The following is a 57671-nucleotide window of genomic DNA, read 5'->3' as shown; positions in this document are numbered from 1 at the left end:
ATAATGATATATTGAAATCCCTGGATTTTTTAGATCGAGCATTAGACTTATCTACTCATTTTCATATTTTATCTGCTCAAAAAATAGAAATTTTGAATAGCAAAGCCATTATTTATAACGAAATTACTGAATATAAAAAGTCAATTGCCTCTTATAAAGATGCCCTTAAGCAATTTCAACAACTTCCAAAAACTTCAATGAATTATAGAATTAAAGTCCGGATTCATTACGGTTTGACAAAATCCTTACATAAGGACGCACAATATTATGAATCTATAAAAATTTGCTCTGACGCCATTCAAATTTTAACGCGGGAAGAATCTATGTACCTTTTGGGTGAAGTATTATATCAACGTGCCCAATCCTTTCAGTCACTGAACAACATGGAAAGTGCCACAAAAGGGTATGAAGAGGCAAGGAATATATTCTTATTGCAGCAGAATTACGAGTTTGAAAAAGTCGTTCAGGAAAGACTGCATGAGATAAAGAAATCTCTATAATGACTGAAGAATTTACACAGCAAAACAATGCTGTACTTTTTTGGTTAGTATAATGTTCATGTGTTCGGCTTGGAACGTAAAAAAAGAGTCCGTAACATTATTACCGATAATCAAGCACGAGAGCTAAGGAAAGCGGTTATGGCATAACGAAAGGAAAGCATTCCATCCAAACTGGAAATTCATATCATAAAAAGGACTTTTATATTTTCAATCCAAAATAGCCAAGATTTATCGAGGTAGATAAAAAGTCAATGACCCGAATTAAAAAATCACCAGAAACCACCTTCTTCAAACCATTCAAATAGGCCTCATGAACAAGACTAGCAGAAACCTAGCTTATTCAAGCTGGAAAGCGAAGGATAGCATAGGGGGTTCCCTATCTAAATTCCTCGATGTCACGAATTTTGAAACGCATCATACCCACATGGTTCCAGAACCTCTCAGAACGAACCCTATCTGTCTATTTCCATCCATAAAGTTGAAACTTTTTTTTCAAATTCTGTCATCAATGTTACAATAACAAGGTTGAAATCAATCAATCTATAGAACATGTGAGGTATCATACATTTTATGAAAGCATTACGATTATTAAAAAGTTTTAACTTTTTATATTTTGGACTGCTTGCCATTTTCATTCCGTTTCTCCCAGTCTACCTGGCTGATCAAGGTTTGCGTCCAGCCCAAATCGGATTCATCATCGGTACAGGAGGTTTTGTCACCCTCATCACCCAGCCTTTATGGGGAATGATCAGCGATAAAACGAGGACAATACGAAAAGTCCTGTTGTTACTCATCTTTTTCTCGAGCGTAATCGGTTATTTTCTCTATGACTCAAGCAGCTATCTGCAGCTTATCCTGTTTGCCATGCTCCTATATTTCTTTTTGATGCCGATCGATCCCCTGACGGAAAGCCTCAACTTCACGATTGCAGAGAAATCTGGGATCAGTTACGGTTCCATCCGGACATATGGTGCATTGGGCTATGCGGTCATATCGCTGATCACAGGCTACGTTATGTCCTATTTCGGAGCAAACAGCCTGGCTTTCCTTTTTGCCGGCATAGGTTTGATCAGTTTCATCATCAGCTGGATGATGCCTGATGCACCCGTTTCGGGGAAACCTGTCACCTTAAGCAGCCTTAAGCATTTTTTCAGCAATAAAGAGACGCTTCTCTTCCTGTTATTGGTCTTTATCTGTGCTGTTCCAGCAAGGATGAACGATACTTTCCTCGGGGTGTACATCAGGGAACTTGGAGGGAGTGCCAAGCTTGTAGGCTTGACCTGGTTCTTAGCGGCAGGAAGTGAAATCGTTGTATTCGCCCTAAGCTTCTGGTGGCTGCGCAAAGGTAAAGAAATCATCATCATTTCGTTTGCAGCAGCGTTTTTCTTTATCCGTTATTTCGTCTCTGCATGGATAACCGATCCACATCTATTAGCTTATTTGCAAGTCATGCAGCTATTGACTTTCCCGATCTTCTACTCGGCTGCCATCCAATATCTTTATCGGATCGTTCCCATTGAGTGGCGTGCCACAGGCCAAACCGTACTGGCACTGTTATTCTTCGGGGTTTCGGGAATCATTGCTTCTTATATAGGCGGAGCCATATATGGGGCTTTTGGGGGCAAGACCCTTTACCTGTTCATCTCCTCCATCTCCTTTATAGGAATGGTATTTGCCTTCGTTCTTTATCGGATATATGGCAAGAGGCTCGATACTGCAGAGGAAGCTGTATAATCTTGAAAAACTGCATAAAAAAGAGCATGTTTTGATCAAAACATGCTCTTTTTTATATTCCGTTAGCGAAATAAGGGGGCAACCGTTAACATTAGCACCGAGAAGCAAAGCAGGATTGTCGTTGTCCTGTTTGAGAGTTTTACTTGTTTGCCATTTTTATAGAACCCTGAAAATTGAAGCCGGTTTTTATAGAGTACATAAAGTAATGGGAAAATTGCCATAGCAACAATCCATCCGCCTGCGGTATTCTCTACGGTTATACCAAAAATCGCATAGATTGAATTAATGATGAATCCCATTATCATTCCAATCACGAAAATAATGGTGATTATACGAAATAATTCTAAGATCACTCTTAACATCATTTCACCTGCTTTCATCCTGCTTTTCCGTTATCCGTAAAAAAAAGGCTGCAATCAGCAACCTTGAAAGAACTTTATAGGATGGGACACTTCCCTAAATATAACAAACTCTCATCTTTTGATAAATAGACGCTCTTTACTCTTCTTCTTGAACGAGCGAATGCTTAAAAGCGTAAATCACCGCTTGCGTACGGTCCTGCACGGCAAGCTTGCTTAATATATTGCTGACATGTACTTTGGCTGTTTTTAGGGCTATGTATAGTTCATCGGCAATTTCCTGATTCGTTTTCCCTTGTGTCATCAGCAGCAAAATTTCCATTTCGCGGTTTGTCAATTGATCATGAAGCTGGGTGATCTTTGGGCGACGTAGCTTTTCCATCATTTTTCCCGTCACTTCCGGTTCAAGTACGCTTTGCCCTTGGAACGTGGAACGGACGGCTCTGGCAATCTCGCTGGCCTTTGATGTTTTTAACATATAGCTCGTCGCTCCGGCTTCCAATGCCGGGTACACTTTTTCATCATCAAGAAAACTTGTCACAATGATGATCTTTGCTTCTGGCCAACCCTCAATAATTCGTTTCGTCGCTTCTATGCCATCCATTTCCGGCATGACCAAATCCATCAAAATGATATCCGGACGCAATTCCATTGCCAGTTCGACTGCTTTCAAGCCGTTGTCCGCTTCCCCGATCACTTCGATATCCGGCTGTGCGGATAAATAAGCCGATACCCCTATCCTTACCATTTCATGGTCATCGACAAATAATACTTTAATCATCATGATCACCTCCAGCATTTAATAATGGGATTTTCACTTCAAGTTTCGTTCCTTTATTCGGAACGCTTACAAGTTGCATCGTTCCGCCTAATTCCACAGCCCGTTCATGCATGTTTTGCAGACCATATGATCCCGTTTTCGACTCCTCGACGTTAAAACCGATGCCATCATCCGTTATCCGTAAAATGATCAGCCCGTCACGAACGATCAATAGCACTTCAAGCGAATTCGCTTTTGCATGTCTTAGTGTATTGGAAATCGATTCTTGTAAAATCCTAAACAGATGGTCTTCAATCCCCTTATCCAGAGTGACAGTTTCCATCTTCCAATTTATGTCCATCGTCACTTTTTGGGCCAATTCCTCCAGGAGCTCCTTCATCCCCGCCTGTAAAGATTTTCCCTTTAATGCAACGGGTCTCAAGTGAAGTAATAAAGCCCTCATCTCAAGCTGGGATTGATGGATCATCTCTTCCACTATCTTGAATTGTTTCATTTCCGTTTTTTCCATATCTGATTGTGACTCGGTAATGGCCGACATGAACATCGAAGCGGCAAACAATTGCTGGCTTACCGAATCATGCAGTTCCCGCGCCAAACGGTTTCGTTCCTGGGAAACGATTTCCTGGATCTGTTTCTCCTGATCAATGGCCTTTTCATTCGCCATTTTTTGTGATAATTTGGTCTGCTCATTGATTTGCTTATGAATCAGTTGCATCCGTTCCACCATTTTAGCCATCTCTTGGACCGGATACGTCTCCTGTTGCGAAGGTAAGCGGCCCTGTTCAAGTAAGTACAGCCCTTCATCCACCCTTTCCAGCTGCCTCTTCCAAAACATTCCTGAAACGACTCCATAGAAAAGCCCTACCGTAATGACCAGGCTTGGCAGGAATATGACGAAGGGTAAACCCATGACCACTTTCTCCCACAATAAGCTCCAGTCGGATAAAGGAAAGATAAAGAAAACCGCCGCCGGCAAGGCAAGGGAAAGAACGAAAGCAACACCAAGGGCGGTCAATATCTGCCGTGTCAGTATACTCATACCCGCTTCACCTCTAAATCCCCAACTAAGATTGAAGTGATGATATGGACCTTTTGATCCGTTTCATTGAACCCTTCCGTTTGGTATGAATAAATTTGATTAAAGACCCTGGATTCAGGCTTATTTTCAAAAATCCTCGCTCTGCCTGCAATGACAGAATGATGGACCCTGATTTCGATGCCATACGGGACAAGCACAGTAATATTGCCAATGATATTCCTGATGGAAATGACTGCGTCGCCTTTCGGTAAAATCGTTTTGCTTAAATCGATAACCGTATCACCGACCCCGCCCTGAACATTCACGGAATTCCATTCAAATACATGCTCGGCCGTCTGTTGATGACCGAAAAACTTATTTTTAAAAAGGTAATCTGTTTTCAGCAATTGTTCCTTATTGATCTTTTCTTCGTCCGAATCATCATTGGTTAAAATGGGACTGACCCAATCAGGATTCTTTTTGGACTGATAATATAAAAGCAAAAGATAAATGAGGATCGCCATAAGGAAAAACCTAAAGACGAACATATTCAAGACAGTGATGATAAGGGAAATCAGCCCTATAAAAAATAGGATTTTCCCGATTGACCGTTTTGTGAATTTCCTGCCTAAATAGATACATCCTATTGAAAAAGCGAGGGAAAAAAGGAGACCTCCACCCGTAAATGAAATCTCTAAAAAAAGCAGGACGACTCCGATGAGAAGTATCCATCCCATATAGTCCGTCTTCATCTTGTTCAACATCGGTTCGCCTCCCCTGTATATGATCATGATATTCTTAAAAGGCACAGGAACCCGTGCCTTTTAAGAATACCATGAAATTATCACGTTCCGACAGCCTGTTTTCCCCCGCCCTCATTTCCTGGAAGTCAGGGGATAACAGCAATGCTTTAAAATACCTTTACGCTTCTTTCTGTTCCAGTTCCTTTTCAAGCTGGACAATCCTGGCATCGATTGTATGCCGATTATAATCTGTATGGACTTGATGCTCGATGCGATCGATATAATGCTCCATTTCTTCAAACATCGCTACCGGTTTGGCGTCGGAAATGCCTCCGTCTAAAACCCGATTGATCCGGTTGTTTGCCCGGGCAATATTCTCCCTGCCCATCAGTTCCATCCGCTTTAGATGCATATCCTTGAGCTTATGCTTCATTTCTTCATACTTCCGCTCCAGTTCAGCCAACTGAACTTCTGCACTTTTATGCGCCTCCTTCAAACTTAGCGCACGATCTTCATAGTGCAGGCTTTCCTTGAAAGCAAATTCCATTAAATCGGTTTCTCCTGACTGCTTAGCAATTTCAGCCTGATGCTTACGTTTTTCAGCCAGATTTTGCGCTTGATTATATTCACGCGTAAACTCTTCTTTCAAAAGATATTGACGTTCAAGCAGCTTACCGACCTTTTCTGTCTCCTGCTCGCATTGACGTAAATATTGATTCAACATTCCAATTGGATTCTTTTGCTCCTTTTTATCCAACAAGTCGTGAAAATCCGCTGAAATCGTTTGTTTCATTCTTGAAAATAAATTACCCATTCCAATTCCATCCCTTCTATTAGTTCTTATTCAACTCTTTCCACTCTCTTTCAAAATTTGAGAATGGGTCCGTTTCTTTCGATACATTTTCATCATTTTCATTCCACTTTTTATAAACCAGGTAAAGAACATAAGCTGCAACCAGTCCTAATATCGCTGGGATATGGGAAATAGCAACTACAAGCACAATAAGGGAGATTGATCCCCAGGCAATCTTGGCTCCTGTGGATTCGGACTTCATGAACTGTTTGAACCCAAAGTATAGGATCGCCAAGCAAATCGCCAAGCTGATTAATGGACCAACATTCGCTAGCAACATGAATAATGCGATCAGTCCTACAATAAATAAACCAAATTTCTTCATTGTTTTCGTCCTCCTTTCCATGTTTATATCTTATCTAGTTTTACGAGTTCGTATAATGAGCCTTAGCTATATTTTCTATTAAGACTTAAGGCGTAGTTGCTATAAGCCCACACTAACGAGAGTGTTTTGTTCCTGAATTTGAGAGATTTACTCGTGTTTGGGCGTTTTACTCGTGAATTTGAGCGTTTTACTCGTGAATTTTGGCGTTTTACTCGTGAGTTCAGCTAGTTTACTCGTGAGTTTTGGCGTTTTACTCGTGAATTCAGCTAGTTTACTCGTGAATTGAGCGTTTACTCGTGAGTTCAGCTAGTTTACTCGTGAGTTTTGGTGTTTTACTCGTGAATTTAGCTAGTTTACTCGTGAGTTCGGACGGCTTAATAGTGGTGGGAAGATGAAGTTTTCCGATAGGGGGTGTGCAGCGGGCGAGCCTTTAATATAAAATTAAATCTTCCGATTGTGGTAAAACCGGAAGATTGTTCGAACTGCCAAATATAGCATCATTAATATAATTACAAATACAAACCTTCGACGTAAACTGACGTGATGGTTTGAGCAATCTCGTCGACAGAACTTTGATGTTCGTTTCGGACAATTTCCCAAAGATACATTTCATTTGTGAAAAACCATCCTCTTGCCACAAGCTCATGGTTTAGTTCAGCCCTTGCCAGCCCATTTTGCTGTGCATATGCGACGTCCTTTGAAATTCGCTGAATGAACTTCATGCGGATCGCCTTCCATTTATTTGAGATGACAGTTGAAATCCCAATGGCCTGTTCGAAAACTTGCATCATATTGCGTTCAGCCTCTGCCATTTTCAAAAAAGCATTAGCTTGTTTATTTATGATATGTTTTGCTTCGTCCTTCGATTTAGGAAAGAAAGAGGTCTCCGCAATTTCATAAAATTGCTCCATGACATTCTCCATTAATACAATTAAAAGATCCTCTTTCCCTTTAAAATGAACATAGGCAGTTCCGTACCCCACGTTTGCCTTTTTGATCATTTGGGAAATAACTGCAGCTTGAAAACCTTCTTGAAGAAATACCTCCTTTGCCGCTTCTAATAACTTTTGACGTGTCATGATTGAGCGCAAATGTCGTTTATCCACTACATTACCATTATCCATCCCGATTCCTCCCCTTATCTTCTAGCATAATGGATTTCTTTAAAAATAAAAAATATTTGCTGGAAAATGTTATTTTGATGATTTTAATATTTTTAATTTTCTGAATTATGTTATTGACACTGTGTCATATTCTTTGGTACGATTCTCCTAGGATCAAACTGACAAAGGAGGATGATTATGAATTCAAAATACACGTTGGATTACGCAAAACAAATGGATGAGAAGGATTCCCTTAAAGGTTTTCGAGAAGAATTTTATTTAAAGCCCAATTCCATCTATATGGATGGCAACTCATTGGGGCTTCTTTCTAAAAGAGCTGAACGCACTCTTTTGGAATCTTTGGAAGATTGGAAGGAACATGGGATTGATGGATGGACACAAGGGAATCACCCCTGGTTTTTCATGGCAGAGGAATTGGGCGCCAAGATTGCCCAATTAGTGGGAGCTTCTCCTGAGGAAGTTATTGTAACCGGATCCACAACTGTTAACCTGCATCAACTTGTAGCTACTTTTTATAAGCCGGAAGGGAAACGCATAAAAATTTTAGCGGATGAACTAACCTTTCCGACTGATATTTATGCTCTTCAAAGTCAGCTGCGTACACATGGATACAATCCGGAAACCGATCTCATCCGCGTGAAAAGCCGCGATGGAAGATTCCTTGAAGAGGATGACATTATCGAAGCAATGACCGATGACATTGCTTTGATCATCTTGCCAACGGTCCTGTATCGCAGCGGTCAAATATTGGATATGAAACGATTAACTGATGAAGCTCATAAAAGAGGAATAGTAATCGGATTTGACGGCTGTCATTCCATCGGTGCCATCCCGCATTCATTCAGCGAATGGGATGTGGACTTTGCGTATTGGTGCAATTATAAACATTTAAATGGCGGTCCTGGCGGTGTTGGCGGCCTATATGTAAATCGAAAACATTTTGGAACGATGCCTGGATTGGCTGGATGGTTCGGGTCCAAAAAAGATAAACAATTCGATATGGAGCATACATTAACACCAGCTGAATCAGCAGGCGCGTATCAAATTGGAACGCCACATGTATTAAGTTGTGCACCATTAATTGGGTCTTTAGAAATTTTTATCGAAGCTGGCATTGAGAATATCCGGGAAAAATCCCTTAAAATTAATCAATATTTAATAGACTTAATTGAACACGAGCTGGAAGACATGGGATTTTTCATTGGAACCCCTAGAGAAGACATACGCCGCGGGGGTCATGTAAGCCTTGAGCATAAAGAAGCTGCACGGATTTGTAAGGCATTGAAAGAAAACGGTGTCATTCCGGATTTCCGTGCACCAAACATCATTCGTCTTGCACCAGTTGCACTATATACTTCCTACGCAGAAGTTTGGGAAGTGGTACAAATACTCAAGAAAATCATGTCGGAAAAACAATATGAAAAATTCAAGAATGAACGAGAAGTGGTTGCATAACGCTAATACCCGCTTCCCTCGAATTTGTTAGTCGGTTAATATGGGCGGTCAGTATACGCTTAAAGAGGTGTGAACTAACTGCCCGGGTAAGATAAAGTCTTTTGGGATAAAAGGGGATGAACTATGGAGAATAAACATACTCAATTGAATCTTAAAGATGATCCTGAGAAAGGATTAAAACGTAATCTGGAAACAAACCAGCTTTCCATGATCGCGATGGGCTGTGCCATCGGGACGGGACTATTCCTTGGCAGCGGGCTTGCCATTCAAGCGGCAGGGCCAAGTGTATTGCTCAGTTATGCACTCGGGGCGTTCATTGTCTTACTATTGATGGGCTGTTTAGCCGAAATGACGGTTGCCCATCCCACTTCCGGATCTTTTGGGGCCATTGCTGAAAAGTACATGACTCCAATGGCAGGCTATCTTGTCCGCTATTCTTATTGGATTGCCAATGTTTTGGCTGTTGGGGTTGAGGTAAGTGCAGTCAGCGTTTATATGAAGTATTGGTTTCCGACCGTGCCGGGAATCGTATGGATTTTATTGTTTGCAGGTATCCTGATTTATGTAAATGCTACTAGCGTGAATACATTCGCTACATTTGAGTATTGGTTCTCCTTTATTAAAATAAGTGCCATTGTTGGTTTTATCCTTCTTGGATCCTATATACTATTCGGTTCATCCGAACGGCCACATATAGGACCTGAGAACTTTGTAAATGAAGGCGGTTTTTTCCCATTCGGCGGGTGGGGAATGTGGGTAGCCGTATTTATTTCTTTATTCAGCTTTCTTGGAACTGAAATGATAGCGGTTACATCAGGGGAAGCAAAAGATCCGGATGCAGCTGTTCCAAAAGCATTAAAAGCGACGGTCTTCCGTTTATCGACTTTCTATGTGTTGACAATTGGGATCATGTTGATGATCGTTCCGTGGAAAACAGCTGGAATCGAGGAAAGTCCATTCGTAAAAGTAATGGAAATCCTGAACATTCCAGGTGCATCCGGGATTATGAACTTTATTATTTTAACGGCTGCTTTATCTGCCATGAATGCTCAGCTCTACGCTTCGACACGTATGATGTTTTCATTAGCGCGCGGGAAAAATGCACCTGGCTTTTTAGGAAAGCTAAACAAAAGGGGTGTTCCTGCAAAAGCACTTGCTGTCTCTACCACTGGGATTTTCATTGCTGCAGGCGTACATTCGTTACTTCCTGGTTCTTCCTATGCCTTCATGATGGGGATTTCCATGTTCGGTGCTATGTTCACATGGCTTATGATCTTCATTTCTCATTTGTTTTTCAGGGTGAAATGGGAGAAAACAGGCGGACGCAAGTTACCGGTAAGGATGATGGGTTTTCCCTATTTAACGATACTAGGAGCCGTTCTTCTATTTAGCTTAATGATTACGACATGGTTTACAGATTTCAAAATCATGCTTCAATTCGGGATACCTTGGTTACTATTTTTAACTGTTGCTTATTTTGTTTCAAAAAGAAGAAATATTAACCATAATGTAATGGAAGAATCTCTGGAAAAGAAGATAGAATAGAATGACGGAATAAATAGTTTTTTTGAAATATGAAAAGTGAGGGGATTGCGGAATGAAGAATATGGATAACAATGAACAAACAATAACTGGTCTAGAGAAAGAAATTCAAACCGATTTTCAAAAATCGATGTCTTACGGAGATTATCTCCACCTTGATAAAATATTAACTAGTCAACATAGATGTTCCGATCATCATGATGAAATGCTTTTTATCATTATCCATCAAGCGAGTGAGTTATGGATGAAGCTCATTTTACATGAGCTGACAGCAGCTACTCAGTGTATACGCCAAAACAAGTTGGAACCCTCGTTTAAAATGCTGTCGCGCGTTTCGAGGATCCAGCAGCAATTGATCCAGTCATGGAGTGTCCTTTCAACCTTGACACCGGCTGAATACATGGAGTTCAGGGATAAACTGGGGCAATCTTCCGGATTCCAATCTTATCAGAATCGTTTGATTGAATTTGCGCTAGGAAACAAAAATGTCCATACACTATCAGTCTATCAACATCAGAAAGATCTATTCGAGCAAATGCAGCAGGCCCTTCATGAGCCAAGTATTTATGATGCGGCGATTAATGCCCTTGTAGCGCGTGGATTACCCATTGATCAAGAAGCCATCAGCAGGGATTGGTCACAAAAATACGAACCAAATACAAGTGTAGAAGAGGCGTGGCTGACAGTTTACCGCGATGTCGAACAATATTGGGACTTATATGAGCTGGGCGAGAAGTTAGTGGACATCGGCCATCAACAGCAATTATGGCGTTTTAATCATATGACCACAGTGGAAAGAATTATTGGTAATAAACAAGGTACTGGCGGATCATCAGGTGTAACGTATTTAAAAAGAGCTCTAGACCAACACTTTTTCCCAGAACTATGGAGCCTAAGAACGAAGCTATAAGAGATGGAGGTAAATGCATGGGAACATGGATTGATATTTCACAACGTCTGGATGAAAACGTTGCAGTCTGGCCTGGAGATACCCCTTTCTCATACAAAGTCAATTGGAGTAAAGAAGAGAGTGGATCTGTCAATGTAGGACAAATCAAAATGAGTATCCACACTGGTACCCATATTGATGCACCTTTTCATTTTGATAACGATGGAAAAAGAGTGATTGAACTGGATCTCGATTTATATATGGGAAATGCCCGAGTCATCCATTTGCCAAACAAGACAAGCATCGGTGTCAATGAATTATCCAATCTGGGTCTACAAGGCGTGACGCGACTGTTAATTCGGACTGACGCTTGGAAGGATAGATGTGTGTTTCCACAAACTATTCCACATATCCAACCAGAATTAGCGGCATATCTTTCAGAACTCGGCGTTCGTCTTATTGGTCTTGATTTGCCATCCGTAGATCCATTGGATAGTAAAGAACTGTCTGCCCATCATGAGCTTGCCGGTCATGGAATTCATATTTTGGAAGGGCTTGTATTAGACGATATAGGGCAAGGGAATTATGAATTGGCAGCCCTCCCGCTTCCATTAGTTGAAGCAGATGGAAGTCCGGTGCGTGCTGTATTGAAAAAATTGCCCTAACAAAGTTTACCAAAAAACAAGCCAGATCAAAAAATGATCTGGCTTGTTTTTTTGTTTCATTAAACACCGTACTTATTAGTCAAGCCGATTTCCCTTCTCCCCCTTTATTGAGATAATCATGACTTTCTAATTTATCTCCCTAAACCAAGTTCATTTATGTTATAATTTTCAGAATTCACCGTTCAGAATGGAGGTCCGAATATGGAAAACTTTTATTTGTTCATGATCATGTGCATTCTTCTCATCATTTTACCTGGTCCGGATACGGCGATAACCACAAGGAATACCGTTACCGTGGGGACGGCGGGAGGTTTTAAAACGATGTTCGGTACGTGCTGTGCGCTTTTTATTCATACATCAGCTGCCGTATTTGGACTATCGGCAATCATTGTGAAATCGGCTTTATTATTTTCCATCTTCAAATATGTCGGTGCCGTTTACTTGGTATATCTAGGCTTCAAGACTTTATGGGGATTAAGGAATAGGCAAGTGGCTGCAGCGACAGAAACGTCCGTCAAAAGTAAGTATGAAAACCAGTCTTGCTTTAAGCAAGGGTTCCTTACCAATCTGCTGAACCCTAAAGTGGCCGTTTTCTTCTTAACGTTTCTGCCTCAGTTCGTGGATCCAGGCAAGGATACGTTTATGCCCTTCCTGATCATGGGCATAACGTATACCGTTTTAACTGCAATGTGGTTTGTATTTTATATCTATCTGTTGAACCAGATTAGTGCCTTTATGAAAAAGCCGAGAACTCAGGCGATTTTCGAGGGAATAACAGGGACGGTATTGATTGGTTTTGGGATAAAGCTAGCTCTGGAAAAAGCTCATAATTAATCTATTAAGCCCCCACAATGAACTGCACCCTAATTGTTAGACACCATCTAACTGTTGGAGGTGCGGTTTTTATTTTAGGCTGTTTTCACATACTTTGTTGCTATTTACCAGGTAGTGAGTTGTGGTTGATTTCCCCTCCAGATGCTCGCTTTCCGCGGGGCGGGCGGTGAGCCTCCTCGGCGTAAACGCCTGTGGGGTCTCACCTGTCCCGCTGCTCCCGCAGGAGTCTCGCACTTCCGCTCCAATCAACCTTAAATAGTTTCGTTTTAAAAACAACAATCTTTACGAAAAGAGCCTTATTTTAAAAAGTAGAAAAAGGCTGGCTCTTGATTCTGGTGAAGATGCAGGGATTGTACCTTTAAGTTATGGTACAATTACAAAAACCATAATTTAGTGTTTTTAAATTCAAGATATTCCTGTAAGCAAGGAGATACACATGAAAACTATTGAGGTTAAGAAAACAAAAGAGCTCGGAGTGGGTTCACTTTCTTTCACCCTATGTTTAATCGGAATATTATTTACCTTTCGATTTGGAAATAAATTTTGTATTGGAGATAGTATTCTAAATAATATCGGACTGAGCACATGGTCAAATGGAGAAACAGGCATTCATTATACAATGATCTATTCAGCTATATTTTTCATCCCTTCTTTTATTATTGGTCATATTCATCCCGATAATAGAGGAGCAAAAGCAGGGGGGATTATATCAGGGTTCCTATCAGTTCTTATCATACTATTACTGATAACAACTATTATCTCTTTTTTGTAAAATGAGCTTATTGAGGACTGTTTATTCCACATAGGAATAAGGTCAAATTAAAGGGTATGAGCCCAGTTGAACACCGAACCCATACCCTACCCGCGGAACTTTTTGTGTACACTTCAATTGGCTTTTCATTTCATTGGTCACTCAACATATCCATTTACAAAAAATCCAATCGTTTCGAGCTCCTCTTCAGTTAAATCCCGTTTTAACCCTTTAGCCAATTCCTGCTCCATTAATGCTCGATTTCCCCGATGGTCGACCACGGTTCTGGCACATTCCTTCATTAGTTTAAGCTCCGCCTCCATTTCCAGTCTCGTGCAGGGAAGATCATGATGGGAGAGTATATATGTATCGGCATCATAGGCTTCAATTTTCTTAACGAGCAGCGAGGCCTTTTCAGCCGTATAATTCCATTTTTCGGCATAAAGATTGGCATAAAAGCAGTCTCCCAGAAATAATGTTTTTTCCTCTGGAACATATATGATGCAGGAGTCTTTGGCATGATCGCCGCCTACATGTTCGATTACACATGTTACATTGCCGAGATCGATTGTCACCTTTTTTTCAAAGATAATATCGGGCAGGGGCAGGGAAATCTTTCTATTTGTCCCATGTTCCAATTTAATTGCATCGGCGCAAAAGGAAATCTCCGTCCCTTCTTCGACCCGTTGATCAAGGGCCTGATCTTCCCATGAAAGCTGCTGCATATCTTTAATATTGTTGTATGTTTTTTCATGACAAATGACCGGAATCCCGATATTCTCCAGTCCGAATACATGGTCCCAGTGAGAATGGGTAAGTACAAGGAAATTCCCGTTTAGATCATTCCGTAGCAATTCGTCCTTAAAGAGCTGTGCATGCTGGACGGAGTTACCGGCATCGATGATGAGCGTTTTCTTGGTTCCGGAAACGGCAGCAAGTACCGGCCGATCCGTTTCCTGGACTGGAGGCAGGTAGACGATATGTTTCGATAGATGCTGTAAGGTTTGCATGTTTCTGTTCTCCTTCGGATAATGGATGATATCTCCAAGATTGTTTAGCTTTCCTCAATTATAGCAAATTGCACATTTGTTAATTAGTCAATGATCCATTTTAAACGGATTTCCTCCGTAAAAAGACAACAATCGCTGAGATTGCTGTCTTTTGGTCATCATTCAAATGAACCTCTTCCAATATACCGTTATTTTCGAAAGGGCATTTAAAAAGGTCGCTTTAAAGAAAGATTTTTCCTTTTTCTGATCTTCAGGTGGTTCTATATATCTTTTATTTTCCGCGACGAGTGTACTACCCGAGATTTTTGACTCGATGGCCCCTATCAATTGCGTTGCAAAATTTTCACTATCAATTATCACCATCGATTCTGTATTTAAAAAGGCAGATCGCGAATCCAGATTGAAGGAACCGACTGCACTTAATCGCTGATCATATACAGCCGATTTACCATGCAATGAATAAAGCTTTGAATATTCATATAGCTTTGCCCCTGTCTCGACGATACTATCCCTAAGTGCTAAGTAACCGGAAAAAGCGATCACATTCGGGGTTGATGTCACCGAGTTGGTAAGTATGGTCCAATCAGCTTTTGAATTCATATTCTTTGGTACATATTCCTTCATGGGACCCGTAGGAACAATATAGGGACTCTGGATAAATACCGATTTATTGGCGTTCGCAGCAATGTCCACTAGAGATCTCCACACAAAAGGGTGTTTATTGAAACGTTCGATTGGATTATAAATGAAGGACACTTTTTTTGTAGGTGTTGTAGACTTGCTCCAATCGATGGCCGGATTAACGAAATCGGCATTAGTTTGCATAGCTTTGCTGTATTGATTAAATAATGTATCTCTGACGCGTTTTCCTTGTGCCTTTTGCCTTTTCGAAAGATCCGCAAAGACTTTGCTTGTATACGGATGAGTCCATAATTCATGTATATATGCCTTCATTTCAACGATTACACTATCTTTCTCCTGTTCAGCATTGAAAATGAGTACATCCCGGTCATAGACATAATTTTTGGGCGCGTTTTTTGCTAAATACTTATCGGCGATATTCCTGCCTCCGATGATGCCTAACTTTCCATCTGTAGTGATTATCTTGTCATGGAGGCGGTTATGCCAGGTCCAGGGCTTAAATGGCTTAAAGGTTTCGTAGTACCTTAATTCAATGTTTTCATGCAATGCCAGTGCATAACGGACACCGCTTAATTGACCTCTAAGTCCATGAGAAATTCCATCCAGAAGGATTCTAACCTTGACACCGCGGTCAGCAGCTTCGAACAAGGCTCCAAGAATAAGTTCACATGATTTTCCTTTTCCAAAAGCGTAGTAGGCAATATCGATTGAGTGCTGTGCTTCCTGGATCATTCGCATGCGGGCGAGTCCCGATTCATAACCATCTTCGAGAAGCAGGACACGATCCACGGTGGAATCCTTCTCTCCCAAATATGCACTTATATGTTTAATCGGCCTATCTTCTTCTTTTTCCTTGAGGAAGTAGAAAAGGACCACTGCCGTCACCACTACATACAGGAAATATAATAGAAGAACGAGCAGAAATCCTTTAATCATCGTTTGTGCAGTCATGGCACTCTCCCCCTTTACCCGATATTTTATTACTATTCGTAATAAGTACGGACTCTATTCAACATCTTCAAGCTTAAATAAATCCTCCAAAGAATAAGCCCTCTGGCTTGTTAGCCTTGAGGGTTCCAGACTGTAGACAAACTTGAACTGCCCCGTAAATGTTAGACACCAAACTAACATTTAGGGGGTGTTTTTTTATGGCTTGTACAATTTGGATGTTGATTTCCGCTCAAGAAACTCGCTTTCCGCGGGCGGTCGGGGAGCCTCCTCGGCTTGCGCCTGCGGGGTCTCCCCTAGACGCACTTTTCCCGCAGGAGTCTCGCACCTTCCGTTCGAAACACTTTGTTTTAACATTTAGATGGAACCCCTTTTGCCTATAAACTAAAACCCTCTGTAGTTAGCCAGAGGGTTTATTTCATTTCCAATAGTGAACCATTTCCCTGTCTTAGGACTGAAAGGATGATCCTGGGTGGAACTTGGAGCATTTATTTTTCTTTTAAATGTGACAAAGTGGTGAACATGTTAGCAGCTGCATACTATTATATAGAAGGAGGGATTTTATGCTTAAACAACCTGATGGAATAAGCATCTTCAATTACTGTTTTGCCTTAGGTGTGTCAGAGGTGTTCTTTTTATCCAGCTTTTATCTTTCCATTCTTGACGTTTCATTATTTGCTATTGCCTTACCATTTTCCGCTTTATTTCTAATATTCTCTTTGTACCTGTTCCTCCGAACGCACAAATCCGTAAAGAATTTACCCAATCAAGAAGAACGAAGAAGGGAAATTCATGCGTTCTATCATCAGTCTTTCGGGATTTTCACGATCATTTTTTCCGTCCTACTTTTTACTGCTTTAGCCTATATTCCCTTACTAGAAAACGGAGGGCATTTCTATCTTCTTTATTGTGTACCGATGGCATTACTTTGTTTAATTCCTTCGATTATATCTTATAAAGGAATGAAATTATTCAAACTGGAAACTGACAGGAATTTAACGAAAATCTAAACTGATTATACATGCCCCAAAGTGGATTTGCTTGGATCCATAAGCTTTAGGGGTTTTTTTATGATTCCATCGCTAGGAAATGTAGTGTCAGCTTATTATGTATAAATCATCATCTTGATAGAACATCAAGAAATGAATTCTCCATCATTGAATCTTCGTTATGCTCTTTCCATGTTTTTTAGTTGAATGTATAGGTAAAATGAGGATATAATAAAGATAACTAACATATATAAAAAAAAGACACTGGTTAAACCAGCGTCTTAATGAACAGCAAACTGCATAAAGAGCAGCGGCTTTCTGTGGTAAGTCAGTAGCTACTCAATCATGAAAGTAACCCTTTTCCTACATACATCTGGCCGGATGGTATGGAGGGGGTTACTTTTTTAATGTAACCGCGATTACTGCGACGATTAAAGAGGCGAATGAAATCATTAGCATCAGTCCGTCCATAATAGAAATCACCAGCGACACCCCCTTTCTGAAAAGGAGTGACCGCTGCCCACTATACCAAATTGCTGTTCATTTCTTATTATATCTGTATTTACTTGTTATTTATAGCAAAATATAGATGTAGAGAATTTTTTGCATGTATATGCCTTTATTCTTCCACTACACGGCCATCTTTATAAATGTGGAACCACCCAATCGTTCCTGAGCCGCCTTGATCCATCCAATCTTTATTTGCTGCTTTATATTTGTAATATGATTTTCTTTTGCCATCTTTCAGCAACCTGCCATCACCGCTGAAAACGATATTGTTACCCAGCTTTTTTTTACCTAACGCGATCGCGTCTTTCTCTGTAAACTGTTTTCTTTCTACTTTATTTTCGTCTAAAGCTGCCCATGTCAACGGGCCAACGATACCATCCGAGGCCAAATTATGATCCACCTGAAACTCTCTTACGACATTTTGTGTTTGGGTACCAAAAATCCCATCAACGCCTACAATATATTTAACATCTTTAAGGCTTTGCTGTAGATCTCTTACATAACTAGAACGGGAGCCTTTCCGGAGGGTCGGGCGCGTTTCCGCTTTCGTTTCGATTTTCTCGGTTTGATTGTCTTTTGATGCTGCGTGGGTAATTGAAGTTCCCGTTCCTAGAGGGGCCATCATCAATGCAACGGCTGGAAAAATGACCAATAATTTTTTCTTCAACGTCATATAACCTCCATTCAAATATACACTCCTGCAGAATCTGACTTTCTTTCCTTTGGAGCCCATTCATTATAACGTAAGAGGTCATTCGATTGACGTTTTATTACTTTAATTATAAAAAATGGTAAATAATATCCACGGTGTGCATTTCAAAAAGTCAGCATATCATGGAAACCCCGATTCTTGAATAAAACCAAAATAATCCCCTAAAGGGGATTATTTCAGACTGTAGACAAACTCGATGAAAATCGAGTTTGTCTATTTTTTATGAGTTGTACAATTTGGCCGTTGATTTGAACGTAAGGCACTCGCTTTCCGCGGGCGGTCGGGGAGCCTCCTCGGCTTTCGCCTGCGGGGTCTCCCCTAGACACGCTTTTCTAAGCAGGAGTCTCGTTCACCCGCTCCAATCAACTTTGTTTTAACAATTAGATATAACCGCTTTGAACTGCCCCGTAAATGTTTACTTCCCTTTTTTTCATTGATGGCTTTTTGATCGATTTTTGTATAGATGCGTTCCACTTCAATTTTGTCATGCAGCAGAAGTTCCCGGTTTTCTTTTAGCAGTTCATCATAAGATTTCTTTCTCCTAGACATTTTTTAATTCACCTCTCAAGTGATTGAATTCCTTTTGCAGGACAACAACCGGAAGCTCGTATAGTTGTTTATTATATTTTTTAAAAATCCCGAATTTTAGAAGTTCTTGTATAAGTTCCTCTTTTTTTGCTTCTCCCTTTGTACTTAATTGGGTAATCATCAAGGACCCTCCTTAACAAAAATGCTGACTTTTGGTATTTGGGGTTGCCTAGCATCCCACTTGAAGAATCTCCTCTTCTTCCTATTGCTTCCCCATATAAGGGCATGCTCTGCAAAGTCTTCACATTTCCTTACTTGTTCGTATGTAGGGCTTTCCTGGTGCATTTTCAATACTCGATCAAATACACCAAATCCACATTGCTATTACCTAATCCACTATAGTTGAAAATGATTCTCATTGTCAATTATATACCTCTGCTAATTATATGAAGGATGAACATCAGGAATGGATATTTCCATAAAAAGTAAAACCTTCCCTATATCTTTAATGAGGCCGGAACTTTAACATTCAGCTTTAAAAAAAAGCCCGTTTTCACTCATTAAGAGTAAACAGGCTTTTTGTAAGTCTACTATCCCAAACATGTACTAGCTTGAACTGCTTTTCTTTATGAATATCTTAAATCTTTGTATTAATAAAATTTCACAATATCTTCAAATGCCAGGAACGTCTTTTCTCCTGGTTGTTCATTGGGCTCACCAAATGGCATTTGAGCTATCAATGACCATTCCCCTGGAATATCCCAAGTTTTCTTCACTTCTTCATCAATGATCGGATTATAGTGTTGTATTGATGACCCAATGCCTTCCGCTGATAAAGTCATCCATATTGCATACTGCAACATAGCACTTCCTTGATGGGACCAATATGGAAACTGTTCTTTATATGATGGTGCTTTTTCTTGCATTTGCTTTATCGTTTCTTGATTTTCAAAGAATAGGATTGTGCCCACTCCATCACGAAATCCTTGTAATCGTTCGACAGTTGCCGCAAAACTCTCTTCTGGAACGCGCGAACGAAGTGTTTCTTTTACGATATCCCAAAACTTTTCATGTTCGTCATTCATCACTACCACCACTCGTCCACTTTGCATATTAAATGAAGTTGGTGCATGTAAAGCGGTTTTTAAAACTTCATTAATTCTTTCTTTCGTAATATTTTCATTCTTTTTCACCTTACGGATCGAACGGCGATTGATGATTGCTTCTTTTAAATTTGTTGTAGTTGCTGACATTTTGATTCCTCCAAATTATGTTTAATTTAATATGATAGATTGATATTTATTTAATAGCTCAGAACGTTATTAGCAATTCCCCTTACTATCGCATTGCAAGCCATCAAATTCATTCAGTTTATTTTTTGCTGCTTCCTTCTCTATGACTTGCGCTAACCTTTCTTTGCTAGCGAGTCCTTGGATCACTTCATCACCAATGATAAATGTTGGAACAGCCCTAATATCCGCTTCTTCATAGGCATGTTTTAGTGCTTCTTGATGCACTTCACGATACTTCCGTGACACTAACGCTTCTCTAAAAGCACCCTCGGAAAGATCAACTTCACCTGCTAATTTTGTCAATACTTCAATATCTTCAATATTTTGTTCCTCTTGAAAAAATGCTGTAAAAACTCTGTCATGGAACTCATTACCTTTTCCGTGCTCCTTTGCAAACTGGCACCCTTCGAACGCCAAATGTGTATATGGGTGCGGAGAAACACGGGGTAGACGCATTTCAATCCCTAGTTTTTTCGCAACAGGAAGAATATAAGAATCCCATGAACTCAACTTATCAGGTTCTTTCCATGGATCAATTTTCGAATATGGACTAGGACGCAGTTCAAATGGCATCCACTCCACTTCTACATCTTTTTCCTTCACGATTTCGTCTAAAGGACCTTTGCCCAAAAAACAAAATGGACATATAAAATCAGAATACGCTTTAATTTTCACTGTCATATGATATTCCCTCACTTTTTATCATTAGCTCCCATTTGTAACCAAGTTAGTTACAATAAAGAGTAAAAAAATATGCTTTCTCTAAATATAGAATGCACTGGATTTAGTAGTACGTAATTGAGTGCTGCTTGCGGTTGTACTGTTATGTGTTTTACCTTGCTGTAATCATTTTAGTTACAGGTGATATATAAGTCAAGCATTATTTTAAAAAAGCTTTAAATCGAAATGCAAGAAAAAAAGTTTGCAGAGGAAGTGAATCTTTCTCTGCAAACTTTTTTATTAAGCACCCTTACATCTCAATGTGTTCTTTGACGGGTTCTCTCTTTTTCTTTCTCTGTTTTTTCGACTTTTTAAAGTATAGCAATTCGTATATACATGGAATGACGATGAGTGTGAGCAGTGTTGATACAGCTAACCCGCCAATGACAACGATTGCTAAGCTTTGTGAAACAAGACTTCCCGTTTCCGCCTTTTTATATAAAAGAGGCAGCATGGCGCAAATGGTTGCTACAGCCGTCATAATGATCGGACGGAATCTCGTAGCTGTCGCTTCAACGATCGCATCTCGGATAATCATTTTTTCTTCGTTTTGCTTGACTCGATCGAGAAGCACAATAGCATTTGTCACCACAATTCCAATTAACATGAGCGCACCCAACAGTGCTGTAATATCCACTGGAATACGACTGATTACCAATCCTAACACTGCTCCGATCGCAGCGAACGGCAATGAAAATAAAATGGCGATCGGTGCTTTAATTGATTTAAAGGTTAAAACCATGATCAGAAAGACGATGCCTATCGAAATTAACATCGTAAGGAACAAATCGGTAAAATCATCTGCTTGCTGGGCACTGGCTCCCCCAATATAAATATCTACATCCTTCGGAATCTTAAGCCCCTTGGTCTCCTTGTCTCCAAATATCTCAAGATTTATTTTGCTAGCAATATCAGAAAGTTTGGCAGGATCGACCGTTGCCGTTAATTGAAGATACGTTTCTCCGTCTTTATGGAACTGGGTTGTTGCACTCTCCTCGCTCTTTAATGAAGCAACTTTCGATACCGGGACTAAACCGCCATCTGTCATTATAGGTATATTCTTTAAATCCTTTGGTTTTTTAGGATCTAAGATTGGTTCAAGGACTACAGGTGTCTGCTTATCCGCAAGCGTGATATTGCCGATTGGGGTTTTATTAAGCATGATACCAAGTTGTTGACCTATTTGTTCTGTGTTGCCTTTAGCCGGATCTACCTTGAATGAATAAATGGTTTTCTTTTCGTCCTGGTTCGTTGTAACATCTTCAATCCCTTTAATATCTTGAATTTTTCCTTTGATCTTATTAGCCGTCAGCTCCAAATCTTCCGCACTGCTGCCAATTACATCTATCGTAATGTTCGTCTTTGAAGCCCCCATCATAAATGAAGATGCGGTGGTCGTAAGCTTCGCACCAGGATAGTTTTCTTTTTGCTTTTCGATTTCCTCCAAGATGGTATCTATGTTTGCTTTATCCTTCACTAAGAGACCGAATGTAGCTTCTGTAGGTGATGTGACTGCGCCGTATTGAGCACTTTCGGCAGAGTTTCCTAATTGCATGAACACATTATCCACATCACTCATATCCTGCATTTTCTCTTCGAGTTCTATCGCCTTTTCTTTTACTTTATCAAAGGGCTGATCATTTGGATAAGTCAACGTCACTGAGACATAGTCAGCTGAAGAATTGTCAATCGCCCCTTTTGGCATGGCAAAATATGTACCAATGGAACCGACAAACAACAGCAACGCAACAATCAGGACAACCCATTTATGGTTTAATGACCAAGTAACCAGCTTGGTAAAACGCTTAGCTGGTCGATGTTTTGGCAGCTTCGCTCTTTTCAGCAATCCCGCACTCATTAAAGGAACAACCGTTAATGCGACAATTAAAGAAGCCAGCAATGAATAAGTGACCGTTAAAGCGAAAGGAAGCAGAAACTCTTGAAGCCCTCCGTTCAATAAAGCTACAGGCAAGAAAACGGCTACAGTAGTAAGGGTTGAAGCTGTTATCGCCACTCCTACCTCTTTTATTGCCTCCATCACCAATTGGATGGAAATCTTCTCCTGCTGCATTTTCCGGAAAATATTTTCAATAACAACAATACTATCGTCCACTAAGCGCCCAATGGCTACAGCGACACCGCCTAGCGTTAAAATATTCAGCGTCACCCCCGACAATGACAGCAAGAATAACGTAAAGCCAAGAGATAGCGGTATGGACACGATTGTAATAAATGTAGACCGTATATTTCGTAAAAAGACCATGATCACAATGGTGGCGAATAGCGCACCTAGCAGCACTTCTTTTACCATCGTCTGAACAGAAGTCTCCACCATATCAGCTGTAGATAAATAGATGGTCGATTTCTGGTCACTATACTTTTCATTGATTTCTTTTGCTGTTTTTTCAACCTCTTTACTGATTGTGACAGCATTTGATTGGCTGTCCTTGATAATGCTAATATCAATGCTTTCTTTTCCATTAAAACGACTGATGAGATTACCATCTTTCGCTTCATCAACTTTCGCAATCTCTCCAAGTGTGACATTTGGAGTGACCTTTAACGCTTTTAATTTTTCAATACTTGTTAAATCCCCGATAACCTTAATGTTACTAGCCTTCCCATCGATCACTTTTTCGCCTACGGCTAGAGCTGTATTCTGACCGTTAAGGACATTCATGACATCTTGGATCGAAACTTTCTTTTTAGCCAATTGTTCATTATCCACTTTGACTGAAAGAACAGATTGGGAAATTCCAAATGTCTGTACATCCGAAACTCCTTTAATATCTTTATACAGAGGCTCTAATTCCTTCTTCGCAAAGTCTATATTTTCAGCTGTTAATCCGTCCTTAAAAGTAACAGCTATAAATGAAATGGGAATCATTGATGTATTTAGCTGTGTAACAGTCGGTTTTGCCATGCTTTGTGGCAATGCTACATTGTCTAAAGCCTCTTTAACATCAAGTTTTGCTTGTTTCATATCCGATCCGGATTCAAAGAATAGATCTACTTTTGAAAACCCATCTCCCGTTGTGGAGTATATTGAGCTCTTTCCCTTAACTCCAGTGACTGCTCTTTCAATCGGATCTGTAACTTGTGCTTCCATCGTTTTCGAATCGGTGCCCTGCCCCATCGTGATAATCGTAACTTGTGGATTATCAGCAGATGGTAAAAATTCCATCGGCAGTTTGAAATAACTAACAACACCTATCAACAAAATAAATATGGTTACCAATGATACGGCAGCCTTGTTCTTAAATGACCACTTAGTAAAAAATTCCACGCACACATCTCCCCTGATTGTAAATTAAAGAAAATAATTCCATTTTTAATATTACCATATATTACTATTTAAAGTGTATAAAAATTATAACTTTTTACCCAGAATTTGCGAGACATGGCAGGGCCTTTCGCTCCACATAAAAAAGGGCTGCCGCAGCAACCTCAATTATCAAAACTTTATTACTTGTAACCTTTTAAAAAAAGCATAATGATCGCCAATATGATAAGACAGATAAATAATAAAGGTCCGATGCCTGAACTATACACGAAGTATACAGTGATATTGCGGAAAGCCATCACAACAAGGAATAGGAGTAACAGGATCCCTAAAATAATGATCAGAGCGGTATTTTTATTCCGATACAACGTAACCAGCCCCATTTTTAAAGCTTTATTTGCACGAAAGCATGCCCCACAACATCATTCCGTTAAGAAACAATATGCCGCCAACATTTTGTACTATTCAGTATTTCGTTAAATACCTTCCAGTAGCGAGAAAATAAAAAAGGGGTGTACAATTTGAACGTTGATTAGATAGGGCACTCGCTTTCCGCGGGCGGTCCGCCCTCGGCTTGCGCCTGCGGGGTCTCCCCTAGACACGCTTTTCCCGCAGGAGTCTCGAACACCCGCTCCAATCACTTTGTTTTAACATTTAGATGGAACCCCTTTTGCTAGAAGGATTAAAACTTGAGGACATAAGGATGCTTTTTAAACATGATTCTATTAAGCGAGATCAACTTGAAATGATTACTTTAGATCAACTGATCCAGCGAACCATTTGGTTCGTAAAATGGAGGCCGCCATTGTGTTGGGGACAATTGTAACAATTGGAAATACGCATGATAGACACATCTTAGAGCCACTTGTTGGACAAGTAATTGAAAAAGTTGGGAAACCAGAAGCTGCTGCTGCAGATGCAGCTTATAAAACACCGGCGATTACAAGCTATCTATTTGGTCATAAAATAACACCGGCTTTACCGTATTCACGTCCTCGAACAAAAGAAGGATTCTTCTGCAAACATGACTATGTTTACGATGAACATTTTGATTGTTACCTTTGCCCATCGGACGAGATTTTAAAGTACTCAACAATGAATAAAGAGGGCTATCTCGAGTACAAATCACCAAAACACATTTGTGTGACCTGTCCATTTTTATCAAAGTGTACCGAAAGTAAAGGCCATGAAAGGACCTTGCCATGTCCAATTGGCCATCTTCTTTATATTCATGGCAGGGAATTTCAAAAGGGGTTCGGAATGTTTTAATTCCGAACCCCTTTTGTCTACAAACTGAAAGGGTTGCCGCAGCAACCCTTTTTCCCGAAACTGTAAAAATGAACCTACAACTCTTGAAGTTCATTGATCGTTAAAAACGTATACCCTTCGTTCGTTAACTCTTGTATTATCCCTTCAATCGCTTGAAGTTCTTTACCCGTATCATCATACATCGGATGCATCAGGATGATCGAACCTGGTTTTATATTTTCCTTCACATACTTCACTTTATCAGAAGCTGAAGTGTAATAGCTATCTGGTTCCAGATTCCAGGTAATGGTTTCTCTATCATTTTTATTTAAGTAATATGGCAAGCCAACGATCTTTTTCCCATTTGATGGCCGAACGTCAATTTCACCCTTATATCCGGAGTTTTGAATTAATTTATCCGTTTTCTCGATTTCCGCTTTGATATAGGAGGGCGATTTAAAAACCATTCGCCTGTGGGAATACGTGTGATTCCCAATCTGGTGTCCGGCTTCCGCTATTTTCCCAGCTTCCTCTGGGTACTTTTCGATTTCGTTACCAATCAGGAAGAATGTAGCTTTTACATCGTATTTATCCAATAACGGCAGGATCTGATTTACATTCTTCGATGGACCATCATCAAAAGTCAAAGCGACCACTTTTTGATCCGTCTCTACCTTATCGGTTAATCCTCCGAATACCTGATATGTTCTCGAATTCATCAATTTATACGTACCCAGCAATAGCAGGAAAACAACCAGGATTCCCAACCCAATGAATCTCAGTTTCTTTTTCATGACTATGACCTATCTTTCTAAAAGTTTTTAAATTCATGACTTATTATAGCAAATCACTGAACGAAAAAACTTATTGCTCTCTTCCGAACGAACCGTCCACATTCACTTTACATGGATCAATTCAAAACGCTCACACACCAGCAACATATCTTCTTTAAAGGTTTGGCCTATTTTGTCCAGTGCTTCTTTCAACCATTTTTCATGTGCATCCCACCAGTATGTATATGTTCGATCTCCTTCCCCTTCTGCAATCGCAAACTCTGCACTCACTTCATTCATCGGCAATACTTCGACCTTCACTGTTTGGATGATGGCTAAGGGCTTATCTTCGCTACTTAAAATAATGCTGTAATCACCCACGGATGGTAATGGTTCATTTTCCTCTTCATAAAAAACATAACCAGAGCAAGTAGCCGTTTTTATCCCATCTATCACTAATTGAGCCAAATGATCGGGATCAGCCCCGAATTGCCACGCACTGACTGACTGAGGTTTTTCTTCACCTTTCCCTTGCCAAAATTCATTCCAATATAATTCCGCTTTAACATTCATTCTATGATCTCTCCATCCTATTTTGTCCTATTTAAAGGCTGAACCGCTGCTTTTAAGAGAAATGCAGAAATGATCAAGTCACGCATGATTCGCCTCTTCATGTTCTCAACTAAGTCACCATTCTAAATCGCCTAATATCGGATTCACCAGTTTCATAATGTCATATGATACTTCAAACCCCTTGGAGTAACTGGATCAAAACAAAAATCCCCCTAAAAAACATGTTACATTACTTAGCTGTTATTACTAATGTTGTAACAATTTTTGATAAAAGAGTGACAAAAGGTAACTTGTGTATATGACAAGCGATTTGTGATACTCGGTTAGATCCATTCATGATGCAGCCTTAAGGTCAATCATGAATGGGAGATGACTAGTAAATTAAATCGATTAATAAAGGAGAAAAAAACATGAAAACGAAAACACGTAATTTAGGGCTTGCCTGTCTATTATTATCTGCCACCACTTTTACTGCTTGCACCGCAATTAACAATGTCCCAACCGAATCAGTAGAATCTCAAAAACCAGTAAAAAAGATAAGTACGAACGGCCCCCAAGATGCTAAAGAAGTAGAATCGTTCATGAATTCGGTGCTTGTCGATAAGATGGGGAAATACAATGTGAATGGCTCCAATTTTGTAGTTGTCAAAGATGGGAAGGTCCTGTTAAACAAAGGCTATGGTTATGCTGATAAGGATAAGAAAATACCAGTGGATAAGGATACCGTCTTTCAAATCGCTTCCGTTTCAAAGACCTTTACAGGCTTGGCAGCGATGCAGCTTGCTGATAAAGGCGCGATTGACCTGAACCATGATATTCATGAATATTTAGATGGCTTGAAAGTACCCAATAAAACAGGAACTCCACTGACCATGTTTAATTTGCTTACCTATACAAGTGGTGTAGATCTGCCTGATATTACTACATATACCTCACCTGACTATATAAACCAGGAAATTCCGATGAAAGAGTTTCTTAAAGAGCATATGCCGACTGTAGTTCGAACACCTGGAGAATCGTATACCTATGATAACTTTGCCTTTTTATTGGCTGGCTATGCGATAGAAAACGTAAGCGGCCTTAGATTCGATCAATATATGGAAAAGAATATATTCAAGCCATTGGAAATGAGCTCGACAAGTACCCGTTTCACCCCTGAACTACTCGATAGGATGGCTGTACACTATGATGATAAAGGCACGCCACATCCAACTTCCGGTCATGCACCGACAGATGGGCCACAGGGCAGCATTCTTTCTACGGGAGATGATATGGCTAAGTATTTAACCATGTTTCAGCAGCAAGGTAAATTTAAAGGGAAGGAAATTATCAGTGAAAAATCGTTAGAGCAAATGCAATCCTATCAGGTGTTTGCAGATAAGACTCTGCCCATGACAACTGTCGGAGGATTCGAAGGATTCTTCAACGATTTAATGAAGGGTCACCATGTGATTCTAAAAGGCGGAAGCATGCCTGGACATCAATCGTTAATTGCATTATTGCCGAAAAGCAATACCGCCTTTTACATGTCGTATAACAATGATTCCATGATGAGTATAGAAGTATTTGAAGAGTTTATGGATCACTATTTCCCAGAAAAAAAGAAGCCAAAGAAATCCACTTACACGCCTTTAAGCAGTAAAGAAGCCGCTAAATATGTTGGATTATACCAGAACACCCGCTTCCATTTCTTAAAATACAGGTTCACCTATAAGAACGGTAGCTTGTTGCTGGAGGCAGGGCCCTCAGGCAAGCACACCTTGAAGATGGTTCATCCCCTGTTGTTTGAAGATGAAGCTGGAAATAAATTAGCGTTCAAGAAAGATCATCAGAATCGGATTAAATACTTCTATTACACAAGTTCAACAGGTTTGGATTTTATTGCCGATGCACAAAAAATGCCTACAAAGAAGCCTTTCTCAGATGTACCGCATGACAGTTTGTATAAGACACATATCGACAATCTGTATGCATTCGACATATTCAAGACTCAACCAGACAACCGCTTCCATCCGGAAGGTATCATGACACAGGGAGAGTTTGCAGATTTACTTCTTCGTGCACATGGTTGGTTTGGTTTTCCCGATGATATTGAGAAGAATAAAGCGAAAATAATTTCCGGCATTCCTAATTTTAACCGCAATACTGTCATTACAAGACAAACAGCAGCAGTCATGATTCAAAATCTAAAGCAAATCCAACCCGCTCCAAAGGTCAAAATAACTGGAAAAACCGATAAATGGGCGATTGAAGCTACTCAAGCGCTTGTATCACAAGGAATTATTGATCCCGATATTAAACCCAAGGCAGATGGTTCTATAGATTTCCGTTCAAAACAGCCTTTACTTCGTCAAGAAGCTAGTGCATTGCTTGATAAGGCATTTGGTTACTATACACTGCCCCTCAAAATCAAGTAACCAAATGGCCCAACAGAAATACTGCCAGCACCTAGTCATGAATGGACTCTCAATTAAATAATCTGCCAAAAGCCATGAATATCAAAAAGGTAAGCATGGCTTTTGATTTACCTTAACGATAACAAGAAAAACATGTAGCTCTCACAACCGTCAATTCAGCTGTCATTCGCTTTTTTCGCTTCTGTATTCATTTGTTCCCAATCACTTAAATACATACGTTTCATGATTTTTTTAGGATTTTCCAGTTTACTAATAAATTCTAAACTGTTGCCGTCTGGATCATTAAAGTGAATTTTAGCGTGCGCATATTCCCCATGAGGCATGACGAAAGGTTCAATTGGTGCAAATCCAAAAGCCTCTATCTTCAAGCCATACGACTGAGCTCTTTAAATCTTCCAATAATACTTCAAAAGCTATATGCCTGATGGAAGGATGATACTCAACCTCCACTTTTTCCGTTTCCCAAAGCCCCAACCAACTTTTATCCTTTTCAATCCATAGAAAAGCCAGGTTGTCTTCAACCTTATGATCCAACTGCAAACCAAGCCCTTCATAGAATTCATTGGAACGATTCAAATCACGAACCGGTAAATGTGCTTCATATAAACCTCTTATCATTCAATACCACCCTTTTTTCGTCAGATCGAAACCATCCTGATTCAATCCCTTTATCCTATTGTTCTACGGGGCAAATTCAATTTCACCCGTTAATAACAAAGTGATGACGATAACCCAAAATATAAAGAAAGACGAAGAAAAAACCAAAGAAATAATAGGAATCACTCTTTTCTCCGTTTTCTTCAAAATACCTATGATAGAAAGGACGATACCGGTAATCGTAAGGAAAAATGTTATATAATCATCAGCCAGGCTCCCGATATTTGCAACTCTAATAGGTGTAACAAAAACTATAAAAAAGCAAATAATTCCAATGACGAATGAAATAAAACTAATTACACCGTACCTCTTCTGAATAAATGCATCGTTTTCCATCAATCCACCCTTTCATGATCGTAATTTAAATATTTTTTCTCCATAAAAATTATCTCACAAATAATTTTAACATATAATACCAATCGGTAGTTGTGCACAAAAAAGGTTGCCGCAGCAACCTTCCCGATGACAGGATAAAAAACGTTGAATTAAAGCTTCATTTTCATACCCTCATGAGTAGCTTTGAATCCTAAACGTTCATAAAAACGCAGCGTTTCTTCCCGCTTTTTATCTGTCGTCAGCTGAATGATATGGCACCCCCGCTCCTTTGCACGCTCAATCGCATATAGAATCAACTTGCTTCCTATTCCTTTCCCCCGCTCTGAAGATGCAGTCCGAACCCCTTCTATCGTAGCTCTCCAACCTCCTTGATGGGTAATATAAGGAGTGAACGTGATTTGCTGCACCCCAACGATATCCTCACCAAGACATGCTACGATCAATTCATTATTCCCATCTGCATCAATGGATGCAAATGCTTTTAGATAGCTTTCAGGAAGGGGATTTTCATAGCGTTCCCTTTCCCTCCCCAATACATCATCCGCCAGCATCCGTACTATTTCACTTAAGTCTTTTACTGTCGCATTCCTGAATGTGACCATAATATCCCTCCTGTTCAGTATCGCCCTTTTTTTCGTCATGATGGAAACCAATCTTTCATTAATAACTTCAACTAAAAGTTAGGCGGTCCTCTTTTCTGGAGGAAAAATAATGACGGCTTTAAAAATTGGACCAACAAAAAAAGGCCCCCTTTAAAAGGAAGTCCTTCTAAGTAAATCATTATTAGGTAATTGGCGCAGGATTGAAAAGTACCAAATCATTATACAGGCCCCAATGCTCTGCCCAGGTTTTCTTTTTACCGCTGGCCACTTCCAAAATGAGGTGAAATATTTCCCACCCGACATCCTCTATGGTTGCCTCACCTGTAGCGATAGTTCCTGCATTTATATCAATGAGATCTTTCCATTGCTCGGTCAATGTATTTCGTGTAGATACTTTGATGACGGAAGCCATTGCCAGATTATAAGGTGTGCCCCTTCCAGTTGTAAAAACTTGAAGGTGCATGCCGGAAGCGAGCTGCAGCGTTCCGCAAACAAAGTCACTAGCTGGTGTAGCTGCAAAAATCAGCCCTTTTTCTGTTGCTTTTTCACCCGGAGCCAGTACGCCTGAAATGGGGCTGCCTCCGGATTTGGCAATGGAGCCTAATGATTTTTCCACTACATTGGCCAATCCGCCTTTTTTGTTTCCTGGTGACGGATTGGCACTTCGATCGGCATCACCTAAAGCAAGGTAGTTATCATACCAGTCCATTTCCTTTATTAACGCTCTCCCCACTTCTTCATTCACTGCACGGGGCGTCAATAGATGAATCGCATCCCGCACTTCTGTGACTTCAGAGAATAAAACGGTTGCCCCTGCCCTAACTAACAGATCTGTAGCATATCCTACTGCAGGGTTAGCTGTCACACCAGAAAATGCATCACTTCCTCCACACTGCGTACCGATGACCAATTCGGAAACCGGAAACGTCTCCCGTTGCCTGCGGTTCAACTTGATTAAACGTTCCTCGGCCATTTCCATCATGGATTGGACCATTCCCGCAAATCCCTGCTGATCCTGAAGTGAAATGATATCTGAATCGTCCCCGCTTGGATTTATTCTCATTGGAGACAGTTTTTCACACCCCAATCCAACTACCAAGGCTTCCCCGCCGAAATTCGGGTGTTTCGCAAGGTTCTGTATCGTGCGAATGGGAATAATTGCTTCCGGTGCATTGATTGCGACGCCGCACCCATAGTTGTGATTGATGGCGACAACATCATCAACATTGGGATACTTCGGGAGAAGCTCTTTTTTTATCCGGTTCACGACGAAATCCAGAACGCCCACTACACATTGAACGCTTGTTGTAATGCCTAATATATTCTTGGTTCCAACACTGCCATCTTCATTGCGGAATCCTTGGAATGTATATCCTTCAAGCGGGGGTAAAGTTTCGGGTATATCATTTGCTACCGGCAATTCCTTTAAATCCGGAGAAGCCGGAAGCATCACCAGTGTCTCGTCAATCCAGCAGCCCTTACTGATTGATTCAGCCGCATAACCGATAACTTCCCCATAGCGGATGATGGCTTCATTCTCGACTATATCCATTAAAGCCACTTTGTGGCCTTGTGGTACTCTTTCTTTCAATTCAAGCCCACAAGGGAAAACGGTTCCTTGATCCAAGCCCCCCGTATTAACCACGATGGCGACATTGTCCATCCTATTAACCTTAATATAAAGCGGTACCTCCGTCAGTTGCGTTTTTGTATCCACTTTACCACTCCTTCATTCTAAAAAAGCTAACAACATCACTAAAAATACACGAGATGGTTCTTCAGCTAAAATATCTGTTTCAGACACTTATTTTACAAACACCGTTTTAATGGATGTAAAAAACTCTTTTGCTGCTTCTCCTTGTTCCCTGGAGTGGGAGCTGGAGTTTTTCATGCCGCCAAATGGTGCCTGCAATTCAACGCCTGCGCTCTCAGCGTTGACCCTGATCAATCCGGCTTCCATATCGTTAACAAATGAAAGCAAATGTTGGATATTGGCAGTAAAAATCGAAGCACTCAGGCCGTATTCGACGCTGTTCGCAAGTTGCAGGGCTTCTTCGACTGATTCAGCTTTCAATAAAGCAATCACCGGACCAAAAATTTCTTCCTGTACGATTGCCATATCTGACGTGCAGTTATCAAAGATCGTAGGCTCTACATAAAAGCCATTAGCCTGAGTGCCTTCTTCAGCACGCTTTCCGCCAGTTAGAAGTGTAGCGCCTTCCTCGACTCCTTTTTCGATATAGGAAAGAACCGTTTTTAATTGATTTTCGCTAGCGCATGGTCCCATCCATGTCCCGCTGTCCAATCCATCCCCGATGGAAATGCCTTTCGTTTCTTTCACCAGCAACTGCTTGAACTCTTCATAAACTTCAGCTGCAACGATGACACGGCTTGTCGCGGTACATTTTTGCCCCGTCGAACGAAACGCGCCTGTAATGACTGCTTCTACAGCCAGATTAAGATCCGCATCCGCTGCAACGATTACCGGGTTTTTCCCGCCCATTTCAAGCTGGTATTTCGCTCCTCGTGCTAACGCCGCTTGTCCAATCCTTTTTCCAACGCCGTTTGAGCCGGTAAAGGTAATTCCGTTTACATCTTCGTGATCGGCGATGCCCTGCCCGATGACACTGCCCGGCCCTGTGACCATATTGATAACACCCTCAGGTAAACCAGCTTCTTCAAAACACTCCATGATCTTCGCACAGGTGATGGCCGTCTCTGTGGCTGGCTTCACCACAATCGTATTCCCATAAACGAGAGCAGGAGCCATCTTCCAGATCGGGATGGCGATTGGGAAATTCCAAGGTGTAATGACGCCCACTACACCAAGCGGGACGCGCGTCGTGAACATAAGCGCTGAACTGTCGGTGGATGGAATGACATCCCCCACTTTACGCATTCCTTCTCCTGCATAGTATTTCAGGATCGCAATACCGCGTGCCGTTTCCCCTTTTGTTTCTGCAAAGGTCTTACCCATTTCACGTGTTGCACATTCTGCGATTTCATCAATCCGCTTTTCAAGAATATGGGCTACTTTATATAGATACTCCCCGCGCTCTGATCCGGCTAGTTTGCGCCATTTGTCTTTCGCCTTTTTCGCAGCTTCTACTGCACGATTCAAGTCATCCTCGTTAGATTTTTGTACATATCCGACAATGGCCTGTTTATCGGCTGGGTTTAAACTTTTTTCAACTTCTTTTGAAATGGAAGCAACCCATTCACCGTTAATATAGTTAAGATACGTTTTTGTTTGAACTGTAGTTATCATATATAATCCCGCCCTTATTAGATTGATTGAATGGGTGTTTCTTTTGGAAAACGATCTAAAGCATTCTCTAATATCGTTTGCATTGCTGCATAATGTTCTTTTTCCACCGGAAGAATCGGTAATCTGACTGTTTGGCCAACCGGCATTCCCATAATCTCCATACCTGCTTTAATGAGAGAAACGGCATACCCTTTTCGCTGACGGCGAATATTGTTGATTGGCATGATGACCTGTTGGTAAATTTCTTTGACCGTTTCTTGATCTCCGCTCAGAATGCCATTATAGAATTTCCGTGAGATGTGCGGGATGTAATTGGATATCGCCGATGAGTAAGAGTCAAAGCCAAGTGGAACGTAGGCCGACATGGTAACTTCCGCAAGCGGCATTCCGTTCAGCCAGCCAAAACGGTTTCCGAAGGTTTGTGTAAGGAGTCCATTCAACTCCATATTGCCTAGACCGTCTTTGACACCGACCACCTGCGGGACCTCCGCAAGTGCTTCCAAAGTTGGTATTGAAAGTGAAACATTATCACGCTGATATACTATGGAATTTAAGTCTGTACTCTCTGCGATAGCTTTGAAATAAGCCGCCAGACCTGCCTGTTCTCCAGTAACAAGATATGGAGGTAATATTAAATATCCGTCTGCCCCTCTATCCGCTGATATTCTTGCAAGTTCCAGAGAAGTTTGAATATTTCCTCCTACACCTGTGTATACAGGGACTTTTCCACCCGTTACGGATACGGCCACCTCTACCATCACTTCATATTCCTCTTTACTTAACGATGGATACTCTGCTGCCGCACATGCCACGAAAATAGCCTCGAGTCCCTCATCTATTAGAAATTGGATATTTTGTGCGAGTGCTTGTTCATCAAGCTTATTACTTGTTGTGAATGGTGCCACGGGAAATCCGAGAATCCCTTTAGGTGCCTTGCGAATTTTATTCATTATCTATTCCTCCTTGCTTATTATTGTTTTATTGTAAGACAAATACACCGTCTGGTCAATCGTATATTTTTTATTTTCTGAAAAATCAAACATCACTTCATCCCACAATAATTTCGCTTCTAATATATACAAAAAAACAAGATAATTAAGGAGCTAAAAATGAAAAACGATATTAAAAAAAGACATTGACAAACAATTTTATTTGTCTTACCATTGGACAAAACTAAATATTAGGAATTTTCACAAAGGAGGAAACAGCTAACATTGTAAGCGGTATCAATAAAAAAATAAAATACTTTTAAGGGAGTGAGTATATGAACGCTGGAGAAAAAGTTTTTCAAGAATCTCCTATATTGCCGAATGCTCAGAAAAAAACACGGACACGATGGTTTATTGTATTTATGCTCTTTCTGGTTACCGCTCTGAATTATGCAGATCGTGCGACGCTATCAATCGCAGGTACGGACATGTCTGGTCAGCTTGGTCTCGATTCAGTCATGATGGGCTATGTTTTCTCCGCTTTTGCATGGTCCTACGTAGCTGGACAAATTCCGGGTGGATGGCTTTTGGACCGTTTTGGCTCAAAAAAAGTTTACTTTTGGAGTATCACGCTATGGTCTACCTTTACGCTTTTACAAGGATTTATCGGATTTTTCGGTTCTGCCGGAACGGCTGTCATGGTATTGTTCGGACTGCGTTTTTTAGTTGGATTGGCAGAGGCTCCTTCCTTCCCGGCCAACAGCCGCATCGTTGCTACCTGGTTCCCAAGCCATGAACGCGGAACCGCGGCAGCCACTTTCAATTCAGCCCAGTATTTTGCAACCGTTCTCTTTGCACCGATCATGGGTTACATTACGTATAAATTTGGTTGGGAATACGTCTTCTTCTTTATGGGCGCCTTGGGAATCATCGTCGCTTTCTTCTGGATGAAAGCGATATATGGCCCAAAGGAACATCCGCGCATCAACAAAGCTGAGCTTGAATATATCGAAGCAGGCGGCGCTTTGATCAATATGGATCAAACCACTGCAAATAAGGAGGAAAAGAAAGGCGTCAACTGGAATCATATTAAGCAGCTTTTATCAAACCGTATGCTGTTAGGTGTTTATCTCGGACAATATTGCATTACAACGTTAACGTACTTTTTCCTTACATGGTTTCCTGTGTACCTTGTACAAGAAAGAGGCATGACCATTCTTCAAGTTGGACTCGTCGCTTCCCTTCCAGCCATTTGTGGATTTTTTGGCGGCATTCTCGGAGGGACATTCTCGGATTTCTTGTTACGGAAGGGATTCTCATTGACTGTCGCCCGAAAATTGCCAATCGTTGTTGGGATGCTTCTATCGATGAGCTTGGTAGCTGCAAACTATGTAGATACGGAATGGGTGGTCATATTCGTTATGGCCCTAGCGTTTTTCGGTAAAGGCTTTGGGGCACTCGGCTGGGCGGTAGTGGCCGATACCTCACCAAAGGAAATGTCCGGTGTCAGTGGCGGGCTTTTCAATACATTCGGTAACATTGCAGGCATTACAACACCGATCATCATCGGATACATCATTGCCACGACAGGATCATTTAATGGGGCGCTAGTCTTCGTATGTGCCAATGCTCTTGTCGCAATCTGCAGCTATTTATTCCTTGTTGGTGAAATTAAACGTGTAGAGTTAAAATCATAGTTATCTAAATATTCTGTCAGGGGGAAGAAATATGAACAATCAAATGCTTAAGGATCATGTAAAAATCGGCACACCGGTCATTTCAGAAATGAGCGTTATTCCAGTTGCAGGACATGATGGCATGCTGCTGAACTTGAGCGGTGCCCATGCTCCTTATTTCACCCGGAACATTGTCATTCTGAAAGACAATGCGGGTAATACTGGTGTAGGTGAAGTTCCTGGAGGCGAAAAAATTCGTCAGACACTCGAAGATGCCAAACAATTGGTTGTCGGCCAGTCCATTGGGACATACAACAACATTCTGAATACCATCCGTAAGCAGTTCGCGGACCGGGATGCGGGAGGGCGCGGGCTTCAGACGTTCGATCTCCGTATAGCCATCCATGCCGTAACAGCATTGGAAGCGGCACTTCTAGATTTAGTCGGCCAATATTTAGGTGTTCCAGTTGCAGCCCTTCTCGGCGAAGGACAGCAGCGTGATAGGGTGGAAATGCTGGGCTACTTATTTTATGTAGGTGACCGCAATAAAACGGACCTTGGTTATTTAAGCGAGCCTGAAGCGGAAGATGACTGGATTCGCCTCCGTCATGAGGAAGCGCTCACACCTGAAGCGATTGTCCGCTTGGCAGAAGCCGCCCACTCTCGCTATGGATTCAATGATTTTAAACTGAAAGGCGGGGTTTTGCGCGGGGAAGAAGAAATCGAAGCGGTGACGGCACTTGCGGAGCGCTTCCCTGAAGCCAGGATCACCCTTGACCCAAATGGCGGCTGGCTGCTTAAGGATGCGATTGAACTTTGCCGGGATCAACATCATGTTTTAGCCTATGCGGAAGATCCATGCGGAGCGGAAAATGGTTTTTCCGCCCGGGAAATCATGACGGAATTCAGGCGCGCAACGGGCCTTCCCACCGCTACTAATATGATTGCAACGGACTGGAGGCAAATGGGGCACTCCATTCAGCTTCAATCCGTGGACATCCCTCTTGCCGATCCGCATTTTTGGACGATGCAAGGCTCCGTCCGTGTCGCTCAAATGTGCAATGACTGGGGATTGACATGGGGATCACACTCGAATAATCACTTTGACATTTCGCTTGCCATGTTTACACACGTTGCTGCAGCCGCACCAGGAAAAGTCACTGCAATCGATACCCACTGGATTTGGCAGGATGGGCAGCGTTTGACGAAAGAACCTTTTAAAATTGTCGGCGGAATGGTCGATGTACCTTCCAAGCCCGGACTTGGAATTGAAGTGGATATGGAACAAATCGAGAAGGCACATCAGCTTTATAAACAAAAAGGACTTGGTGCCCGTGATGATTCAATGGCGATGCAATACCTGATTTCAGGATGGGAGTTCAATCCAAAATCACCTTGCCTTGTCAGATGATTTTTTCCAACAATGCGTGCGTCTCTCTCTTTAGAGCGGCGCATTTTACTTTTTTGGGGCATAGATCTTCTCTTCCTCACATGCAAATAAGTGTATTATATTATATAATTAGTCTTACAGTATGAATACATATAGGGTTTAACAGAAAAGGGGTTACACAATGGAAGAATCGTCAAAGAAATTAGGCGTACAATCGGTACATCGCAACACTCTTTCACAACAAGTCGTGGATCAAATCGTGCATCTGCTCGTCACCGGACAAATGAAAGCGGGCGACAAACTGCCTCCTGAAATGGAACTTATGAAAGAACTTGAAGTAAGCCGGCCTGTTTTACGGGAGGCACTCAGTGCACTTGATACACTAGGAGTCATTACACGAAAAACACGTGAAGGAACCTTTTTTAACGATAAAATCGGTACACATCCATTCTCTGTCATGCTGGCACTGGCTACGAATAATTTACCAGCGATCATCGAAGCGCGAATGGCATTGGAGTTGGGACTGGTGACAATGGCTGCCGAGAAAATCACAGACGAACAGCTGGAGAAACTGCAAGTTACGATTGACACGATTGCCAATAGTGAAGACAACGATTATGGAGAGGCCGATAAAGAATTCCACAAGATCATTGCTTTAAGTGCAAACAATCCCATTATTGAAGGGATGATCGATTCCTTATTGATTACCCATAATAAAATAAATAGCCTGATACAATTCAGGGAACGGGAACTGACTGTAAAGTATCATAAAGCCATCTATGCGGCACTTGCAGCGCATGATCCACATGAAGCATTCAGTCAAATGTACAAGCACCTTGATTACGTCCGTCAGAAAGTCCTTCAATATTCTCACGCAAATTAATATATCGTTTGTGTGGAGGATGGAAGTAATCGCAGCAAACTAATGGATCACTCAATGATCCAATTTCATAGGAAAGTGGATTTTTCAGGGAACCTATTTTGCTTCCAAGATTTCAGAGTTCAACTTATCTTTTAAATCCAATTGATTGCATAATTTTTTTAAAAAAACTGGATAGTAGTTGAACTATCCAGCCCCCGCTTATCCACTTTCGATTGAAATGAAAATGTTCCCCGATGAAGTCGATACCTTCCTCTTGCGAATTGTTGGCTGACCACAATCACCATCCAAAGCTCCACTCAAAAAAAAGTGCATCCCTGCTAGCAGGAATGCATGTATCAGTCCCAAGTTCTGACCATCCTCTTTTTAATTTACTGCTTAATATGCACTCCAACCAGCATCTGCGGTGATGACAGTACCATTTACAAAGCTTGAATCGTCAGAAGCAAGGAACAATGCCACTTTAGCAATTTCTTCAGGTTTACCATTGCGTGGATTGATCGCCATCCCCAGTTGTTGGCGAGAGGCGCCAAACTTATTGATATTCGTCATGCTGGAACCAATATTGGTTTCAACTCCACCTGGTGCTATTGCATTACAGCGAATGCCTTTTTCTGCATACATGAAGCCCGTGTTTTTTGTGAATCCAACCACCGCATGTTTAGAGGCAGTGTATGCTGCGCCAGCTCGGGCACCATATAAACCGCCAGCAGAAGCAATATTGATGATCACTCCTTTTTGTTTTTCTAAAAAGATTGGTAAAACCTTTCTAGTCGAACGCATGACGCTTGTCGTGTTAATTGCAAAAATCCGATCCCATCCAGAATCCTCAATATCCCCGGCAGGTTCCATGCCATCCATGATACCCGCGTTATTCACCAAAATATCCACTGTACCATACGTACTAACCGTAGTATCGATCAAATGTTGAATATCACCCTCCACCGCTACGTTCGTTTTAATGGCAAAGGCCATTCCGCCATTCTCTTTTATTTCCTCTACCGTTGCGTTCGCACCATCAAGATTTAAATCCGATACGACGACTTTAGCCCCTTCTCTAGCATAATCTATAGCAATTTGTTTCCCCATACCTGATGCTGCGCCTGTCACTACTGCAACCTTGTCCTGTAATTTCATTTAAACTCCCCCATTTATCTATTCTAATGAAGTGATGCCTATTGTACAGATGTTCATTAACTATCTTCCTTTATAGTATAATTAGTTTCAGTAGGCTTATACAATCAGCAAATGCTTACCTTGATGTTGAACAATGAACATAAAGGGTCATTTTTGTTCATCAATAGGACAATAACGAACAAAGGGTGAAGAAAATGTCTAATAATAACACTGGGATTGATAGAAGGATCAGGAAATCAAAAAAGGCTTTAAAAGAGTCCCTCATATCAATAATGCAAAATAAGGATTTTAGGGACATATCGATTACAGAAATAGTAGAAATCGCCGACGTTAATCGGGGTACATTTTATAAACATTATCAGTACAAAGAGGAACTGCTTGAAGAAGTCATGGAGGATGTCATAGCCGATTTGATCATATCTTACAGGGAACCTTATAAAAATGTCGATACGTTCACCATAAATGAACTAACGGCTTCAGTAATCAAAATATTTGAACATGTAGCTAACTATGCAAACATTTATACCCTCATTTTAAAGTCGAATGCATGGCCTAAACTTCTTGATAGAATTTGTAATGAATTAAAGAAACTCCCTTTAAAGGACCTAGAAGATTATCAGCCGAACCCTAAGATCAATACAGAGCTTGCCTCCAGCTACCAAGCATATGCGATTTTAGGCATGATCATCGAATGGGTCAACACTGGATTCAAGTATAGCGCTGACTATATGGCTGAACAATTGCTGGAAATCATCGGCAACAAACCGGTAAACGCCGTTTATAAAATAAACCATACATTTAAAGATGCCAGGCAGTAATAAGAGGGCTGCATCGGCAACCCTCCCTCAAATGCTATTTGGATGCACTTTAATCATTGACAGATTAAAGCGCCCATTTATTTAATAAGTATTTTGGAAGTTCATGAAATAAGAAAACTCTTCACGGCAGCTAAAAAGGCTGGTAAATTATCTTCATGCACAAAATGCCCGGCATCCTCTATCATCACCAATTCGCAATTAGGAATAAGCTCGGAAACTTCCTGCAATTTGTTTTGGGGAATATGACTAGACCCACCGCCTACAACAAGAGTTGGCATGATAATGTCCGTAAGACGGGCCCACCATTCGGGATTGGGTTCATTCAGTTGCCTTAGAATCGAAGGCACAACCTGCCAATCAAACGGCAGAGGGCCAGAAGGTTTGGAAGGAACTTCGATTGGTCTATCCGAAAAAGGAGGAGGAGTGTCTTCGACAATCAACCTTTCAATCCTCGATGGAAATGCTTGTGAGAAAAGATAGGAAACTGTTCCCCCCATGGAATGCCCTATTAGCGAAAACCTTCCCAAATTCATAGCATTCGCAAAATGAAGCAAATCATTGCACATCAATTCAAAACTGTATGTATTAGTTCTCGCACTCCCACCGTGGCCTCGTTGATCTAATGCTAATACGCGATAATTTTCCCCCAATACGGCAGCCGCCTGATCCCATGAACCTGCACTTTTCCCCAGCGCATGAAGGGCAACAAGCGGTGGTGCAGAAGGTTCCCCACTCTCGCGATATTGAAAAGTGAGTCCATTCAAATCAATTTGATTAACCCGTATTTCCATCTCCATTCATCTCCTAGCATGGGATTCATAAACCCACCTATATAATTTCGATGCCTATTTTAAAAACCTCCTGAAATTTTATGTCCGCTCATATCAAATTATACTTTTTACGGAAGCAATCGCCTTTATCGTGGTTATTTCGGCCTTCAACCCTTTTATTCCTTCTTTTACCGATTATTTCGGCGTTCAGCCCATCACTCGTCCTTCAGCCTAGCGGAGTTGACGGCGGAGAAATAATCCATGACAAATAAACGAAATTGCTTGGCTACCGGGGTGAAGTAGCGTTTTTCTGACCAGCCAAGCCCTATGGTTCTTTGACAGGCAGGTTCGGTTATCCTGATTTTATGGGATAATGATCCGGTTTGGTGGAGCCATGTCAATTCTGATACGAAGGCAATGCCCAACCCTTTCCTGACAAGGTCCGAGATGACAGCAGGTTCATCGCCTTCGAATGCGATATGCTGGACAAATCCTGCTTTGAGGCAAAATTGGTCGGTTAGGCTGCGGAATCCGAAGCCTGTGTTCATACTGATGAATGGTTCATCTTTCACTTCATGAAGTTGGATGCTTTCCCTGCCAGCCAGCCGGTGATTGGGAGGCACGATCAGATATATTTCTTCGGTGATCAGCGGTTCCCACTTTAGGTCGGGGCCTTCTATCGGAACGGATGATATGCAATAATCGATTTCCCCTTCAATTAGAAGCTGTTTCATGGATGATATGGATTTTAGGAATTGTTGAAAACGTACATCCGGATATTTAGATAAAAATGTGCCCAATAAATCAGGCAGGACCCTAGGGATGGTAACGGCCAAGGTGATGTTCTTTTGGTCTTGATCTGTTAATTCCACAATTTCGCGCCTTCCCTCATTCAGTTCCGCAAAAGCCCGTTCGACCCTGTTCAAGAATATTCGTCCGGCTGCATTGAGCTTGATTTTCCGGTGTTCCCTATCGAATAGCGGGACTCCCAAATCCTCTTCAAGCCGGGATATGGTTTTACTGAGCGACGGCTGAGCAATCTGAAGTTGTTCCGCAGCCTTCGTCATATGTTCAAGTCGTGCTACTGTTTGAAAGTACTGCAGCTGTAATATTTCCATTTCTCCACTCTTTTCACATAGATTTAAATCTATTATTACATAATCATTTATGTATTATACAGTATCTAAAAAAGCCATTATGATGAAATAATCTCATTTTGTTAGAAAGGGCAGGATCAATCATGAAAGGTTTACAACTTGTACTTCAAGATATAAAAGCAATGTGGAAACATAAACACGGGAGAATCGCCTTGATTTTCCTTTTGATCGTTCCATTGATTTACTCTGGTTTCTTCTTGGCAGGATATTGGAACCCATATGGACAGATGGATCAGCTCCCTGTAGCAGTGGTCAATCTCGATAATGGTTCGGAAATGGACCATAAGCCAATCGAAGCTGGAAATGATTTCGTTAAACAATTGAAGAAGCAGAAAGAATTGGACTTTCACTTTGTATCAGCAAAGGAGGCTAATAAGGGTCTTAAAGAAGGGACCTATTATATGGTTGTCACGATTCCGGATGATTTTTCGGAAAATGTCACGACTTTAATGGATGAAAAACCGGAAACGGCTAAACTTTTGTATACTGTCAATCCAGGTAAAAACTTCGTTGCCTCACAGATCAGCACAACTGCTGTTGAAAAGATGACTACAAAGATCAACGCAAGCATTACGAAAGTATATTCTGAAGGCATCCTTTCAAAATTCCACGATATTTCTAAAGGCTTGAAGGATGCCGGGGATGGAGCGGAAGAGCTTCATCAAGGAACGGCGGATGCGAAAAGCGGCAGTGAGAACTTGTCCGATGGAATTCAGGACTTGAATACTGGCGCCCAGCAGCTGAAAACAGGGAGCACAAAGCTCTTGGATGGACAAGAAACCTTAGCCGATGGTGCGGAAGGATTAACATCAGGTTCCCGGAACCTGTATTCCGGCATGAAGCAGCTATCGGAAGGACATCAATCATTGGAAAATGCTTTGAATGAAGTAAATCAGGGGGTTAAGAACTGGTCAGCCGGAAATGCAAAACTGATGCAAGGGCAAAAAGAGGCGGCTGATACAGCGAATACTCTTAAGAAACAATTGGATGCCTATATGAAAAGTCATCCTGATGCAATAAAGGATCAAGACTTCAAGCAAATCGTTGCCCTGTCAGTTGGATTATCCAAATCAGCCACCGCTTTAAATGCCGGACAAAAACAACTTGGCGAAGGTGCTGCTAAAGTGGCGGATGGACAAGACACCATTCAAACCGGGATGAAAACCTTTGGTGATAAGATGGCACAAGCTACCTCTGGTGCTAAGCAATTAAACGAGGGATCTGAACAATTAGCGAATGGATTATTTAAATGGAAAAATGGTTTCTCCACTTTAAATAACGGAATCGATTCGTTAGCCGGCGGAAGCAGCCAGCTAGCCAGTGGATCTACGGAACTTCAAGACGGACTGGCTTCACTGGAAACGGGATCAAGCAAGTTATCCACCAAGCTTAATGAAGCAGCCGATAAAACGGCCAGTCTTCAGTACGGCGATTCGACCACTTCGATGTTCTCTGAACCCGTGCAATTGGTTCAATCCAATCTATCGGAAGTTCCTAACTATGGGACCGGGATTGCCCCTTATTTTCTGTCACTGGCCTTTTATGTAGGTGGTATCATGGCTTCCAATATTTTACCGCTTGGCCGCAGGCAGAATCTAAAGGTTACCGGAACCGTTCATTTCATGAATAAATTAGGGCTGGTATATGTAATCGGCATGATTCAGGCACTTCTAGTGGATGCGGTCGTCCTTTTTGGATTCCATTTACATGTGGCAAGTGTCCCAGTATTCATTCTGTCAAGCATCATCGTTTCATTCACCTTCATGACGTTCATCCTTATGTTGGTGACCGTATTCGGAGTGGTTGGCAAATTCGCAGCAGTGACCCTTCTCGTGTTCCAATTGGCTACTTGCGGCGGAACATTCCCTGGCGAACTCGGCATGCCATTATTAATGAAAATCGGTTCATTTTTACCTATGGCCCACTCACTAAAAGAGCTGCAAGAGGTCATCTCATTAGGAGGCTGGGAAAACTTGCGGACGCAGATATGGATCTTACTTGCCTATCTAATTACTGCAGCGATCATTGGCTGGATAGCCAGTCATATCCAGCATGCAAAGGTAACTTCAAAAGAAGTGACTTCTTGATTTAAAGCGCAGTCTCATTCTAATGGCGCTTTCCTTTTGTAAGTCCAGCTGAAGGATGAACAGCAATATGAAGTGAAATCACTGAATATGGGTAAAAACGCGAATAAAAAGGTTGATCGTTCCTCCAAATTAATCTGGTTTGAGTCGAATTACATTGGCTGTCGGTCGAATTATTCCGTTCCAGCCCGAAAAAGCTTAAGTGAGATAAAGTAAAAGCCCCTATGCGCCTGATTATTCAGGTGGCATAGGGGCTTTTTGGTTGTGTCCTTTAAGCGGTTTGATTCTTTTTCACGGCTGTTTTTTCTTCAGCCGGCCACGCACGCTTGATGAATAATGACAGAATCAGTGCCACAGCAACAATGAAGGTCGATACAAAGAAGGAGAAGTTAATTCCATCCAGCATCGCCTGCATTCCGACTTGGGCCTGCATTTTTTCCATCACCTCAGCAGTGGGCTGGCTTGTTAATTTGCTCATCGCTTTGGTCATTAAGCTCTCACCGGAAGAAGCTGCATGGTTGGACATGACCGTAACAAGCAATGCAGTACCGATAGCACCGGAGACTTGGTTAAGTGTGTTATTCATCGCTGTACCATGCGGGTTCATACGGGCTGGCAGCGAGTTCAATCCGTTTGTCATGATTGGCATCATTGCCATGGAAAGCCCGAATGCACGAATGGAAAACAGAATCACAATGTGTGTATAAGATGTATCCATTGTAAATTTACTGAAGAAATACGTTGTGACAACGGTGATACATAAACCGGTTGAAGCAAGCACGCGAGCACCGAACTTATCGAAGAGCTTACCTGTGACCGGTGACATAAGGGCCATTAATAGTGCTCCAGGCAGCATCAGCAAGCCGGAATCAAATGGTGAAATGCCACGGACTGTTTGTGTATACAATGGCATTAGGATCATCCCCGAGAACAGAGCCATATTCAGCGCGATTGAAATCGTTGCAGATAAAGCGAACATTGGATGTTTGAAGATCCTGAATTCAAGCATCGGTGTTTCCATTTTAAGTTGGCGTGTAATGAAAAGGATCAGGGAAATGGCACCGACAATCAATGTTCCATAAACCCAAGGGCTATCCCAACCCTTGCTGCCTGCGGAACTGAATCCGTAAAGCAGGCCGCCAAAGCCCAGGCTTGATAGGATGACCGATAATTTATCGATTCTAATATCGACTTTTTCCTTTTTGTCTTTAAGCTTGAAGAAGCCGAAAATTAGCACTAATAAAGCAAGCGGAGTAATGAAATGGAATAGCATTCTCCAATCATAATGTTCGATGATCCAGCCTGAAAGCGTCGGCCCGATTGCAGGGGCAAACATCATGACTAAACCGAATAATCCCATTGCCGAGCCCCGTTTTTCAACAGGGAAAGCAGTTAAAAGTACGTTCATTAATAACGGCATCATAATTGCAGAACCTGCAGCCTGAACCATACGTGCTCCCAATAATAGCGGGAATACATGCGCTACACCTGCAACGATCGTCCCGATTGAGAATAGGAGCATGGCTGTCAGGAAAAGATTACGCACTGAATATTTCCTTATTAAGAAGGCTGTTGCCGGAATCATGATTCCGTTCACGAGCATGTAGCCCGTTGTCAGCCATTGGACTGTGGAAGTTTCTATTCCCAGGTCTGTTTTAATTGATGGCAGTGCAATATTTAAAAGGGTTGAATTCAGTATCGCTATAAACGCACCGATCATCAGTATGGCTAAAATGCCATACGACCCTTTTTTTTCAGTTGTTTGTGCAGTACTCACTTTTTATCTAATCCTCCATCCAAACTATTGGTTCATTTAATTGTACGACGAGTATATCTAAATCTCATAAAATCAATAATATACCCCCAGTTCATTTTTTGCAATAAAAATTTACTTGTTTAAATAAGGGTTTGTACTGTGTTGGAAAATAGAGTACGATTACATTTATACAAGCAGTATAATGAAAATTAGGTGATATGATGAATAATCGAAGGCAGAATGTCATCGATGCGGCTCATAAGCTGTTTATTGATAAGGGCTACCAAGCCACGTCCATTCAGGACATTTTAGACGGCAGCGGTATTTCAAAAGGTACTTTTTATAATTATTTCCCTTCGAAGGGTGAATTATTTATTGCCATTTTCCGTTCCGTCTATACAAGGATTCGCCACGACAGGGAAAAACTGTTGATTGGTCAAGATTCAGCTGATATTGAAATTTTCATCCAGCAGCTCGAATTGCAGATGATGGTGAACAAACAAAGTAAATTGCTTATCCTGATCGAAGAAGTCCGTGTTTCCAACGATGAGGAATTAAAGCAATTCATCAATCAAACTCTATTGTTGAGCATACGATGGATGTATGGCCGTTTTCTCGATATATTCGGGGAAAGCAAAAAACCCTATCTATTAGATAGCGTCATTATCTTTCATTCGATGATGACCCATATGAATCATTTTAGTTATCGTGCTAATGCGGTCGGTACACCGGACATACAAATTATCCGCTATTGCATGAACCGAATTGTCCATTTAGTCAATGAAGTGGCTGATAGCGGAGAACAGATCCTTGATCCGGAACAAATGGATACGTGGTTTCCCCACTTTAAAAACCATCTTGATCCTTGCCATAATGATTTGCTAAATTCCACCACGGATTTGAAAAAAGCGATAAACAATGCTTTTACTTGCGGTGAAGATCGATCAAGGGCAATTGAACTGGTCGATTTTATCCAAGATGAGCTGATGCAGTCCGACAAACCGCGAAAATTTTTGATTGAAAGTTTGCTGCTCACTTTAAAGACTCAATATGCAGCGCAGATACAAGGCTACATCGAGACTTTTGAAGAAAGCATCAACTCATGCATGAGCCAATGATGGAATGGTTTAATAGAGGACACACGCACCTACTTAGACGGTAGGTGTTTTTTTATGAGCATTTTTAATTGATAATGCTGCCCCTTTTATCTATGACCACTATATGGTGGTGGTAAATATTGGATTTAATATTCATTTTTTCATTCGGGATTTTCATTTTTGCAACTTTCACCAGTTGTTTTTTATATCACCCTGGAATTCGTTTCGCTTTTTGATAAGGGTGGGTTTGCTGTCAGTATTTTCGCATTTCTTTACGGTTTTCTTTTTATCGTGAATGGTTTAATCCTTTTATGGTTATCCGCTTAAAAGGAATCTGCCAATTTGCAGGAGGTTATTTTTAAGATTGATTTTTGAATTGCAGGAAGAAGAAAGTCATTTTATAAAAAGAGTTAGTTTTATAAGAGAGGCCTAAGGAAAGACTATCCTTATTATAATAAAGGGAGGTCTAGTTATTTGAGTGTGAATGAAAATGCTTTGTCCATTCTGGCTCTAGGCGGAGTGAATGAAATCGGTAAAAACATGTATGTGGTTCAATATTCAAACGATATGGTCATTATCGACTGTGGTGCAAAGTTTCCTGATGAAAGTTTATTAGGAGTCGACTTGATCATTCCTGATATTTCCTTTCTACAGGAAAATAAGGAGAAGATCCGGGCTTTAATCGTGACTCATGGGCATGAAGATCATATAGGCGGTATCCCCTATTTCTTAAAAAAATTGAATGTACCCATTTATGCCACACGTTTAACACTTGGGTTGATTGAATTGAAATTAAAAGAACATAACCTTTTGGGTGATACTGAATTAATCCAGATCGACTCGGATTCAACGTTGGAATTTGGGGAGATGAGTCTGGATTTTTTCAAAACGAATCACAGTATTCCTGATTGTCTTGGAGTCACCATGCATACACCGGAGGGCACGGTCGTCCATACAGGAGACTTTAAATTTGACTTAACTCCCATGAATGATCAGTATCCCGATATTCATAAAATGGCCGAAATCGGGAGTGCAGGTGTCTTGGCTTTATTATCTGAGAGCACTAACGCTGAACGTCCCGGCTCCAGTCCCTCGGAGCATCTGGTTGGCAGTCATATTGAAGAGGCGTTTATGCAGGCTAAACAGAAAGTCATTCTTTCAACTTTCGCTTCAAACGTCAATCGTGTTCAACAAGTGGTGAACGCTGCCCAGAAGACAAACCGAAAACTCGCCTTACTGGGACGAAGCATGGTGAATGTCGTATCCGTTGCCATTGAGCGCGGCTACCTTGAGGTTCCTGATGGGATGCTAATTCAAGCACATGAAGTCGATAATTATGCTCCTGAAAGGGTCGCGGTTTTATGTACGGGAAGTCAAGGAGAGCCGTTTGCTGCCCTGTCCCGCCTTTCCAGTTCGAATTATCGGGATATGAGCATATTACCTGGTGATACAGTGATCCTTGCCTCCACTCCAATACCCGGAAATGAACGGGATGTTTCCCGTATCATCGACAACCTATTCCAATTGGGGGCCAAAGTCATATACGGTTCTGGGACTGTAACAGGCATGCATGTTTCTGGACATGCCTATCAGGAAGAGTTAAAGCTCATGCTTACCCTGATGAAACCTAAGTATTTCATACCCATTCACGGTGAGTATAGGATGTTGCACCAACATCGGCTACTTGCTGAGTCTGTAGGGGTGGAAAAGGGCAATACTTTCATTATCAATAATGGCGATGTCGTGGATATTGAAAACTCGGTCGCCCGTCAAACGAGAAAGGTTGCTGCCGGCAATACCTTTGTTGACGGTATGGGCGTTGGTGATGTTGGAGAAGTCGTACTGCGCGACCGTAAGCAGCTTTCCGAAGATGGGATGCTCGTAATTGTCATAACACTAAGCAAGACGGAAAGAAAAATAGTATCAGGACCCGATACCATTTCCCGTGGATTTGTATATGTTCAAAATTCCGAAGAGCTCCTTCGGCATGTAAATCGTCTTGTCACGAAAACGGTCAACGACTTGCAAAGTGAAAAAATATACCGATGGAATATCATAAAACAAACCATCAAGAAGGAACTAGGGCAATATCTCTATAACCAAACCAAGAAAAAACCAATGATCCTTCCGTTAATCATTGAGATTTAGCCAGCACACAAAAAGGAACTCGACTTCATGTAGTCAAGTTCCTTTTTTTCAATCTAGTTCTGATTTACTCGCTCTTGCGGCCATCGCCTTGTTTTTATTCCAAACCTTGAACTTCATGAAAATGGCAGCAAGTCCGATGATAACGATGAATAAAAGGCTTATGAAAAACCCGGGACGGATCTCTTTTTCAAGCAGTGTGCCACTGACCGCAGCAAAAATTAGCAGAAGTCCAAAAACGGCGGTAATCTTACTCCAAATTTTATTTTCCAAGATTTTGAATGAAGAAAGAATGATGAATGCCCAGTTATATAAAAGCAATATCCCAGCTGAGGTTGTAATATATTCATAAATCTTGCCTGGCAGGAGCAAGGCTGTGATGATTGACCCTAAAAGCCCTAAGGCTCCAAGACCCAATGAGGGCAGTGGAAGATCTTTGAATTTCTTGATTTTTTGCATAAATAATGAGGGCGCATTTCCATCGTTGGAAAGCGTTACTAACAGATTGGTTACACCAAACAGTGAAGCGGTCATCGTCGAGAAACCGGCAATGATGATCGCACCATTAAATACATGAGGGAAAAATGTCAGGTGATAATTGTCCAATGCAGAAACAAATGGGCTTTCTTTTTCATTGAATGCTCCTAATGAAACCATGGTTACGGCTAATCCCAATGAAACCACATATATGATCGTAAGAACCATGAGCATGATCGTCCCTGCCTTTGGCGCATCCTCTTTCTTTTTAAGCTGCATCGCCATCAATCCAATGACTTCAATGCCGCCAAACGCATAAAAGGCATAGATAAGGGATGTCCAAAACCCTTTTAGCCCTTTTGGAAACAATTCATTGTACGTATTCGGAAATGACGGCGGTTTCCCTCCATCAAGACCAAACCAACCGAAAACGGCACATATTGCTATAATGATAAACATTACGATTGCCGCTGTCTTAATTACCGCCAGGATGTTTTCAACTCTGTCGAACCCTTTTGTTCCAAGCAATACCACAAAGGTTGAAACAATGGCAAATCCAGCAGCAAATAGCCACAACGGGACTTTCGGGAACCAAAATTGAGATAACAGCGAAAGCGCAGTAAGCTGACTTCCCATGATCAATATATTGGAGGACCAATAATTCCAGCCACAGCTAAAGCCAGCCCATCGTCCAAATGCTTTATTGGCATAATAACAAAAAGAACCCTCTTGAGGATCGGCAGCCGTCATCTTAGCAAGCAGATTATAAACGATGTATGTACCTAGTGCAGCCAAAACAAATGAAAATACAATAGATGGCCCTGTCGTTTTAATCCCTATGGTGGATCCAAGAAAATATCCTGTCCCGATCGTACAGCCTACACCGACTAATGATAGCTGCCACCATTTCATATCGCCTTGTTGTTCACCTGATGATTTGGAATCTTGAACAGTCTTCCCTTTGGCTGAACTGCAATTGGCTTTTGTTGTCATAACATTACCCCCTTTCCATCATTCATAGTGTTGATAATGCCACAATGAATTATGCAAGGAAGAAGGAAAAACCAGGCTTTCTCTTTTTTTCCAAAGCCCTTTAGCTAGCTGCTTCTTTCTTGTCTGTACTAATGAATTTCAAAACAATCAATACAATGCATATACCAATGATTCCTGAAATGATATAGCTCATATTGAGATGATTTTTCATGACAAGGGACATGACCGGCGGGCCTGCCGCAACTCCGATGAACCTTGATGACATGTAAAAGGAGGTTATCGTCCCCCGCTGTTCCTTTTTTATATTTTGGGTGATGATTGCGTCGAGTGTCGGCAATAACGCACCAATTGCTATCCCCACCAAGCTTGTTATTATCAATAGAAGGACGACCCTGTTTTTAGTAAAACCGACAAATACAAGGCTGATTGAAAGGACGGCTAAACTGATCATGATGATCTTTTTCATGATTGGTAATTCTCCCTTGATTTTTTTCCCTGCAACATAAGAAGATACACAAAGGAAAAACAGCGGGATCGCTATCACTAAGCCTTTTTTGACTCCATGCAAATCATGGATTTTTTCAAGATTGTCTGACAAAAAGAAAAGAACACCGAACAAAACCAACATGACAAATACACCAATCAGGAAAATTGTATATAACCATTTTCCTTCCTGCTTGAATATTTTTTTCGTATCACGCCAGAATTCTTTTAATTTCTTCGGCTCTTCCTTCTCTTTTGGTACCTTTATAAAGAAAAAGACCAAGACAATAGATATTAAACTGAAGAATGAAATCGAGAAGAATGGTAAAAACCAGATAAATGCAGCAAAAAGGGAACCCAATATTGGACTCAGAACTTTCCCAAATGTGTTCGAGGTTTCGATGATACCCAAACAAGAACTCGTTTTTTCATCATCATCTTTGTATAAATCCCCCACCAGAGGCAAAATGATGGGCGAGGCTCCAGATGCACCAATCCCTTGCAATACTCTCCCAATGATGATCCATGTATAAGGATTATCCATTTTCCATGATGCATAACCTGCAACCAAGCCGCCAATAAGGGCAAGGACAAGGCTTGGCATAATCACCATTTTCCGTCCAAATCGATCTGATAAATAACCAGCTATAGGAATTAAAAAAATGGATGCAACGGAATAGCTTGTTATCACCATGCTCGATTGAAATGAAGATATTCCCACCTTTTCTTCAAATATGGGCAAAACCGGGATAAGCATTGAATTTCCAAGGGTCATTACCAATGGAATCGATGCCATACTGATCAGACACCACACGCTTACATTATTATTTTGCTTCTCATGACCTTCCATACTTACACTCCTCATCCATTATAAAAGCAACTTATTGCATAAAAGGTAACCTTATCTTTGACCATTATTAAGATGTCTTTAATTATTATGTTATTGGACAGATAGATTTATTCAGTAGCGCGCAACCCAAAATTATCCCTTGTGTTCCTAGTTTGCCTCGACTTTAAAATTCTTTATAGCAAATAACCCATTCTTTAAAAGAATGGGCTATTTGCTATTAAAACAGCTTATCACTCGGCTATGCTCTTTTTAAGTTAGGGACACCGTTTTTTATAAAAGAATGATATTCCTCTCTTTGCACTCCTTTAATATTTGGTCATTCCAAACCGAAACCTGAACTTCACCAATATGTGCTTTCTTTAACAAAAACATGCATAATCTGGATTGCCCTATTCCTCCACCTATTGAATGTGGAAGTTTTCCTTCCAATACCGACTTATGATATTCGAGCGTCGTACGATCTTCGTTTTTGGATAACCTTAATTGTTTTAACAGCGAATCTTCATCTACTCGAATTCCCATTGAAGAAACTTCAAAAGCACATTCTAAAAGTGGATTCCACAAAACGATATCTCCATTTAGCTCCCAATCATCATAATCTGGTGAACGTCCATCATGTTTTTCTCCTGATTGCAACTTTTTTCCAATCTTCATAATAAAAATCGCACCATATTTCTTTGCTACCACATTTTCTCTTTCCGTGGGAGTCAGATTCGGGTATAAATCCTCCAATTCCTGTGTCGTAATAAAGTGAATTTCATTAGGCAACACAGGCCTAAGCATAGGATGGAATTCAAACATATGAAGTTCGGTCGCCTTAATAGCCTTATATATTTTTTTCACTTCGGATTTTAATGTATTTAAGTTACGCTGTTCTTTTGCTATGACTTTCTCCCAGTCCCATTGATCAACAAATAATGAGCGTAAATTATCTAATTTTTCATCACGTCTTATCGCATTCATATTTGTGTAAATTCCTTCATCAAAAGTAAGGCCATACCTAGATAGAGTTATTCTTTTCCACTTTACCAAAGATTGGACCACTTCTATTTGTTTATTCTTAATATCCAAAGCATCAAACGTAAGGATCCGTTCCATACCATTTAAATTGTCATTTATCCCATTACCCTCATTTAAAACGATAGGAGCTGATACTTTAATAAGGTTTAACGCATTTGAAAGTCCTTCTTCAAAATGACCCTTAATTTCATTTATCGCTATATCTGTATGCATGATATCAAGGATTGATTTGTATTTATTTGGCATCGATAATTTGGGCATAATTATCCTCCAATTTGTTTTTGACCCGGAGTTTAATAACGCATATATTGGAAATTGACATCTTTCCATATGACTAAATTACATTATGAAGGAACTTTCTGGGTTGTTACAAAACACCACCAGCCTGATCGGATCATTTTCCATAATGAACTATATTCACTCAAAAAAGGACTGACTCAGATAAAAAGGTGGTACAAGTCCAATTGTTTGAATACATTCAAATAAGCAGGATGTATCAAACGATGAGGTGATGATTTGGGTGCTTTTTTCAGCTATGTATTATTAGGCTTATCACTGGCAGCTCCTATCGGTCCCATTAACGCTGCTCAATTGGACAAGGGAATCAAGAAAGGTTTTTGGCATGCCTGGATTTTCGGCTGGGGTGCCATTTTAGCGGATGTTGTCTTCATAGCCCTCGTTTTTTTTGGTGTCGTCCACTTTTTAGATAACTCCTTCATGAAGACATTTTTGTGGCTTTTTGGCTTTTTCGTCCTAACCTATACCGGAATCGAAAGTCTGCTTAGTGCGGGTAAGATTGAAGTGAATGTACGAAAAGCAAAAGATTCCCTTTTTTCTTCATTCCTATCAGGATTCATCATGTCCCTTTCGAATCCTTTATCCATTTTGTTTTGGCTGGGGATTTATGGATCAATTCTCGCAAACTCCGCTTCAAAATATGATATGAATCATTTACTTTTATACAGTTCAGGGATTCTTATCGGCCTCTTAGCCTGGGATTTCACAATGGCTATAATCGCCAGCACCTTCAGACGTTTTTTATCCAAATCCATTCTAATGGGCATTTCGATCATATCAGGGATATCCCTGATAGGGATAGGCATTTACTTCGCCATACAAGCGGCCAAGGTTTTATTTACATAAGATCTAATTGTAATAGAAAAAAGACCAAACAGAAGCCATGGCTATTCTTAATCCTGTATCGAAATTAGCATTTACTCGTGAGTTTAAGGGATTTACTCGTGAATTTGGTGCATTTACTCGTGAGTTTCAATGATTTACTCGTGAATTTGGTGCATTTACTCGTGATTTATAGGTAGGTGGCATACTAGAAAAAAGGACAGCTAAATGCTGTCCTTTTTTATCCAAACTCAACCTAATGGGCCTTTAATGGAAATGAAAGCATTTATTCGCGAATTCCGCATTAATTTACTCCTCTAAAATTTATTAGATGCTTCGTCCTTTTATTTGTTGGACCACTTTCTTGATGAACCCTTCTATTGCGACACTTTTAAATTCTTGTTCCCCGTATTTCCGGACATTCACTTCATTTTCTTTTTCCTCTTTATCTCCAAGGACAAGCATATATGGGATTTTCCCTATCTGTGCTTCCCTAACTTTATATCCCAACTTTTCATTCCGTTCATCAATTTTCACCCTTATGCCGTGACCCTTCAGTTCTTTTTGGACCTTTAAACAATAATTCAAATGAACATGAGAGACAGGGATGATCTGTACTTGCACCGGGGCAAGCCATACTGGAAAAGCACCAGCAAAATGTTCAATCAGGATTCCAAAAAAACGGTCGATCGATCCAAAGATCGCACGATGAATGACGACCGGACGGACCTTTTCATTATTTTCATCGATGTAAGTCAAATCAAATTTATCGGGCATTTGAAAATCAAGTTGAATCGTTGCACATTGATGGCTTCGTTTTAGTGCATCTTTAATATGAAAATCAATTTTCGGGCCATAAAATGCCCCGTCCCCCTCATTTAATTGATAATGTATCCCGATGTTTTCCAGAACTTTTTTCAAGGCTGATTCAGAATCCTCCCAAAGGGAATCATCGCCCAATGAATCCTCTGGACGAGTCGACAGTTCCACTGAATACTCGAATCCAAAAGTACGATACACCTCGTCAATAAGATGAAATACTTGTTTAATCTCACTTTCGATTTGATCCTGCCGAACAAAAATATGGGCATCATCCTGACAAAATGTCCGGACCCGGAGCATCCCGTTTAATGCACCGCTATACTCGTGCCGGTGGACTTGACCGAACTCGGCCATCCGGATGGGTAAATCCCTATAAGAATAAAGATTGTTTTTGAATATGAGCATATGACCAGGACAGTTCATTGGCTTCATCGCGAATTTTGTATGATCCACATCTGTGAAATACATATTTTCATGGTAATGATCCCAGTGACCCGATTGTTCCCATAACCGCTGGTTCATCATGAAAGGAGTCCGAACTTCGTCGTAATCAGCGTCGGTCTGAAGCTCCCGCGAGAACTTCTCCAATTCATTTCTAATAATTTGTCCCTTCGGTAAATAAAACGGCATTCCAGGGGCTTCCTCCGAAAACATGAATAACTCCAATTGTTTCCCTAATTTACGATGATCGCGTTTGGCTGCTTCTTCTATGAATTTCAAATGATCCTGTAAATCCTTTTTCTTTCTGAAAGCCACGCCATACACCCGTTGAAGAACTTCATTTTGACTGTCTCCCCGCCAATAGGCACCTGATACACGAGTTAATTTGAACGATTTTACATATGACGTGGATGGAAGATGCGGCCCTCTGCAAAGATCGATGAATTCCCCCTGTTGATAGAGCGCTAGTTTTTCACCCTTAGGAATGTTCTTTGCTATATCCAACTTGAATGACTCTCCTCTACCCTCAAATAACTTAACAGCTTCTTCATAAGACACTTCGATTCTTTTAATTTCCAGGTTTTCATTTATGATATGTTCCATCTCTTTTTCAATAGCTTGCAGATCTTCTGAGCTCAAAGGATGTTCTAACTTAAAATCATAGTAAAAACCATCTTCCACGACTGGCCCCATCCCTAATTCCACATTTTCGTATAATCTCTTGATGGCTTGTGCCAAAACATGCGCCGATGTATGACGTAAAACTTGTAATCCCTCATCCGAATCCAGAGTCAGAATCGACAATTCCGCATCTTTTTCCAACTTGAAACTTAGATCAACCAGCTTTTGGTCCAGTTTTCCTACTACTGCCTTTTTCCTTAAACTTGAGCTGATGGATCCTGCCACACTTTCCACTGTCATGCCTTGCGGATATTCCTTTTGCTGCCCATCCGGGAATTGGACTTTAATCATTTTTTCACCCATCACATATACACCCCTTTTTTGGTAATAAAAAAACGCACCCATCCCTATGCAAGGGACGAGCGCGTTTTACCCGTGGTTCCACCCAATTTCCCATAAGTAAGAAACACTCATGGCTCTGGAGCTTGTAACGCAGCTTAGACGATATCAGTTACTCTTGTTCACCGATATAGCTCAAAGGCGGTAAATCAGTTTCCTAAGCCAGGAAGTTCGCAGCTGCCCTTCCCTCTCTGTTGACCGTAAAAATGATTCATGTCCTTATCATGGCAATAATTATAAAAATAAAAAACGCACCCATCCCTAAGTAAGGGACGAGCGCGTTTACCCGTGGTTCCACCCAATTTCCCATAAGCAAGAAAACGCTCATGGCTCTGGAGCTTGTAACGCAGCTTAGACGATATCAGTTACTCTTGTTCACCGATATGGCTCAAAGGCGGTAAATCAGTTTCCTAAGCCAGGAAGTTTGCAGCTGCCCTTCCCTCTCTGTAGACCGTAAAAATGATTCATGTCCTTATCATGGCAATAATTATAAAAATAAAAAACGCACCCATCCCTAAGTAAGGGA

48 protein-coding genes, 2 pseudogenes and 2 other annotated features (1 of these 52 running past the window's edge) are annotated in these 57671 nt (G+C 41.0%); of the genes and pseudogenes, 19 read left to right on the top strand and 31 right to left on the bottom strand.

Going from position 1 to position 57671, the window contains the following annotated elements; translation table 11 throughout:
* Together N9I19_RS13515 and N9I19_RS13510 are read left to right on the top strand one after the other, a co-directional pair.
* Positions 1-500 carry the 3' portion of a helix-turn-helix domain-containing protein gene (locus N9I19_RS13515; RefSeq protein ID WP_317778075.1) on the top strand. The gene continues 391 nt to the left of window position 1, outside the view, so 500 of the gene's 891 nt are visible here — the last part of the coding sequence; its start codon lies off the left edge, out of view; it ends in the stop codon at positions 498-500.
* Between the two features lie 570 nt (positions 501-1070).
* Positions 1071-2234 (top strand): MFS transporter, encoded by a 1164-nt coding sequence (locus N9I19_RS13510; RefSeq protein WP_317778074.1) that lies wholly within the window; start codon positions 1071-1073, stop codon positions 2232-2234.
* A 62-nt stretch (positions 2235-2296) separates the two neighbouring features.
* On the opposite strand, the gene N9I19_RS13505 is transcribed toward N9I19_RS13510, so the two are convergent.
* The 7 genes from N9I19_RS13505 to N9I19_RS13475 form a co-directional block, all read right to left on the bottom strand.
* A complete protein-coding gene (locus tag N9I19_RS13505; RefSeq protein WP_284469887.1) occupies positions 2297-2596 on the bottom strand; it encodes a hypothetical protein in 300 nt (99 codons plus the stop codon).
* A gap of 136 nt (positions 2597-2732) precedes the next feature.
* Entirely contained in the window at positions 2733-3374 is a 642-nt protein-coding gene (locus N9I19_RS13500; protein WP_061464568.1) for a response regulator transcription factor, read from the bottom strand.
* Positions 3367-4413 carry a sensor histidine kinase gene (locus N9I19_RS13495; RefSeq protein WP_317778073.1) on the bottom strand — a complete coding sequence of 349 codons (1047 nt, stop codon included), beginning with the start codon at positions 4411-4413 and terminating at the stop codon, positions 3367-3369. Before N9I19_RS13495 ends, N9I19_RS13500 begins: the two co-directional genes overlap by 8 nt.
* On the bottom strand, positions 4410-5156 hold the full coding sequence (gene liaF / locus N9I19_RS13490) for a cell wall-active antibiotics response protein LiaF (RefSeq protein ID WP_317778072.1): 747 nt from the start codon (positions 5154-5156) through the stop codon (positions 4410-4412). Before liaF ends, N9I19_RS13495 begins: the two co-directional genes overlap by 4 nt.
* Positions 5157-5313: 157 nt before the next feature.
* Positions 5314-5949, bottom strand: a complete 636-nt coding sequence (locus N9I19_RS13485) for a PspA/IM30 family protein (protein ID WP_317778071.1) — start codon at positions 5947-5949, stop codon at positions 5314-5316.
* A 19-nt stretch (positions 5950-5968) separates the two neighbouring features.
* A complete protein-coding gene (locus N9I19_RS13480; RefSeq protein WP_061464572.1) occupies positions 5969-6313 on the bottom strand; it encodes a lmo0954 family membrane protein in 345 nt (114 codons plus the stop codon).
* A gap of 509 nt (positions 6314-6822) precedes the next feature.
* Complete coding sequence (locus tag N9I19_RS13475) at positions 6823-7437, bottom strand: TetR/AcrR family transcriptional regulator (protein WP_317778070.1); 615 nt, start codon at positions 7435-7437, stop codon at positions 6823-6825.
* Positions 7438-7614: 177 nt separating this feature from the next.
* On the opposite strand from N9I19_RS13475, the gene kynU reads away from it, so the two are divergent.
* The 6 genes from kynU (at position 7615) to N9I19_RS13445 (ending at position 13594) form a co-directional block, all read left to right on the top strand.
* Complete coding sequence (gene kynU / locus N9I19_RS13470) at positions 7615-8892, top strand: kynureninase (protein ID WP_411730441.1); 1278 nt, start codon at positions 7615-7617, stop codon at positions 8890-8892.
* Between the two features lie 123 nt (positions 8893-9015).
* Positions 9016-10437 (top strand): amino acid permease, encoded by a 1422-nt coding sequence (locus N9I19_RS13465; RefSeq protein WP_317778068.1) that lies wholly within the window; start codon positions 9016-9018, stop codon positions 10435-10437.
* Between the two features lie 61 nt (positions 10438-10498).
* Positions 10499-11344 (top strand): tryptophan 2,3-dioxygenase, encoded by an 846-nt coding sequence (kynA, locus tag N9I19_RS13460; RefSeq protein WP_317778081.1) that lies wholly within the window; start codon positions 10499-10501, stop codon positions 11342-11344.
* Positions 11345-11361: 17 nt separating this feature from the next.
* Positions 11362-11988: an arylformamidase gene (gene kynB, locus N9I19_RS13455; RefSeq protein WP_317778067.1), complete on the top strand. Its 627-nt coding sequence runs from the start codon at positions 11362-11364 to the stop codon at positions 11986-11988.
* A gap of 201 nt (positions 11989-12189) precedes the next feature.
* Positions 12190-12822, top strand: a complete 633-nt coding sequence (locus tag N9I19_RS13450; RefSeq protein WP_317778066.1) for a LysE family translocator — start codon at positions 12190-12192, stop codon at positions 12820-12822.
* 436 nt (positions 12823-13258) lie between these two features.
* Complete coding sequence (locus tag N9I19_RS13445) at positions 13259-13594, top strand: hypothetical protein (protein WP_317778065.1); 336 nt, start codon at positions 13259-13261, stop codon at positions 13592-13594.
* Between the two features lie 137 nt (positions 13595-13731).
* Here the strand turns inward: N9I19_RS13445 and N9I19_RS13440 are convergent, their stop codons facing one another.
* A complete protein-coding gene (locus N9I19_RS13440) occupies positions 13732-14583 on the bottom strand; it encodes an MBL fold metallo-hydrolase (RefSeq protein WP_317778064.1) in 852 nt (283 codons plus the stop codon).
* A gap of 162 nt (positions 14584-14745) precedes the next feature.
* On the bottom strand, positions 14746-16176 hold the full coding sequence (locus N9I19_RS13435; protein ID WP_317778063.1) for a phospholipase D-like domain-containing protein: 1431 nt from the start codon (positions 16174-16176) through the stop codon (positions 14746-14748).
* 560 nt (positions 16177-16736) lie between these two features.
* On the opposite strand from N9I19_RS13435, the gene N9I19_RS13430 reads away from it, so the two are divergent.
* Complete coding sequence (locus N9I19_RS13430) at positions 16737-17183, top strand: hypothetical protein (protein WP_089363838.1); 447 nt, start codon at positions 16737-16739, stop codon at positions 17181-17183.
* A 598-nt stretch (positions 17184-17781) separates the two neighbouring features.
* On the opposite strand, the gene N9I19_RS13425 is transcribed toward N9I19_RS13430, so the two are convergent.
* The 6 genes from N9I19_RS13425 to N9I19_RS13400 form a co-directional block, all read right to left on the bottom strand.
* A complete protein-coding gene (locus tag N9I19_RS13425) occupies positions 17782-18345 on the bottom strand; it encodes a peptidoglycan-binding domain-containing protein (protein WP_375166207.1) in 564 nt (187 codons plus the stop codon).
* 357 nt (positions 18346-18702) lie between these two features.
* On the bottom strand, positions 18703-18933 hold the full coding sequence (locus N9I19_RS13420; RefSeq protein WP_317778062.1) for an FbpB family small basic protein: 231 nt from the start codon (positions 18931-18933) through the stop codon (positions 18703-18705).
* Positions 18926-19093, bottom strand: a complete 168-nt coding sequence (locus tag N9I19_RS13415) for a Fur-regulated basic protein FbpA (RefSeq protein WP_317778061.1) — start codon at positions 19091-19093, stop codon at positions 18926-18928. Before N9I19_RS13415 ends, N9I19_RS13420 begins: the two co-directional genes overlap by 8 nt.
* Before the next feature lie 469 nt (positions 19094-19562).
* Positions 19563-20165, bottom strand: coding sequence for a nitroreductase family protein (locus N9I19_RS13410; protein WP_317778060.1), 603 nt, complete (start codon positions 20163-20165; stop codon positions 19563-19565).
* 69 nt (positions 20166-20234) lie between these two features.
* A complete protein-coding gene (locus tag N9I19_RS13405) occupies positions 20235-20885 on the bottom strand; it encodes a DsbA family oxidoreductase (protein WP_317778059.1) in 651 nt (216 codons plus the stop codon).
* 289 nt (positions 20886-21174) lie between these two features.
* Positions 21175-24210 (bottom strand): efflux RND transporter permease subunit, encoded by a 3036-nt coding sequence (locus N9I19_RS13400; RefSeq protein ID WP_317778058.1) that lies wholly within the window; start codon positions 24208-24210, stop codon positions 21175-21177.
* 792 nt (positions 24211-25002) lie between these two features.
* Here N9I19_RS13400 and N9I19_RS13395 point away from each other — a divergent pair.
* A pseudogene (locus tag N9I19_RS13395) lies at positions 25003-25407 on the top strand (IS5/IS1182 family transposase); the annotation flags it as partial.
* 143 nt (positions 25408-25550) lie between these two features.
* Here N9I19_RS13395 and N9I19_RS13390 read toward each other — a convergent pair.
* Together N9I19_RS13390 and N9I19_RS13385 are read right to left on the bottom strand one after the other, a co-directional pair.
* Positions 25551-26249, bottom strand: a complete 699-nt coding sequence (locus N9I19_RS13390; protein WP_317778057.1) for a polysaccharide deacetylase family protein — start codon at positions 26247-26249, stop codon at positions 25551-25553.
* Positions 26250-26351: 102 nt separating this feature from the next.
* Positions 26352-26801, bottom strand: coding sequence for an ASCH domain-containing protein (locus N9I19_RS13385; protein ID WP_317778056.1), 450 nt, complete (start codon positions 26799-26801; stop codon positions 26352-26354).
* 410 nt (positions 26802-27211) lie between these two features.
* Between N9I19_RS13385 and N9I19_RS13380 the strand changes: the two genes are divergently transcribed.
* Complete coding sequence (locus tag N9I19_RS13380) at positions 27212-29218, top strand: serine hydrolase domain-containing protein (RefSeq protein ID WP_317778055.1); 2007 nt, start codon at positions 27212-27214, stop codon at positions 29216-29218.
* 155 nt (positions 29219-29373) lie between these two features.
* On the opposite strand, the pseudogene N9I19_RS13375 reads toward N9I19_RS13380, so the two are convergent.
* The 6 genes and pseudogenes from N9I19_RS13375 to kdgD all read right to left on the bottom strand — a co-directional run bounded on the left by N9I19_RS13375 (position 29374) and on the right by kdgD (position 35031).
* A pseudogene (locus tag N9I19_RS13375) lies at positions 29374-29836 on the bottom strand (VOC family protein).
* A gap of 63 nt (positions 29837-29899) precedes the next feature.
* Positions 29900-30211, bottom strand: coding sequence for a hypothetical protein (locus tag N9I19_RS13370; RefSeq protein ID WP_125160361.1), 312 nt, complete (start codon positions 30209-30211; stop codon positions 29900-29902).
* A 149-nt stretch (positions 30212-30360) separates the two neighbouring features.
* Positions 30361-30813: a GNAT family N-acetyltransferase gene (locus tag N9I19_RS13365; protein WP_284469863.1), complete on the bottom strand. Its 453-nt coding sequence runs from the start codon at positions 30811-30813 to the stop codon at positions 30361-30363.
* 181 nt (positions 30814-30994) lie between these two features.
* A complete protein-coding gene (gene garD / locus N9I19_RS13360; RefSeq protein ID WP_317778054.1) occupies positions 30995-32530 on the bottom strand; it encodes a galactarate dehydratase in 1536 nt (511 codons plus the stop codon).
* A gap of 87 nt (positions 32531-32617) precedes the next feature.
* A complete protein-coding gene (gene gucD, locus N9I19_RS13355; protein ID WP_317778053.1) occupies positions 32618-34081 on the bottom strand; it encodes an alpha-ketoglutaric semialdehyde dehydrogenase GucD in 1464 nt (487 codons plus the stop codon).
* Positions 34082-34098: 17 nt separating this feature from the next.
* Positions 34099-35031 carry a 5-dehydro-4-deoxyglucarate dehydratase gene (gene kdgD, locus N9I19_RS13350; protein ID WP_089364080.1) on the bottom strand — a complete coding sequence of 311 codons (933 nt, stop codon included), beginning with the start codon at positions 35029-35031 and terminating at the stop codon, positions 34099-34101.
* 314 nt (positions 35032-35345) lie between these two features.
* Between kdgD and N9I19_RS13345 the strand changes: the two genes are divergently transcribed.
* The 3 genes from N9I19_RS13345 to N9I19_RS13335 all read left to right on the top strand — a co-directional run bounded on the left by N9I19_RS13345 (position 35346) and on the right by N9I19_RS13335 (position 38959).
* A complete protein-coding gene (locus N9I19_RS13345; RefSeq protein ID WP_317778052.1) occupies positions 35346-36707 on the top strand; it encodes an MFS transporter in 1362 nt (453 codons plus the stop codon).
* Between the two features lie 31 nt (positions 36708-36738).
* Positions 36739-38097, top strand: coding sequence for a glucarate dehydratase (gene gudD, locus N9I19_RS13340; protein WP_317778051.1), 1359 nt, complete (start codon positions 36739-36741; stop codon positions 38095-38097).
* A 160-nt stretch (positions 38098-38257) separates the two neighbouring features.
* Complete coding sequence (locus N9I19_RS13335; RefSeq protein ID WP_061464596.1) at positions 38258-38959, top strand: FadR/GntR family transcriptional regulator; 702 nt, start codon at positions 38258-38260, stop codon at positions 38957-38959.
* Positions 38960-39334: 375 nt separating this feature from the next.
* Here N9I19_RS13335 and N9I19_RS13330 read toward each other — a convergent pair whose 3' ends face one another.
* On the bottom strand, positions 39335-40093 hold the full coding sequence (locus N9I19_RS13330; protein WP_284469858.1) for an SDR family oxidoreductase: 759 nt from the start codon (positions 40091-40093) through the stop codon (positions 39335-39337).
* A gap of 194 nt (positions 40094-40287) precedes the next feature.
* Here N9I19_RS13330 and N9I19_RS13325 point away from each other — a divergent pair, with 194 nt between their 5' ends.
* Entirely contained in the window at positions 40288-40911 is a 624-nt protein-coding gene (locus tag N9I19_RS13325; RefSeq protein ID WP_284469857.1) for a TetR/AcrR family transcriptional regulator, read from the top strand.
* A 101-nt stretch (positions 40912-41012) separates the two neighbouring features.
* Here N9I19_RS13325 and N9I19_RS13320 read toward each other — a convergent pair whose 3' ends face one another.
* Positions 41013-41702, bottom strand: a complete 690-nt coding sequence (locus N9I19_RS13320; RefSeq protein ID WP_317778050.1) for an alpha/beta fold hydrolase — start codon at positions 41700-41702, stop codon at positions 41013-41015.
* A 194-nt stretch (positions 41703-41896) separates the two neighbouring features.
* Positions 41897-42799 carry a LysR family transcriptional regulator gene (locus N9I19_RS13315; protein WP_317778049.1) on the bottom strand — a complete coding sequence of 301 codons (903 nt, stop codon included), beginning with the start codon at positions 42797-42799 and terminating at the stop codon, positions 41897-41899.
* 122 nt (positions 42800-42921) lie between these two features.
* Here N9I19_RS13315 and N9I19_RS13310 point away from each other — a divergent pair, with 122 nt between their 5' ends.
* A complete protein-coding gene (locus N9I19_RS13310) occupies positions 42922-44925 on the top strand; it encodes a YhgE/Pip family protein (RefSeq protein WP_317778048.1) in 2004 nt (667 codons plus the stop codon).
* A gap of 268 nt (positions 44926-45193) precedes the next feature.
* Here N9I19_RS13310 and N9I19_RS13305 read toward each other — a convergent pair whose 3' ends face one another.
* Positions 45194-46699: a DHA2 family efflux MFS transporter permease subunit gene (locus N9I19_RS13305; RefSeq protein ID WP_411730440.1), complete on the bottom strand. Its 1506-nt coding sequence runs from the start codon at positions 46697-46699 to the stop codon at positions 45194-45196.
* A 197-nt stretch (positions 46700-46896) separates the two neighbouring features.
* Between N9I19_RS13305 and N9I19_RS13300 the strand changes: the two genes are divergently transcribed.
* The gene (locus N9I19_RS13300) at positions 46897-47796 is read left to right on the top strand and encodes a TetR/AcrR family transcriptional regulator (protein WP_317778047.1); all 900 of its coding nucleotides are present in this window, start codon (positions 46897-46899) and stop codon (positions 47794-47796) included.
* A gap of 453 nt (positions 47797-48249) precedes the next feature.
* Entirely contained in the window at positions 48250-49923 is a 1674-nt protein-coding gene (locus N9I19_RS13295; RefSeq protein WP_317778046.1) for a ribonuclease J, read from the top strand.
* A gap of 48 nt (positions 49924-49971) precedes the next feature.
* On the opposite strand, the gene N9I19_RS13290 is transcribed toward N9I19_RS13295, so the two are convergent.
* From N9I19_RS13290 to asnA, 3 genes are all read right to left on the bottom strand, one after another.
* Complete coding sequence (locus N9I19_RS13290) at positions 49972-51390, bottom strand: amino acid permease (protein ID WP_411730439.1); 1419 nt, start codon at positions 51388-51390, stop codon at positions 49972-49974.
* A 100-nt stretch (positions 51391-51490) separates the two neighbouring features.
* Positions 51491-52723 carry an MFS transporter gene (locus N9I19_RS13285; protein ID WP_317778045.1) on the bottom strand — a complete coding sequence of 411 codons (1233 nt, stop codon included), beginning with the start codon at positions 52721-52723 and terminating at the stop codon, positions 51491-51493.
* Between the two features lie 270 nt (positions 52724-52993).
* Entirely contained in the window at positions 52994-53989 is a 996-nt protein-coding gene (asnA, locus tag N9I19_RS13280) for an aspartate--ammonia ligase (protein WP_317778078.1), read from the bottom strand.
* A gap of 270 nt (positions 53990-54259) precedes the next feature.
* On the opposite strand from asnA, the gene N9I19_RS13275 reads away from it, so the two are divergent.
* Positions 54260-54886, top strand: coding sequence for a LysE family transporter (locus tag N9I19_RS13275; protein ID WP_089364094.1), 627 nt, complete (start codon positions 54260-54262; stop codon positions 54884-54886).
* 303 nt (positions 54887-55189) lie between these two features.
* On the opposite strand, the gene thrS is transcribed toward N9I19_RS13275, so the two are convergent.
* Positions 55190-57097, bottom strand: coding sequence for a threonine--tRNA ligase (thrS, locus tag N9I19_RS13270; RefSeq protein WP_411730442.1), 1908 nt, complete (start codon positions 57095-57097; stop codon positions 55190-55192).
* 60 nt (positions 57098-57157) lie between these two features.
* Positions 57158-57380, bottom strand: a binding site (T-box leader).
* Between the two features lie 30 nt (positions 57381-57410).
* Positions 57411-57633: a binding site (T-box leader), on the bottom strand.
* Positions 57634-57671 lie beyond the last annotated feature (38 nt).

The sequence above is a fragment of the Peribacillus sp. CSMR9 genome (assembly GCF_033141925.1).
GTDB lineage: Bacteria > Bacillota > Bacilli > Bacillales > DSM-1321 > Peribacillus > Peribacillus simplex_A.
Note: the sequence above shows the minus strand (reverse complement) of the source record. Positions and strands in the feature narration are given on the sequence as shown.

What these genes read in the sequence shown, in the direction of transcription:
- N9I19_RS13510 (WP_317778074.1), top strand. Translation starts at nt 1,071, where the DNA reads ATGAAAGCATTACGATTATTAAAAAGTTTTAACTTTTTATATTTTGGA.
- N9I19_RS13505 (WP_284469887.1), bottom strand. Translation starts at nt 2,596, where the DNA reads ATGTTAAGAGTGATCTTAGAATTATTTCGTATAATCACCATTATTTTC.
- N9I19_RS13500 (WP_061464568.1), bottom strand. Translation starts at nt 3,374, where the DNA reads ATGATTAAAGTATTATTTGTCGATGACCATGAAATGGTAAGGATAGGG.
- N9I19_RS13495 (WP_317778073.1), bottom strand. Translation starts at nt 4,413, where the DNA reads ATGAGTATACTGACACGGCAGATATTGACCGCCCTTGGTGTTGCTTTC.
- liaF (WP_317778072.1), bottom strand. Translation starts at nt 5,156, where the DNA reads ATGTTGAACAAGATGAAGACGGACTATATGGGATGGATACTTCTCATC.
- N9I19_RS13485 (WP_317778071.1), bottom strand. Translation starts at nt 5,949, where the DNA reads ATGGGTAATTTATTTTCAAGAATGAAACAAACGATTTCAGCGGATTTT.
- N9I19_RS13480 (WP_061464572.1), bottom strand. Translation starts at nt 6,313, where the DNA reads ATGAAGAAATTTGGTTTATTTATTGTAGGACTGATCGCATTATTCATG.
- N9I19_RS13475 (WP_317778070.1), bottom strand. Translation starts at nt 7,437, where the DNA reads ATGGATAATGGTAATGTAGTGGATAAACGACATTTGCGCTCAATCATG.
- kynU (WP_411730441.1), top strand. Translation starts at nt 7,615, where the DNA reads ATGAATTCAAAATACACGTTGGATTACGCAAAACAAATGGATGAGAAG.
- N9I19_RS13465 (WP_317778068.1), top strand. Translation starts at nt 9,016, where the DNA reads ATGGAGAATAAACATACTCAATTGAATCTTAAAGATGATCCTGAGAAA.
- kynA (WP_317778081.1), top strand. Translation starts at nt 10,499, where the DNA reads ATGGATAACAATGAACAAACAATAACTGGTCTAGAGAAAGAAATTCAA.
- kynB (WP_317778067.1), top strand. Translation starts at nt 11,362, where the DNA reads ATGGGAACATGGATTGATATTTCACAACGTCTGGATGAAAACGTTGCA.
- N9I19_RS13450 (WP_317778066.1), top strand. Translation starts at nt 12,190, where the DNA reads ATGGAAAACTTTTATTTGTTCATGATCATGTGCATTCTTCTCATCATT.
- N9I19_RS13445 (WP_317778065.1), top strand. Translation starts at nt 13,259, where the DNA reads ATGAAAACTATTGAGGTTAAGAAAACAAAAGAGCTCGGAGTGGGTTCA.
- N9I19_RS13440 (WP_317778064.1), bottom strand. Translation starts at nt 14,583, where the DNA reads ATGCAAACCTTACAGCATCTATCGAAACATATCGTCTACCTGCCTCCA.
- N9I19_RS13435 (WP_317778063.1), bottom strand. Translation starts at nt 16,176, where the DNA reads ATGACTGCACAAACGATGATTAAAGGATTTCTGCTCGTTCTTCTATTA.
- N9I19_RS13430 (WP_089363838.1), top strand. Translation starts at nt 16,737, where the DNA reads ATGCTTAAACAACCTGATGGAATAAGCATCTTCAATTACTGTTTTGCC.
- N9I19_RS13425 (WP_375166207.1), bottom strand. Translation starts at nt 18,345, where the DNA reads ATGACGTTGAAGAAAAAATTATTGGTCATTTTTCCAGCCGTTGCATTG.
- N9I19_RS13420 (WP_317778062.1), bottom strand. Translation starts at nt 18,933, where the DNA reads ATGTCTAGGAGAAAGAAATCTTATGATGAACTGCTAAAAGAAAACCGG.
- N9I19_RS13415 (WP_317778061.1), bottom strand. Translation starts at nt 19,093, where the DNA reads ATGATTACCCAATTAAGTACAAAGGGAGAAGCAAAAAAAGAGGAACTT.
- N9I19_RS13410 (WP_317778060.1), bottom strand. Translation starts at nt 20,165, where the DNA reads ATGTCAGCAACTACAACAAATTTAAAAGAAGCAATCATCAATCGCCGT.
- N9I19_RS13405 (WP_317778059.1), bottom strand. Translation starts at nt 20,885, where the DNA reads ATGACAGTGAAAATTAAAGCGTATTCTGATTTTATATGTCCATTTTGT.
- N9I19_RS13390 (WP_317778057.1), bottom strand. Translation starts at nt 26,249, where the DNA reads ATGAAAAAGAAACTGAGATTCATTGGGTTGGGAATCCTGGTTGTTTTC.
- N9I19_RS13385 (WP_317778056.1), bottom strand. Translation starts at nt 26,801, where the DNA reads ATGAATGTTAAAGCGGAATTATATTGGAATGAATTTTGGCAAGGGAAA.
- N9I19_RS13380 (WP_317778055.1), top strand. Translation starts at nt 27,212, where the DNA reads ATGAAAACGAAAACACGTAATTTAGGGCTTGCCTGTCTATTATTATCT.
- N9I19_RS13370 (WP_125160361.1), bottom strand. Translation starts at nt 30,211, where the DNA reads ATGGAAAACGATGCATTTATTCAGAAGAGGTACGGTGTAATTAGTTTT.
- N9I19_RS13365 (WP_284469863.1), bottom strand. Translation starts at nt 30,813, where the DNA reads ATGGTCACATTCAGGAATGCGACAGTAAAAGACTTAAGTGAAATAGTA.
- gucD (WP_317778053.1), bottom strand. Translation starts at nt 34,081, where the DNA reads ATGATAACTACAGTTCAAACAAAAACGTATCTTAACTATATTAACGGT.
- kdgD (WP_089364080.1), bottom strand. Translation starts at nt 35,031, where the DNA reads ATGAATAAAATTCGCAAGGCACCTAAAGGGATTCTCGGATTTCCCGTG.
- N9I19_RS13345 (WP_317778052.1), top strand. Translation starts at nt 35,346, where the DNA reads ATGAACGCTGGAGAAAAAGTTTTTCAAGAATCTCCTATATTGCCGAAT.
- gudD (WP_317778051.1), top strand. Translation starts at nt 36,739, where the DNA reads ATGAACAATCAAATGCTTAAGGATCATGTAAAAATCGGCACACCGGTC.
- N9I19_RS13335 (WP_061464596.1), top strand. Translation starts at nt 38,258, where the DNA reads ATGGAAGAATCGTCAAAGAAATTAGGCGTACAATCGGTACATCGCAAC.
- N9I19_RS13330 (WP_284469858.1), bottom strand. Translation starts at nt 40,093, where the DNA reads ATGAAATTACAGGACAAGGTTGCAGTAGTGACAGGCGCAGCATCAGGT.
- N9I19_RS13325 (WP_284469857.1), top strand. Translation starts at nt 40,288, where the DNA reads ATGTCTAATAATAACACTGGGATTGATAGAAGGATCAGGAAATCAAAA.
- N9I19_RS13320 (WP_317778050.1), bottom strand. Translation starts at nt 41,702, where the DNA reads ATGGAAATACGGGTTAATCAAATTGATTTGAATGGACTCACTTTTCAA.
- N9I19_RS13315 (WP_317778049.1), bottom strand. Translation starts at nt 42,799, where the DNA reads ATGGAAATATTACAGCTGCAGTACTTTCAAACAGTAGCACGACTTGAA.
- N9I19_RS13310 (WP_317778048.1), top strand. Translation starts at nt 42,922, where the DNA reads ATGAAAGGTTTACAACTTGTACTTCAAGATATAAAAGCAATGTGGAAA.
- N9I19_RS13300 (WP_317778047.1), top strand. Translation starts at nt 46,897, where the DNA reads ATGATGAATAATCGAAGGCAGAATGTCATCGATGCGGCTCATAAGCTG.
- N9I19_RS13290 (WP_411730439.1), bottom strand. Translation starts at nt 51,390, where the DNA reads ATGACAACAAAAGCCAATTGCAGTTCAGCCAAAGGGAAGACTGTTCAA.
- N9I19_RS13285 (WP_317778045.1), bottom strand. Translation starts at nt 52,723, where the DNA reads ATGGAAGGTCATGAGAAGCAAAATAATAATGTAAGCGTGTGGTGTCTG.
- asnA (WP_317778078.1), bottom strand. Translation starts at nt 53,989, where the DNA reads ATGCCAAATAAATACAAATCAATCCTTGATATCATGCATACAGATATA.
- thrS (WP_411730442.1), bottom strand. Translation starts at nt 57,097, where the DNA reads ATGATTAAAGTCCAATTCCCGGATGGGCAGCAAAAGGAATATCCGCAA.